This is a genomic window from Bacillus salipaludis, assembly GCF_004358205.1.
In genome coordinates this window covers 1-49,747 of record NZ_SMYO01000024.1, presented here as the reverse complement: position 1 = coordinate 49,747, position 49,747 = coordinate 1, and the positions used below count along the sequence as shown (strand labels likewise).

General features: G+C 39.7%; 42 protein-coding genes, 1 rRNA gene and 2 riboswitches. Of the genes, 34 read left to right on the top strand and 9 right to left on the bottom strand.

What is annotated here, in order from left to right:
- Positions 1-510 precede the first annotated feature (510 nt).
- Complete coding sequence (locus tag E2K98_RS27065; RefSeq protein ID WP_133339675.1) at positions 511-2,436, bottom strand: ABC-F family ATP-binding cassette domain-containing protein; 1,926 nt, start codon at positions 2,434-2,436, stop codon at positions 511-513.
- A gap of 190 nt (positions 2,437-2,626) precedes the next feature.
- Between E2K98_RS27065 and moaC the strand changes: the two genes are divergently transcribed.
- The 6 genes from moaC to E2K98_RS27035 all read left to right on the top strand — a co-directional run bounded on the left by moaC (position 2,627) and on the right by E2K98_RS27035 (position 7,545).
- On the top strand, positions 2,627-3,121 hold the full coding sequence (gene moaC, locus E2K98_RS27060; protein WP_133339673.1) for a cyclic pyranopterin monophosphate synthase MoaC: 495 nt from the start codon (positions 2,627-2,629) through the stop codon (positions 3,119-3,121).
- 40 nt (positions 3,122-3,161) lie between these two features.
- Positions 3,162-3,815, top strand: a complete 654-nt coding sequence (locus tag E2K98_RS27055) for a redox-sensing transcriptional repressor Rex (RefSeq protein WP_133339671.1) — start codon at positions 3,162-3,164, stop codon at positions 3,813-3,815.
- Positions 3,816-3,931: 116 nt separating this feature from the next.
- Entirely contained in the window at positions 3,932-4,555 is a 624-nt protein-coding gene (locus E2K98_RS27050; RefSeq protein WP_133339669.1) for a YhbD family protein, read from the top strand.
- 12 nt (positions 4,556-4,567) lie between these two features.
- Positions 4,568-5,284 (top strand): bactofilin family protein, encoded by a 717-nt coding sequence (locus E2K98_RS27045; protein ID WP_133339667.1) that lies wholly within the window; start codon positions 4,568-4,570, stop codon positions 5,282-5,284.
- Positions 5,285-5,302: 18 nt separating this feature from the next.
- Complete coding sequence (locus E2K98_RS27040; RefSeq protein WP_133339665.1) at positions 5,303-6,013, top strand: cytoplasmic protein; 711 nt, start codon at positions 5,303-5,305, stop codon at positions 6,011-6,013.
- Positions 6,014-6,024: 11 nt separating this feature from the next.
- Positions 6,025-7,545, top strand: a complete 1,521-nt coding sequence (locus tag E2K98_RS27035; RefSeq protein WP_133339663.1) for an MDR family MFS transporter — start codon at positions 6,025-6,027, stop codon at positions 7,543-7,545.
- Positions 7,546-7,756: 211 nt separating this feature from the next.
- Here E2K98_RS27035 and E2K98_RS27030 read toward each other — a convergent pair whose 3' ends face one another.
- Both E2K98_RS27030 and E2K98_RS27025 read right to left on the bottom strand, forming a co-directional pair.
- On the bottom strand, positions 7,757-7,957 hold the full coding sequence (locus E2K98_RS27030) for a YdiK family protein (RefSeq protein WP_133339661.1): 201 nt from the start codon (positions 7,955-7,957) through the stop codon (positions 7,757-7,759).
- Positions 7,954-8,673 (bottom strand): CPBP family intramembrane glutamic endopeptidase, encoded by a 720-nt coding sequence (locus E2K98_RS27025; protein WP_133339659.1) that lies wholly within the window; start codon positions 8,671-8,673, stop codon positions 7,954-7,956. The genes E2K98_RS27030 and E2K98_RS27025 overlap by 4 nt, the downstream gene beginning before the upstream one ends.
- A gap of 303 nt (positions 8,674-8,976) precedes the next feature.
- On the opposite strand from E2K98_RS27025, the gene groES reads away from it, so the two are divergent.
- Positions 8,977-9,264: a co-chaperone GroES gene (gene groES / locus E2K98_RS27020; protein ID WP_026573991.1), complete on the top strand. Its 288-nt coding sequence runs from the start codon at positions 8,977-8,979 to the stop codon at positions 9,262-9,264.
- A gap of 51 nt (positions 9,265-9,315) precedes the next feature.
- Positions 9,316-10,944, top strand: a complete 1,629-nt coding sequence (gene groL / locus E2K98_RS27015; protein ID WP_133339657.1) for a chaperonin GroEL — start codon at positions 9,316-9,318, stop codon at positions 10,942-10,944.
- Between the two features lie 291 nt (positions 10,945-11,235).
- On the opposite strand, the gene E2K98_RS27010 is transcribed toward groL, so the two are convergent.
- Complete coding sequence (locus E2K98_RS27010) at positions 11,236-12,408, bottom strand: MFS transporter (protein WP_133339655.1); 1,173 nt, start codon at positions 12,406-12,408, stop codon at positions 11,236-11,238.
- An 80-nt stretch (positions 12,409-12,488) separates the two neighbouring features.
- On the opposite strand from E2K98_RS27010, the gene yeiL reads away from it, so the two are divergent.
- From yeiL to E2K98_RS26995, 3 genes are all read left to right on the top strand, one after another.
- The gene (gene yeiL / locus E2K98_RS27005; RefSeq protein ID WP_133339653.1) at positions 12,489-13,160 is read left to right on the top strand and encodes a transcriptional regulator YeiL; all 672 of its coding nucleotides are present in this window, start codon (positions 12,489-12,491) and stop codon (positions 13,158-13,160) included.
- Positions 13,161-13,884: 724 nt separating this feature from the next.
- A complete protein-coding gene (locus E2K98_RS27000) occupies positions 13,885-14,310 on the top strand; it encodes a hypothetical protein (protein ID WP_133339651.1) in 426 nt (141 codons plus the stop codon).
- Between the two features lie 177 nt (positions 14,311-14,487).
- Complete coding sequence (locus E2K98_RS26995) at positions 14,488-15,195, top strand: hypothetical protein (protein WP_133339649.1); 708 nt, start codon at positions 14,488-14,490, stop codon at positions 15,193-15,195.
- A 543-nt stretch (positions 15,196-15,738) separates the two neighbouring features.
- On the opposite strand, the gene E2K98_RS26990 is transcribed toward E2K98_RS26995, so the two are convergent.
- From E2K98_RS26990 to E2K98_RS26980, 3 genes are all read right to left on the bottom strand, one after another.
- Positions 15,739-16,206, bottom strand: coding sequence for a hypothetical protein (locus tag E2K98_RS26990; RefSeq protein ID WP_133339647.1), 468 nt, complete (start codon positions 16,204-16,206; stop codon positions 15,739-15,741).
- 107 nt (positions 16,207-16,313) lie between these two features.
- Positions 16,314-18,251 carry an outer membrane protein assembly factor BamB family protein gene (locus E2K98_RS26985; RefSeq protein WP_133339645.1) on the bottom strand — a complete coding sequence of 646 codons (1,938 nt, stop codon included), beginning with the start codon at positions 18,249-18,251 and terminating at the stop codon, positions 16,314-16,316.
- 333 nt (positions 18,252-18,584) lie between these two features.
- A complete protein-coding gene (locus E2K98_RS26980; protein ID WP_133339643.1) occupies positions 18,585-19,019 on the bottom strand; it encodes a hypothetical protein in 435 nt (144 codons plus the stop codon).
- Between the two features lie 322 nt (positions 19,020-19,341).
- Between E2K98_RS26980 and E2K98_RS26975 the strand changes: the two genes are divergently transcribed.
- From E2K98_RS26975 to E2K98_RS26945, 8 genes are all read left to right on the top strand, one after another.
- A complete protein-coding gene (locus tag E2K98_RS26975) occupies positions 19,342-21,318 on the top strand; it encodes an outer membrane protein assembly factor BamB family protein (protein ID WP_133339641.1) in 1,977 nt (658 codons plus the stop codon).
- Between the two features lie 261 nt (positions 21,319-21,579).
- Positions 21,580-21,654, top strand: a complete 75-nt coding sequence (gene pqqA, locus E2K98_RS32455; RefSeq protein ID WP_165976399.1) for a pyrroloquinoline quinone precursor peptide PqqA — start codon at positions 21,580-21,582, stop codon at positions 21,652-21,654.
- Between the two features lie 69 nt (positions 21,655-21,723).
- Positions 21,724-21,978: a hypothetical protein gene (locus E2K98_RS26970; RefSeq protein WP_208025431.1), complete on the top strand. Its 255-nt coding sequence runs from the start codon at positions 21,724-21,726 to the stop codon at positions 21,976-21,978.
- Positions 21,960-22,883 carry a pyrroloquinoline quinone biosynthesis protein PqqB gene (gene pqqB / locus E2K98_RS26965; RefSeq protein WP_133339639.1) on the top strand — a complete coding sequence of 308 codons (924 nt, stop codon included), beginning with the start codon at positions 21,960-21,962 and terminating at the stop codon, positions 22,881-22,883. Before E2K98_RS26970 ends, pqqB begins: the two co-directional genes overlap by 19 nt.
- A gap of 2 nt (positions 22,884-22,885) precedes the next feature.
- Complete coding sequence (gene pqqC / locus E2K98_RS26960) at positions 22,886-23,635, top strand: pyrroloquinoline-quinone synthase PqqC (RefSeq protein ID WP_133339637.1); 750 nt, start codon at positions 22,886-22,888, stop codon at positions 23,633-23,635.
- A gap of 28 nt (positions 23,636-23,663) precedes the next feature.
- Positions 23,664-24,008 carry a pyrroloquinoline quinone biosynthesis peptide chaperone PqqD gene (gene pqqD / locus E2K98_RS26955; protein WP_208025430.1) on the top strand — a complete coding sequence of 115 codons (345 nt, stop codon included), beginning with the start codon at positions 23,664-23,666 and terminating at the stop codon, positions 24,006-24,008.
- On the top strand, positions 23,980-25,116 hold the full coding sequence (gene pqqE / locus E2K98_RS26950; RefSeq protein ID WP_133339633.1) for a pyrroloquinoline quinone biosynthesis protein PqqE: 1,137 nt from the start codon (positions 23,980-23,982) through the stop codon (positions 25,114-25,116). Before pqqD ends, pqqE begins: the two co-directional genes overlap by 29 nt.
- A 362-nt stretch (positions 25,117-25,478) precedes the next feature.
- Positions 25,479-26,795: an MFS transporter gene (locus E2K98_RS26945; RefSeq protein WP_133339631.1), complete on the top strand. Its 1,317-nt coding sequence runs from the start codon at positions 25,479-25,481 to the stop codon at positions 26,793-26,795.
- A gap of 137 nt (positions 26,796-26,932) precedes the next feature.
- Here the strand turns inward: E2K98_RS26945 and E2K98_RS26940 are convergent, their stop codons facing one another.
- Positions 26,933-27,253, bottom strand: coding sequence for a hypothetical protein (locus E2K98_RS26940; protein WP_133339629.1), 321 nt, complete (start codon positions 27,251-27,253; stop codon positions 26,933-26,935).
- Positions 27,254-27,672: 419 nt separating this feature from the next.
- Entirely contained in the window at positions 27,673-29,031 is a 1,359-nt protein-coding gene (locus E2K98_RS26935; RefSeq protein WP_133339627.1) for a sigma-54 interaction domain-containing protein, read from the bottom strand.
- A 403-nt stretch (positions 29,032-29,434) separates the two neighbouring features.
- On the opposite strand from E2K98_RS26935, the gene E2K98_RS26930 reads away from it, so the two are divergent.
- The 15 genes from E2K98_RS26930 to E2K98_RS26860 all read left to right on the top strand — a co-directional run.
- Positions 29,435-30,520, top strand: a complete 1,086-nt coding sequence (locus E2K98_RS26930) for an aromatic ring-hydroxylating oxygenase subunit alpha (RefSeq protein WP_133339625.1) — start codon at positions 29,435-29,437, stop codon at positions 30,518-30,520.
- Positions 30,517-31,965: an aldehyde dehydrogenase family protein gene (locus tag E2K98_RS26925; protein WP_133339623.1), complete on the top strand. Its 1,449-nt coding sequence runs from the start codon at positions 30,517-30,519 to the stop codon at positions 31,963-31,965. Before E2K98_RS26930 ends, E2K98_RS26925 begins: the two co-directional genes overlap by 4 nt.
- Entirely contained in the window at positions 31,965-33,047 is a 1,083-nt protein-coding gene (locus E2K98_RS26920; RefSeq protein WP_133339621.1) for a tartrate dehydrogenase, read from the top strand. The genes E2K98_RS26925 and E2K98_RS26920 overlap by 1 nt, the downstream gene beginning before the upstream one ends.
- A 208-nt stretch (positions 33,048-33,255) precedes the next feature.
- Positions 33,256-33,441, top strand: coding sequence for a DUF3311 domain-containing protein (locus tag E2K98_RS26915; protein ID WP_133339619.1), 186 nt, complete (start codon positions 33,256-33,258; stop codon positions 33,439-33,441).
- Positions 33,442-34,920 (top strand): sodium:solute symporter family protein, encoded by a 1,479-nt coding sequence (locus E2K98_RS26910; RefSeq protein WP_133339617.1) that lies wholly within the window; start codon positions 33,442-33,444, stop codon positions 34,918-34,920.
- 88 nt (positions 34,921-35,008) lie between these two features.
- Complete coding sequence (locus tag E2K98_RS26905) at positions 35,009-36,751, top strand: CocE/NonD family hydrolase (RefSeq protein WP_133339615.1); 1,743 nt, start codon at positions 35,009-35,011, stop codon at positions 36,749-36,751.
- 136 nt (positions 36,752-36,887) lie between these two features.
- Positions 36,888-37,844, top strand: a complete 957-nt coding sequence (locus E2K98_RS26900; RefSeq protein ID WP_133339613.1) for an AAA family ATPase — start codon at positions 36,888-36,890, stop codon at positions 37,842-37,844.
- 180 nt (positions 37,845-38,024) lie between these two features.
- Positions 38,025-39,047: a DUF58 domain-containing protein gene (locus E2K98_RS26895; RefSeq protein WP_308912886.1), complete on the top strand. Its 1,023-nt coding sequence runs from the start codon at positions 38,025-38,027 to the stop codon at positions 39,045-39,047.
- Complete coding sequence (locus tag E2K98_RS26890) at positions 39,044-41,263, top strand: transglutaminase TgpA family protein (protein WP_133339609.1); 2,220 nt, start codon at positions 39,044-39,046, stop codon at positions 41,261-41,263. The genes E2K98_RS26895 and E2K98_RS26890 overlap by 4 nt, the downstream gene beginning before the upstream one ends.
- A 41-nt stretch (positions 41,264-41,304) precedes the next feature.
- Positions 41,305-41,406, top strand: a riboswitch (purine riboswitch).
- A 157-nt stretch (positions 41,407-41,563) separates the two neighbouring features.
- Positions 41,564-43,084: a glutamine-hydrolyzing GMP synthase gene (gene guaA, locus E2K98_RS26885; RefSeq protein ID WP_133339677.1), complete on the top strand. Its 1,521-nt coding sequence runs from the start codon at positions 41,564-41,566 to the stop codon at positions 43,082-43,084.
- Between the two features lie 163 nt (positions 43,085-43,247).
- A riboswitch (purine riboswitch) is annotated at positions 43,248-43,349 on the top strand.
- Between the two features lie 111 nt (positions 43,350-43,460).
- Complete coding sequence (locus E2K98_RS26880) at positions 43,461-44,786, top strand: NCS2 family permease (RefSeq protein ID WP_133339607.1); 1,326 nt, start codon at positions 43,461-43,463, stop codon at positions 44,784-44,786.
- Positions 44,787-44,940: 154 nt separating this feature from the next.
- Positions 44,941-45,783 carry a glucose PTS transporter transcription antiterminator GlcT gene (gene glcT / locus E2K98_RS26875; RefSeq protein ID WP_133339605.1) on the top strand — a complete coding sequence of 281 codons (843 nt, stop codon included), beginning with the start codon at positions 44,941-44,943 and terminating at the stop codon, positions 45,781-45,783.
- A 188-nt stretch (positions 45,784-45,971) separates the two neighbouring features.
- The gene (gene ptsG, locus E2K98_RS26870; RefSeq protein WP_133339603.1) at positions 45,972-48,017 is read left to right on the top strand and encodes a glucose-specific PTS transporter subunit IIBC; all 2,046 of its coding nucleotides are present in this window, start codon (positions 45,972-45,974) and stop codon (positions 48,015-48,017) included.
- Positions 48,018-48,151: 134 nt separating this feature from the next.
- Entirely contained in the window at positions 48,152-49,267 is a 1,116-nt protein-coding gene (locus E2K98_RS26865) for a serine hydrolase domain-containing protein (protein WP_235824943.1), read from the top strand.
- A 338-nt stretch (positions 49,268-49,605) separates the two neighbouring features.
- Positions 49,606-49,747, top strand: a 16S ribosomal RNA gene (locus E2K98_RS26860); the annotation flags it as partial.

Genomic DNA, 49,747 nt, shown 5'->3' with positions numbered 1-49,747 from the left:
TCAGAAAATGGTCTTCATGAAGCGGATGAAAGCCAAAACGTATAGCAAGAGCTTAGAAAATGGTCTTCATTCCCCGGATGAAAGCCAAAACGCATAGCAAGGGCTCAGAAAATGGTGTTCATGAAGCGGATGAAAGCCAAAACGCATAGCAAGGGCTCAGAAAATGGTCTTCATTCCCCGGATGAAAGCCAAAACGCATAGCAAGGGCTCAGAAAATGGTGTTCATGAAGCGGATGAAAGCCAAAACACATAGCAAGGGGTTAGAAAATGGTCTTCATAAAGCGGATGAAAGCCAAAACGCATAGCAAGGGCTCAGAAAATGGTCTTCATTCCCCGGATGAAAGCCAAAACGCATAGCAAGGGCTTAGAAAATGGTCTTCATGAAGCGAATGAAAGCCAAAACACATCACAAGAGCTTAGAAAATGGTCCTCATAAAGCCAATGAAGTCCAAAATACCCTAAAAACTAACAAAAAAGTCCTTCACCACTCGGATGAAGGACCAACTCATTTTATTCGGCAAGCTCTGCCCACTCTTCCATTAAATGTTCGAGTTCCGCTTTTGCTTTTTCATTCAACTGGGTAATTTCTAACACCCTTTCGTGATCCTGGAAAACATCCGGGTCACATAATTGCTCCTCATAACTTTGAATTTGTTCCTCAAGGCCCTCAATTTTTATCTCAATATCTTCTAACTTGCGCTTGCGCTGCCGTTCGAGCTTCTTACTTTCTTTATCCTGTTGATAAATGCTCTTCTCAGAAGCGTCCTCCTGTCCGGCTTTTTTAGCAGCAGCCGAAGCCGCAGCCTCAAGTGCCGCAATCTCTTCCTGTTCCAGTTTCTTCTCTAAATAATAATCATAATCGCCCAGATACTCTAAACTGCCATGACGGCTTAGCTCAACAACCTTTGTAGCGATACGGTTAATAAAATATCTGTCATGGGAAACAAACAAAATTGTACCTGGATAATCGATTAAAGCATTCTCAAGAACTTCCTTGCTATCCAAATCGAGATGGTTGGTAGGTTCGTCCAAAATTAATAGATTAGCCTTTTCCAGCATTAATTTCGCAAGAGCAAGCCGTGCTTTCTCGCCACCGCTCAAGGTAGAAACAATTTTTAAAACATCATCCCCGGAAAATAAGAAATTACCCAAAACTGTGCGAATTTCCTTTTCGCTTTTTAGTGGATAATCATCCCACAGTTCATTTAACACACGCTTATTGGAGGTTAATTCCGCTTGTTCTTGGTCATAATAACCAATTGAAAGATTTGTCCCATAAAGGATATTTCCGGCTAATACAGGAAGTTTCCTAATGAGTGTTTTTAATAGCGTCGATTTTCCAATTCCATTAGGGCCCACCAGGGCGATGCTTTCGCCCCGAAATACTCGAAAGGAAATTCCCTCTGAAATTCTTTCGCCGTCATATCCGACAGCAAGAGAATCGAAGGTTAGGACATCATTTCCACTTTGCTTCTCAATTTCAAACGAGAAGGAAGCTGATTTTTCATCCCCTAACGGTCGATCGATTACATCCATCTTTTCAAGTTTTTTTCGTCGGCTCTGGGCTCGTTTCGTTGTCGAGGCCCTTGCTAAATTCTTCTGGATAAAATCTTGTAGATTGGCAATTTCCTGTTGCTGTTTTTCATAAAGCTTCAGGTCACGTTCATAATTTGCCGCTTTTTGTTCAAGGTAAGAACTATAATTGCCTGTATATCTTTGGATTTGCTTTCGAGAAACCTCGTAGACCTGTGTCACAACCTTGTCCAAAAAATAGCGGTCATGGGATACAATTAGAATTGCCCCATCGTAGCTTTGCAAATATTGCTCCAGCCAGGAGAGGGTATCAATATCTAGATGGTTGGTAGGTTCGTCTAAAATTAAAATATCCGGCTTGGTTAGCAGCAATTTCCCTAAGGCCAAACGGGTTTTTTGACCGCCGCTTAAAGACGCTATCATTAAGGAATAATCAGGGAAATTTAACCCGTGCAACACGGAGCGAATATCCGCCTCATACTGGTATCCACCCTGTTCCTTAAATTTCACCTGAAGCTGGTCATAGTCTTTTAGAATCCTCTCATATTTGCTTGTATCTGCGATTGCAGCAGGGTCTGCCATTTGTTCTTCAAGCTGTCTTAAATTTTTTTCCATCGCGCGCAATGGTTCAAATACAGTCAGCATTTCTTCCCAAATGGACAAATTAGACTCTAAACCCGTATTTTGCGCTAAATACCCAATGGTCACTTCTTTTGGTTTGATGATTTCTCCGCCATCATGTGACAGGTGCCCGGCGATAATTTTTAACAACGTCGACTTTCCCGCGCCGTTTCGTCCAACTAAAGCGACACGGTCCCGTGTTTGTAATTCCAGTTTTATATTCGATAAAATAAGGTCAGCACCATAATATTTTGCTAATTGATTCACTTGCAATAAAATCATTGTTTTTTTCACCTCTATTACATAGAAATAGTGTACCGTATTCCTAGAGTGTCGGCAATAAAACGCAGGCCGCAAAGGGTGCATTGGCCCAAAATGTTGGAAAAATGTTAAAAATATAGGAATGATTCGCTCAAAGTTTCACACACATAGACTGAAAAATAGTGTATGATTTGAAAGGAGGAATTTTTATATGGCAGAATTTACTCACTTTAATGAAGAGGGCAGAGCAAAAATGGTGGACGTTAGTAATAAACCGGAGACTGCCCGCACCGCATTAGCTCATTCCAGTATTACCGTCAGTAAAGAAATATTTGATAAAATTACCCACAATGAGATGAAAAAAGGAGATGTCCTAGCAGTAGCCCAGGTTGCCGGTATTATGGCGGCCAAAAAGACATGGGATATTATTCCGATGTGTCATCCGATTCCATTAACAGGGGTGAATATTTCTTTTTCCTGGGAACCTGATCAGCAAGAGATGTATAAATTAGGTATTGCCGTATCCGTTAAAACAAAAGGGAATACAGGTGTTGAAATGGAAGCGCTAACAGCTGCATCTGCTTGTGCTCTGACCGTCTATGATATGTGTAAAGCAATTGATAAGGGCATGGTGATTGGACCGACTTATTTAGTAGAAAAAACCGGCGGTAAAAACGGCGATTTTAAAAGAACTAATGTTTTTTAAAATATGAACGAAATTAATTATGCGGGGGTGCAGGAGGAATATGACAAACGAAACAATGAAAATTCCACAAGCAACAGCAAAGCGACTACCCTTATATTATCGATTTATTCAAAATCTGTATGCTTCAGGGAAACAGAGAGTTTCCTCAGCAGAATTAAGTGAAGCGGTAAAAGTGGATTCAGCAACAATCCGCAGAGATTTTTCCTATTTTGGCGCCCTTGGGAAAAAAGGTTATGGCTACAATGTGAATTATTTACTAACCTTTTTCCGAAAGACATTGGACCAGGATGAATTAACAAAGGTTGCATTAATCGGCGTTGGTAATCTTGGAACAGCATTTTTAAACTACAATTTCTTAAAAAATAATAATACAAAAATTACGTGCGCCTTTGATGTGGACCCGAATAAAATGGGTACGACCATCGGGGATGTCCCGGTCTATCATATGGATGATTTAGAGAAGTATATTACGGAGGAAAATGTTCAGGTTGCGATTCTAACCGTTCCTGCTCCAGTGGCGCAGATCATTACGGACCGGCTTGTGAGTGCTGAGGTGAAAGGAATCTTAAATTTCACACCCGCCCGTTTAAATATACCATCTTCCATTAGGGTTCATCACATCGACCTTGCCGTAGAGCTTCAATCACTTGTTTACTTTTTAAAGCATTACCCAACAGCGGAAATAGCAGAATAAATTTGAGAATCAACCTTTCCATGAAAATGGGAAGGTTTTTTTATTCGATAAAACAAAGCTACCTTTACAACGTAACAGTGTTATGTTACATTAAAAACAAGAAAGGGGCCATTACAATGAACGAGGAGTTAATATCGAAAAAAGAATTATTGGAATTAGCAGGAATCTCCTATGGGCAGCTGTATAGGTGGAAACGCAAGGACTTGATCCCGGAGGATTGGTTTATCCGGAAATCAACGTTTACCGGACAGGAAACCTTTTTTCCAAAAGAAAAAATCTTAGAACGAATCAATAAAATTCAAACGATGAAAGAAAATCTATCACTGGATGAACTTGCCGATATGTTTTCTCCCAATATATCTGACTTAAATTTAACTAAAGATGATTTAATAAGGCGTAACATTGTTTCAGAAACGGTTATAAATTTTTACTTAGAGAATGAAAATGGCAGTTTACAATTTAGTTTTTCAAGAATGCTTGAAGTGTTTGTGTTAGAAAAGCTGTTGCAATCAGGTCAAATTAATCTCGAAGAAGGAAAAATGGTACTCCAGGTATTAAAGGATCAAGCATCAATGATCAAGCAAAAAAGTGCCGAACTGGTGATTACTAGAAAGTTGGGGGTATCCTCCTGTCTTTTGTTAATCAATACAGAGTCCTTTCATTTTGAACGAGGAATGAAAATTGTTGCTCAGCTGTCGCTAATGGCCTGTATGGAAGAAATGAAATCGAAATTATTATAAAGGAGAATGGGAATGGAGATGCAAAAAAGGGGAGACCTGGTTATAAATGGCTTCGGGGCATCGAATGGCGGACAGTTTCATCAGGTAACACTCAACGGAAAGGGAACGGTAAACAGCGATGTCGAATGTAAGGGATTTGAATGTAATGGAACAGGGACGGTCAAGGGGAACATCCACACTGAAATTGCCAAAATTAATGGGATGGCCAAAATAGGTGGAACCGTTGCGGCTAAAGACCTTTCTATTGATGGCACTGCAAAAATTGGAAAAAACCTATTAGTTGAAAAACTTAAGGTTTCAGGAAAAGCTTCTGTTGGCGGTAAAGTCAAAGCAGAAGAAATAAAGGTAAAAGGAAAGCTGACAGTGGGAGAGGATTGTGAGGCAGAACTTTTCAAGGCTGAATCGATGTTTACGATTGGCGGTCTGTTAAATGCGGATGAAGTGGATATTAAGATTTTTGGAGAGTGCCAGGCGAAGGAAATTGGCGGGCAATCGATTGTTGTGAAATATAAGCCGTCTTGGCTGGGGTTATTTAAATCTCTTTTTCAAACTCAATTAAGGGTGGAAATCATTGAGGGCGATATGATCCAACTTGAAAATACGAAGGCTGCAGTAGTGCGGGGAAACCATGTAACCATTGGCCAAAATTGTGAAATTGACGTTGTCGAATATACAGATGAACTTTCTATTGATTCAAGTGCTGTTGTGGGCGAAAGCAAAAAAATGTAATGAGGGGGGATAAGGGAGATGAAAAGTAAAGAAAATCTAATTATTAACGGCTCAGGGAGCTATCCCGGCGGACGATATGATAAAATCAGTGTCCGCGGCGAGGGTACGATCGTTGATGATGTTGAAGCTTCCGTGTTTAAGGTTTATGGAACGACAGAGGTTGCGGAAAATCTCAAAACAGGTTCGATGAAGGTTTTAGGTGAGGCAGAGGTAAAAGGGAATGCCGAGTTAGAAGATTTGCTGGTAATGGGTACAATGGAAATTGGCGGCAAAGCTTATTTGAAAAAAATAAAAATCCTGGGAACACTTGATGTTAGAGAAAGCCTTAATGGTGATACAGCCAATGTTAAAGGCAGTATTGCAGTTGCAGGCGATGTTGAATATGAAACGTTCGATTCAAGTGGCGGGTTTGAAATCAAAGGGTTATTAAATGCTGATACGATTAAAATTTCTTTACGGTTCGGGGAAAGCCGTGCGGAGGAAATCGGCGGCGGGAAAATCACGATAAAAAGAAAAAGAAACTCTCTTTTACCTTTTGTAGGTGAGGAAGGTACCCTTACAGCAAAGGTGATTGAAGGAGACGACCTTTATTTAGAAAATACGAAAGCAGAAACTGTAAGAGGAAATACGGTCAAAATTGGACCCGGCTGCACAATCGGATTGGTAGAGTATAAAGATGATTTTATACAAGATTCAAATGCAACAGTAAAAACGTCGAAGAAAATTTAAAGGAGAATGGGATGGAAGCGAAAAATAGTAAATTAGGATTTGTGGTAGCTGGTCTGCTGCTCGGAATATTGATGGCGTCAATGGATAATACCATTGTTGTAACGGCAATGCCAACGATTGTCGGCGACCTCGGAGGGCTTGAGAACTTTGTATGGGTGGTATCCGCCTATATGGTAGCGGAGATGGCAGGGATGCCGATTTTCGGTAAATTGTCGGATATGTATGGTCGGAAAAGGTTTTTTATCATGGGGTTGATTTTGTTTATGGCTGGCTCGATTTTATGTGGGACAGCAGAAACAATTACCCAACTAAGTGTGTATCGCGCGATTCAGGGAGTCGGCGGGGGGGCACTTGTTCCGATTGCGTTTACCATTATGTTTGACTTGTTTCCTCCCGAAAGGCGCGGGAAAATGGGCGGACTGTTCGGAGCAGTTTTCGGTCTCTCCAGTATTTTTGGACCCCTGTTAGGGGCGTATATTACCGACCATATTAGCTGGCATTGGATTTTCTATATCAATTTGCCCCTTGGGATTCTCTCGTTTATTTTTATCATTGCCTTCTATAAGGAATCTCCTATTCATCAAAAGCAGGCGATTGATTGGTGGGGCGCTGTTACATTGATTGGGGCCGTTGTCTGCTTAATGTTTGCTCTTGAGCTGGGGGGACAGAAATATGATTGGAATTCAAGTACGATAATAAGTTTATTTATGGGATTTGCGGTCCTATTTCTCATCTTTTTGTTTGTGGAGACGAGGGCAAAGGACCCAATTATATCGTTCACGATGTTCCGGCATCGCCTCTTTGCCGGCAGTACGCTAGTTGGTTTATTTTATGGAGCTGCATTTATGGCAGCAACTGTTTATATACCAATTTTTGTTCAAGGTGTTTATGGCGGAAGTGCTACAAATTCAGGGTTAATCCTCTTGCCGATGATGCTTGGGTCGGTGGTAACGGCACAAGTCGGTGGTTTTTTAACCACGAAGTTAAGCTACCGCAATATCATGTTTTTATCTAGTGTGATTTTAATAGCAGGGATTTTATTATTAAGCACCTTAACCGTTGATACAAGCAGATGGGTACTTACCCTTTATATGGTTATCATTGGTTTTGGGGTGGGATTTTCTTTCTCCGTGTTAAGCATGGCGGCGATTCATCCGTTTGGAATGCAGCAGAGGGGCTCTGCAACCTCCACAAGCAACTTTATCCGCTCTTTGGGGATGACGATTGGAATTACGATTTTTGGTTCGATTCAGCGGAATAGCTTTAAAGGAAATCTAGAAGATGCTTTTGCTGGAATGGGACCCATGCCAAAAGACGGATTTGGTGATTCACGTGCATTATTGCAAGAGCAGGCACGAAGCCACATACCGCCGCAAATTTTAGAAAAAATCACTGAGGCCCTCTCAAGTTCCATTGTTCAAACCTTTACATGGGCTCTCGTTCCGGCTGGAATAGCGTTTCTTCTCATTTTTACAATGGGGAAAGAACGGATGGTGTTGAAAAAGGAAGTTGGTGCTGAAAGAGAAATTTGAGGGAAAATCGATACGCAGATAAATAGGGGAGGAACGCAGATAAAATAGCGCTTATCGCAGATAAATCGTTGATTATCGCAGATAAAGATCATTTAATCGCAGATAAAAATTTTTCACCGGAAAAAAGCTATCGAAATTACTAGTTTATTACACAAAAACGTCTATTTTCTATTAAAAAAAGTTGCCCAAACATAATTTGGGTCAACTTTTTTTATTTTTTCAACTGATCCTTATACTTCTTATAAAAGAAAAATAATTTAAGGCTGGAGCCGAAATCAAATGTGGCTAATATGACAAGCAGATAGCTAAAAAATCCCCAGCCATTTTGATTTACATCATGTATGGCGAAATATGTAAATAAACTTCCGAGCAGGAAGTAAATCACGCTGGAAAACAAGGGTGAACGTCTCATAAAAATCCTCCGATAAAGTTTTGCATCGACTCTGCATCCCGGATTAATCTTTCAATATCGTCTTTGTAAGCGGATTGAACAATGACAACCATTGTATTCATTGTCACATGAGCAAAAATCGGTACTAAGATATGTTTTGTTTTTACATAAAGAAAGGCGAAAGTAAAGCCCATTGCGGAATAAAGGAGAATATGCTCCAGTTCCATATGCGCTAAAGCAAAAATGACCGAGCTAATGATAGCCGATATAAAAAAGTTAAAACGTTTATGCAGCGTGCCGAAAAGGATTTTCCGAAACACTATTTCTTCTAAAATCGGACCGAAAATAGAACTGACCAGGATGGCAAGTGGGAACTCCTCAATAATATGAATAATATCCTTTGTGTTCTCTGAGCCCATTTCGATACCAATCAACCGTTCAATATTTGCTGCGATCGCTTGTGCAAATAGTGCTAAGAAGACACCAAAAATTGCCCAAATAATCGAGAGACCCAAAGAGGTTCCTCTTTCATTCCGATTGCTCCGCATTTCTTTCCGTAAAATAATAAGCGTAATAATAAGTGCTAAGGAAAAGCTGATCACCAGCCAAACTGGTACTGCAAGCCTCCCGCTGATTCCGGATAATTTAAAGCCGTACATAAGTAATGGGACTCCTGCAAGACTTGAAAACTGCATGGCAATATAAACAATTAAGATTATCCAATATTCCCGTTTCAACTAATTCTCTCCTTTTAACATCCACTCAAAGTTTTTCTGCGTATTCTTCATTTTACTCTTAAAACCAGTCTTGTTTCAATTTAGAAACTTTTTATAAAAGAAATGTATAGATTTTCATTGGCATCATATACTTGTAAGGTTGTACAAAAATACTTTCGTTTTTATATTTTTTTATGAAAAAATATATACATCAAACTTGCAAAAGATTGTCAAATTCATTATTATAATAATTGTGTTAGCACTCATGTATGAGGAGTGCTAATAATGTCAGAATTACATATATTTTTGAGGAGGTTGTTTGATTTGTTAAGACCATTAGGTGATCGCATTGTCATTGAGCTTGTTGAATCAGAAGAAAAAACTGCAAGCGGTATTGTTTTACCAGACTCAGCTAAAGAAAAGCCTCAGGAAGGAAAAGTTGTTGCAGTAGGTACTGGCCGTGTGCTTGAAAATGGCGAGCGTGTAGCACTTGAAGTTTCTGTAGGCGATCGTATTATCTTCTCAAAGTATGCTGGTACAGAAGTGAAATACCAGGGTACAGAATATTTATTACTACGTGAAAGTGATGTCCTTGCTGTTATCGGCGAATAAGGAAAATTAAAAAATATAGTTTTTATAAATTCAGAGGAGGTTTTTTGAACAATGGCTAAAGAGATTATGTTTAGTGAAGAAGCGCGCCGCGCAATGCTACGTGGTGTAGATACACTTGCAAATGCAGTAAAAGTAACTCTTGGACCTAAAGGACGCAACGTGGTTCTTGAGAAAAAATTTGGTTCACCTTTAATCACAAATGACGGTGTAACCATCGCTAAAGAAATCGAATTAGAAGATGCATTCGAAAACATGGGTGCAAAGCTCGTTGCTGAAGTAGCAAGCAAAACAAACGATGTTGCCGGTGACGGTACAACTACTGCAACAGTTCTTGCTCAAGCGATGATTCGTGAAGGCTTAAAGAACGTAACTGCTGGTGCAAACCCAATGGGAATCCGTAAAGGGATTGAAAAAGCAGTTGCTGCGGCAGTTGGTGAATTAAAATCAATTTCAAAACAAATTGAAGGAAAAGAGTCTATCGCACAAGTAGCCGCTATTTCTTCTGATGATACTGAAGTAGGTCAATTAATCGCTGAAGCAATGGAGCGTGTTGGCAACGATGGTGTTATCACTATTGAAGAATCAAAAGGTTTCACAACTGAGCTAGATGTTGTGGAAGGTATGCAATTTGACCGCGGATATGTTTCAGCTTACATGGTAACGAATACCGATAAAATGGAAGCTGTATTAGAAAATCCATATATCTTAATCACTGATAAGAAAATCTCCAGCATTCAAGAAATCTTACCAGTTCTTGAGCAAGTCGTTCAACAAGGTAAACCATTATTATTGATTGCTGAAGATATCGAAGGTGAAGCATTATCTACATTAGTAGTGAACAAGCTTCGCGGAACATTCAATGCAGTTGCTGTTAAGGCTCCGGGCTTTGGTGACCGTCGTAAAGCAATGCTTGAAGATATCGCTGCATTAACTGGCGGTGAAGTAATCACAGAAGAACTTGGCCGTGACCTTAAAACTGCAACTATCACATCTTTAGGACGTGCTTCTAAGGTTGTTGTGACAAAAGAAAACACAACAATCGTTGAAGGTGCTGGTGCAACTGAGGAAATCCAAGCTCGTGTGAACCAAATCCGTGTACAATTAGAAGAAACGACTTCTGAATTTGACCGTGAAAAATTACAAGAGCGTTTAGCTAAATTAGCTGGCGGTGTAGCAGTAATCAAAGTTGGTGCTGCAACTGAAACAGAATTAAAAGAGCGTAAGCTTCGTATCGAGGATGCTTTGAATGCGACTCGTGCAGCTGTTGAAGAAGGGATCGTATCCGGTGGTGGTGTTGCCCTTCTAAATGTGTACAGCAAGGTTGCTGAACTTCAAGCTGAAGGTGATATCGCTACAGGTATCAACATCGTATTACGTGCGATGGAAGAGCCAGTTCGCACAATCGCTCAAAATGCTGGCCTTGAAGGATCTGTTATCGTTGATCGCTTAAAGCGTGAAGCAGTCGGCACAGGCTTCAATGCTGCTACTGGCGAGTGGGTAAACATGATCGAAGCTGGTATCGTTGACCCAACGAAAGTAACTCGTTCTGCTCTTCAAAATGCAGCATCTGTTGCGGCTATGTTCTTAACAACTGAAGCAGTTGTGGCTGATAAGCCAGAACCAGCTGGTCCTGCAATGCCTGACATGGGCGGCATGGGTGGAATGGGCGGCATGATGTAAGGCTTTTGAGCCCTACATTTGAGAAATAGTTATAGCTATTTTCCCCCCATTTTGAGAAGTAGTTATGTAAAAAATTATATCAATAGCAATAACCACTTCCTATAAAATTTAGGGAGTGGTTTTTTTTGCTCAAATTTGCATTTCAGGACTTTTTAGAAGACAGAAGGTTTAACAATCCAGAAAAACATAAGAAATTATCAAACACTGCTTGGAGAATTTGTGAATTATGGTATTGAACATGAGGTAGTAAAGGTGGAGGACATAATCTACAGTCATGTTCGACAATATCTATTAATAAATAGAAATTAACCCTTCCTTTCTAAGTTCCACTTTTCGATATATAACCGCAAGCAACATTGATGGTATGGTACAAACAAGCATTCCGATAAAGGCATATCTTGGCCCAATTTCGTATAAATAGCCACCAAAAAATGTGAACATTGCAGTACTCCAACTAAGTGCAAGCGCTGAATACATGCCTTGTGCTTTCGGAATCTGTGCGGGTTTAATATTTTTGATCAAATATTTTATAAAGGCATAATGCCCCATTGCAAATGAGCATGCATGCAAAGATTGTGTAATACAGAATACAATGACATTAGGAAAGGAAAATACTAGTAACCATCGTATGGTGGAACCTAGTGCCGCCAGTGTTAACAAGGATCCAATTGACCGCTGAAAGCACTTGTCGGCAATGGAAAAGAAAATGATCTCTGCTAATACGGCGATGTTAAGAATGAGTCCAATCAAGTACTTTGGTGCATGGATTTCCTGTAAAAAGATATAGCCATAGCTGTAATAAGAGGCGTGGGCTGCTTGTAATAAAATCACGATAACAAGCACTAACCCAAAGTGTTTTATACGGAATAAACTCATCATTCCGTGTTTTTTATTTTGATCCATTTTCGGTTTTTTCGATAAAATAACCGGTGAATTCATAAAACCTAGAAATAGGTAAATCAGTGTCCCTAGTAACAGGGCCCATAAGATTACTTCATCACCCAATGCCCCTGTAAACAAAGTTAAGGTCATGCCAGCCACAACAAATCCGATTGAACCAAATGAACGGCTCTTGCCGTAATCCACTAATTGTTTATTTTGTACAAGTGTTCCTGCTGCACTATCTAAAGCTGGCATTAATGCTGGATAAAAGAAATGTAAAAGTAAGGTAGCTAAAAGTAAGCCAGGAAAGGAAGTTGCCGGGATATAACTCAAAAGGCTGATGATTGTACCAATGGACATTGCATTTAATAATGTTTTACTACTGAATTTTTCCGAGAAATAAGGAAATGCGATCAAAGTAGAGAGACCTCTAGCAACCAATCCTAGACTCATAATCAAACTAGCTTGTGAAACGGTAATCCCTTTTGTATGGATCATCCATCCGGTCCAATACGGTAGAAAAATACCCCAAGTCATAAAAAAACTAAAAAATTGACTACTCATCCAACGTTGTGTGTTCATTTTTATCACCCCATTGGTTGCATAATATCATTAAGATTTTTACAATAATATGAGATATCTCATATTTTAAGAGGTGATATATGGAAATTTATAAAAATGATAAAAGACAGCTCTATCTGGAAGAACACTCCATCGCACATTTGTTTTCATTTCCGATCAAAGAGTTTTTACAAATTCACGAATATCAACGGGATGAATGGATTATTCAAGAAGGTATGAGACCGTATTTTCTATTTTATGTTATTAAAGGAAAAGCAAAAATATATGTGACACATCAAAATGGGAAAGTTTCCTTAATTAATTTTATCAATGCAAATGACTACATTGGGGAAATGGAATTATTAAATGACGTGTACTATACCAAAGGGATTCAAGCCTCGACTCAGACCATTTGTTTTGCTCTTCCTTTTCACCACTATCGAACACAATTGCTGGAAGATACGAAATTTCTACGTGAATTAACCAAATTTCTAAGTGTAAAAGCATCACTATTGGCCGCAAGATATTCTCAAAGTCTTGCTTTCCCACTTGAAAACCGGCTTGCGGATTTTATTTTGGAAACTGCAGATGAAGGCGTTTATAAGGAGAAACACGTAACGGTTTGTGATTATTTGGGCGTATCCTATCGGCACTTATTACATGTGCTTACACAATTTTGCGATAAAAGGTATTTGCAGAAAAAAGGACGGAACTATCAAATTAAACAGTACCATTCTCTATATGATCTTGCACAGCTATTGAAGCATAAGTAACCATTTAACAGAATGAAAAAATGGGGGGATAAATATCAATGACTTTATGAATCTATTTAATTTAATTTTATGCTCTAACCAATGGGCGGCATAATGTAATAAATCTTATAAACCCCTTAATAGAAAGGTTTTAAAGTCAATAAAGGTTTCTTTGTCCTCCTTTTATAAATTGACAAGTGAGTGTAAAGAAAACCCGCCCTGCAACAGAAGGCCTTTCATCAGCTTACTAAATTGGTGAGAGGCCTTTTTTCCATTCTACATAAATAAATCCACTGCGATTAAATAAATCCCCTCAAAAGTAATTTAGTTTCCATTTCCAATAAGGAATTTTAAGAAATCACTTAAAAAAAATGACTATGTTAAAGAACAATGTTGATTTTTAACCAAAGTTGATTGGAGCGGAAACCAACAACCAATTTTAATAGAGCCAAAATAGATCCTTTCCCGGTTCAGCGGTACAGTTTAGTTCAATAACAAATTGTGATAAATGACTCTTGTCACATTATGCAGCGTATATTAATGTTAAAACGACTGCAATGTGACAATTTTATATTTGTTTGGGAAAAGGCAGCTGCTTTCGTAAGAATTCATTTAATAAATTACTATAGAAGATAGAATGCTTCAATTTAGATTAAAACAACTTTATGGTAAAGATATATTATATTTAAGCAAGATCAGGTTCACTTGCGATTGCTGAAAATGTTTTTTGGAAGGGTGAAGAAAAATGCTTTATATGTGGAATATTGAGAAGATCATTAAAAGTACATTACAAGAGCTCAAATTTAATATAAATGTTGAATCCAGCAATAAACTCACTGCACCGATGAGTTATAACGTAGCGACAAATACGATAAAGTTTAACTACCTGCAAATTAACGGATATAACGGTAAGCTTAACTTTAAGATTAAAGAAACAGATGAAAACTTTGTGAAACTTATTCTTTATCTTCAGCTTGGTTATTATTTAGAATTTAGGAAAAATACAAGAGTTTTAAAGACTCTCATTTATGGTGAAGAGAAAGAAAAGGAACAGCTTTTAGCAGAAATCGAAGAGAATGCTTGGGAATATGGAAGAACACTGGTACCTGAATACCTATTGAAAGCATATGATCAAGTACGTGAATTGAATAAACTTTTGTTAAAAAACTGAAGGAGGTTAAAGGGACAGTTCTACCACTTCGCCTCTAATAGTTACTTTTAGTTATCTCTAAAAGGAATCAGCATGAACGGGGTTGATCGGCTCTTTTTTTGTTTCGAATCGTTTGGCGATATAACACTTGAAAATAAATCTAAAAACCTTCACATTTAATAGAAAAGGAGATACGATATGCGACGCGATATACAACCTAATGAAAGAGCTTTCACTTCTAAGGAAGTGGCAGAAGAAGTGGGGATTGCAACACCTACTGTCCGAAAGTATGGCCAAATCTTAGAGCGGAATGGATATGAGTTTTTAAAAGATGGTGATCGGCGTATATTTGTTCAATCTGACATAGGAGCGCTTATAGCGTTACGCGATACGGACAAGCCTCTAGACGATACAGCTAAAGACCTTGCGTATCAACAAAAGGAAAGATTAGAAGGGTCCAATGAAACAGAGATCTCAACAACCGATACATACGAACATCTACCCAAAGACCCCAATCAATTAAAAGAGATTTTAATGTTTTTAGTGAATGAATTGGCAGCCGCGCGTGAAATGAATGGCCAACTGACAAACGATATGTCTCAGCTTAAAATAACGGTTTCCCGGCTCCAGCAAGATCATCATGTTATAAGTTCTACTATTGGAAATTCAGCGCAAAAAACTCAAGCTAAAATTGAAAAATTAACTGAACAACAAAAGAACCATTACGAAACATTGCTTCAACAAGAAATACAAAAAAGTGAATTCTTACAAAAAGAAATACAAAATTTGCGGGACGAACAGAAAAGAGAATGGAGTTCGCAAAATGATTTTAATAAACGTTTAGAACAAGCGATACAAAAGCCTAAAGAAAAATGGGGGGGATTTTTCTCCATATTCCGAAAATAAGATGCCTATCTAAGGCTTTTTTTTTTGCTTAACGTTGTAAAAATGTATTAAAAATTTATTTAAGCGATATGCATCTAAACAAAATACAGAACTCGAAGAAAGTGATAAATTATTAGGGACAGGTAGCCTTTGAGGAATTCAATTAAAATAGTGTTATCCTTAATAGGGATATTTAGATTTGGTCGATTGTATCTTCGTATCGCTGGGCGATATAACGTAAAAATAAATCAAAACCATCTTATATACTAGAAATGGTGAGTAAGGGGCTGATTGGCTCTTTTTTGTATCGTATCGCTAGGTGATATAACTTGCAAGCAATCTAAAAACTATTTTTCAATTTTCTACAACTTCCCGGGAAATATCTACAAATTCTGATTAGATATCGACAAAATTAGCAGTTTGTACCTCAATGTTTGTCACTTTCCGCATGAATCAGTTTGATCAATATTGTCTTGTTCTCAATTAAATATCATGTCAAAAAATCAAATCCCGTACCATTTTAAAGGATGATACGGGATGATTTTTGGGTTTCAACATCTTATATTAGAATTCAGCATTATTAAGGACAAATCTAATTGTCCAATCGCCCTTTTGATTGAAAATCCCATGAGTATCAAATGTCATATGAGGACTTTCAGGTCTGTAATGCTGTAGTTGTGCTTCGATTGTTCCTTTATATTCGTTTTTCCCTACCTTTTTAAACGTATCGGAAGTTTCACGAACTAATGTGTGTTCAATCCAAATATGCGGACTTTCCATCAGGCTTCTGGTATTCTGATCAACTTGAACATCCGAATTTGTATGAATGGTATAATTCAGCCTAATGTTTTGACCGTGGTTTACAATGGTATAGCCATCGATTGTTAGCTTGATTCCGTTATCTTCAGCAGAACCTAAGCCCTGATTTTGGGATTCGGCACTGGTCAAAGCAGGGAAGACGAAGCTGATGAGCAAGCAAATGACTAAGGCGAAACTACTGAAACTTACAGTATATTTCGATAGGTTCCTCATTTTACCACCATCCTTTTATTTCGTTTATAAGTTTCACCGCTTTTTTTCCTGAAACAATCTGAGTCCGAATGAAGGAATCGGACTCGGACTGCTTCTTAGAAAACACATTATTTCTTTTTAGATAGCCATTCTGCTAGTGCTTCAGCCTCTGCACCTTTAGCAAGGCCTGCCGGCATGCGGTCGCCGCCGTTTAAGATTTGATTCAATATGTCTTCTTTGGACATCGATTTACCGATGTGTTGAAGGTTTGGAGCAGTTGCGCCCTGAAGATTATCTCCATGACAGGAAACACAACTTTTTTTGTAAACCTTTTCCGGATCGATAACGACATCGGCTTGCCCTTGTAATTTGGCATTTTTATTAGGGGCTGCAGCCTTTTCCTTACCGCCGAGGCCATAGACCACAACCCTCGTTCCACCAGTAATCATCGCGACATATTGTTTGCCGTCAACGGTATAAATGGAAGGCGCCATTTTGATTTGTTTTCCTCCACTTTCCATGCTCCATAATACTTTTCCTTTTTTAATATCGAGAGCATTCACCGTTCCGTCCAATTCACCGTAAAAAGCAAGGCCCGTAGCAGTACTTGTGAATCCGCCATACATTGGATCATCCGTTTTGAGTTGATAAACCTTTTTACCTGTATTAACGTCGATAGCAGTAATAGTACCAGAAGTATCAACGTCATGTGGTAAAGGAAGGATTTTCGTACCAGGGAAGGTATTGTTATCTTTTGCAATCTCTTTCGCATCTTTTGGTGCTAACATTAAATTCGGGTAATTAATACCTGGAATCAGTACATAGTTGGTTTCGGGATCATACGTCTCTGGAGCATAGCTCTCGCCACCTGGCGTACCCGGCCATTGAAGTTTAACTTTACTCTCATCGGTTGGTAGTGCTGAGTGCTGAATTTTGACAAACGGTACACCATCATAAATGGTTTTTCCAGTTTTGGCTTCCCATGCATACCATTTCCCGTTCTTTCCGCCTTCCACTATAATCTTCTGCTTTTTCCCGCCGACCTTGGCATTGAGAACCATCGGTGTCGCGGCAGCGTCATAATCCCATAGATCGTGATCAACTTGGGAGGATGCCCATTTAAATTTCCCAGTTTTACTGTCCAAAGCAACGATGGAATCCGTATATGGATTTTTTCCTTTTCGGTCTGCATCGTAAAAGTCAGGGGCTGGATTCCCTACTGCAAAATACATCATATCGGTATCTGGATCGAACGACATCGGTGTCCATACGGAACCTCCACCCGTATATTTCCCTTTCGCCCAGCCGGTTCCTCTTTCAGGAACGGTCCAAAACGGTTCTTTCCAGAGCGGTTCGAGGCTATCTGCTTTAAATGCCCAAACGAAGCCTCGAGTACCATTATCACCGCCGCTGCTTCCAACGTAAATGTTTCCATCATAATACATGGGAGCTGAAGATTCATAGTATCGGTTTTCTAATTTAATGGAGGGAACATGATCCCAGAAGTTAACCATTTTTTCCAGTTTTCCGGTTTTGGCATCAAGTTTGGCCAGCCGATTGTCAATCATCAAGACATATACCTTTCCATTGGCCACTGCGACACCTCTGCTTGCCACGTTGGATTGCCATGGCAAACTATTTAGGTGGTCAAGTACCTCCTTGGGAGGTGTCCATGCCCAAAGTTTCTTTCCGCTTGCGGCATCAATTGCAAACACATGGTTTTTTGCACTCGTTACATACATGACCCCATTTTGTACAACAGGGAAATCCTCTTGTAAATTCGGAACATCCTTATTCCATTCCACGATATCCTGCTGCCAAACAATCCCCATCTTTTTTACATTATCTTTTGTAATCTCTTTATAGGGCACATGTCGGGTATGTTGAATGTCATAACCCCAATTTGGGAATCCTGTCTCCTTTACCTGGTTTGTCTGGTTGGACTGGTTGGATTCCTTGGTCTCTTCCTTGTTATTTGTATTGTTCTTGTTATTATTCGATTGACAGCCAACAAGGACCATACTGGCCAACAAAACCGAACCTGTTGCCTTTAAAAAACGTTTCACGAAAATACCTCCTCACACTGTGAACTCTTAATATGTAGTGAATCGCTGAACATGAGATGTTCCAGTTCGGTCCCTCCTTTAGAGGATCTAATTTTAAAAAGAACAAGCTTATGATGCCCTACTATATTTCTGTATTATACAAATTATGGTAAATTTATTTACTCATTTTGATGGAAAGGGTTTATATTGTCGTCCTTGATAAAAAGAGTGAGGGGATTGAAAAGATGTACACGTTCTTATCCATTTATATTTCTTCCACAAAACCTTAATAGAAAAAGACTACTTCCTAAAAACAAGGAAGTAGGCTTTGTTATGTAATAAATTGTTTATTCATTACTTTTTAATTTCAAAATTAATCGTCCATTGGCCTTTTTGACTCGAAATGCTGTCTGTATTAAAGGATACATTCGATGAAGCAGGGATATATTGTGGCAGCTGCACCGTTACTGCGCCTTGATATTGCTGATTGCTGACTTTTTTATACCAGGCATCATTTCCTTGAACAAACTTATTTCCAATCGTAAAATCCGGTCTATTCATAAGGCTTTTCCCTTCCATCAATTGTCCTGACTTTGATTGAATCGTATAATACACCACCATCTCTTGGCCATAGTTCTTTATGGTGTAGTTATTAATCGTCAGTTTGATTCCGTTATGTTCTGCAGAACCAATTTCTGCAGCCAGAGTACTTTGGGAAGAAACCAATAAAAAACCTAAAGATAGAATTAAGGCAAATCCAGCTTTTGTAAACTTTGAAAAAAACCTCATAAATCGCCCTCCTAAATATTTAACTTCTTAATTTTTAAGGATAAAAAGATGAATATCCTTATTTATAGATTGTCTCCATTTTTAGTAAATATTCTTAATTGGTAATACCAAAAAACAGGATACAAGACCTCTCTAATTTTTAAGTAGATTCTGCCCTCTTTTTTGCATAATTAAGGCAGGTTTTACTCAATATAGAAAAAGTGGCGGGTCTAATTAATATAAGTATCTTCTTAATAGGGGAAACTTGAAAATATCCTAAAAAATGAGGCAATTAGGGGAATGATTTGACCACCCGAGAAATTATAGCATAGGAGGTCTTTTTTTGAAGTTGAAGCGCTATGTAAAATCGATCAGCGTAGCTTTTTTAGGATTAATGTTAGTTGCGGGGTGTCAGACGAAAAATGAAAATAAGCAAAAAACGACCGAGAAACAAACTACAGAAGCTAAAAAAGATACCGGCTTTCCAATTTGGGGATATAACTATCAACAAACCCGGAATGTCCCCTATACAAAAATAACAAAAGACAATGTAAAGAATTTAGGTATTGTCTGGCAATCAGATTTAGCAACTTGGGGTACAAAAGTCCAAAATGCCTCTGAGGACTATCCTGTTGTTAAAGATGGGGTGATGTATGTTACGACTTCCTTTAACCGAGTGTTTGCTATCAATGCTTCAAATGGAAAAAAGATTTGGGACTGGCAACCTCCTAAAGAGGTTCAAGATCATCTTAATAAAGCGGATCTCAGCCTTTTAGAAGTTGTCGCCAGCCGTGGTGTAGCGGTAGCAGAAGGAAATGTTTTTGTACTTATTGCAGATAATCGATTAGCCAAGCTTGATGCGAAAACAGGAAAATTAGTTAAAATGATTAATTTCTGGGATACGAAGAACATGAAAGGGGTTACACTTGAAAACCGTTATTATGAAACATCCGCCCCTATGTACTATAAAGGCAATGTCTATGTTGGAAGCAGCGGCGGTGATAATGGAATTCGCGGTTTTGTTATGGCTTTTAAAGCAAGCGATTTAAGTCCAGCCTGGGATCAGCCTTTCTGGACGGTTCCTGAGCAAGGGAAAGGCTGGGTAAAGGGGAAATTTATCGGGGGCGGCGCTGTCTGGAACCCGATGTCATTTGATCCGGATACTGATATGATGTATTTTGGCGTAGGGAATCCTGCACCTGACTTTTTTATCAAAGCTCGCCCGGGTAAAAATCCTTATACAGATTCGGTGGTTGCTCTTGATAGTAAAACCGGAAAATTTGTTTGGGCAAAATCAGAAGTCGAAAATGACGAGTGGGATTATGATGCTGCAGCGACTCCAATGGTTCTCAATGCTACCGTTGGCGGTAATAAAAAGAAAGTAGTTGTACATGGCGGTAAAAACGGAAAATGGTTTGCTTGGGATGCGAAAACAGGTGATACCATCTATGATGGCGTTCCATTTGTCAAAATCCAGCATTCACCGCTGACAACGGATGAGAAGACAGCTAAGCCTCAATGGCCTGGGGTGGAAGGCGGACAAAACTACGCCCCTGAAACTTATGATCCAACAACTAATTATGTCCTAATTCCAGGTATTAACGCGCCGTCCATCGGGGTGGCAGCGAAAGACGAAAAAGAATTAGAACAAAAAAATGGTTTATTCCCGGGGACTTCTGTTGTAATAACCCCGAAAGGTGCTGAGATATCCGGCACGATCACTGCTATTGATGTGAATACTGGTAAAAAGGTTTATCAAAATAAGACAAAACAACCGATGCGTGGAGGTTTCACAAGTACAGCATCTGGCCTTGCCTTCTACGGGGAGTTGGACGGAACCGTCAACGCAATGGATGTTAAAACCGGAAAAGTCTTATGGAATGCGAAAAGCGGTGGAGCACAGATTATGATGGCTCCGTCGATTTACGTGGAAAACGGGAAACAATTTGTAGTTTACGTAACCGGAACGAAGGTTGTTGCCTTTGGTCTTGGCGGTAAACTGTCAGCTACACCTGAAAAGAGTCCGCAAGGTTCAGGGAAAAATGATGATGCGAATCATGGCAGCCACGGAAATAAAGAAAAGCCTAAAAAGCAGCCGGCTAGTATGAATGCTGAAGCCATTTACAATAAGAGCTGTATATCCTGCCATGGTCAAAATCTTGAAGGAGGAGCCGGCCCTAGTCTAAAGCATGTTGGCTCATCGATGTCTGAACAGGAAATCGAAAAACAAATCATTAACGGAGGCGGAAGGATGCCTGGAGGCCTTGTTGATGCAGACCAAGCAAAAGTGTTAGCAAAATGGCTGGCCAATAAAAAGTAATAAACTTAGAACTCTATAGGTAGAAACAATGCAAAGACCTGAGTCCGTTTTAAAATCGACTCAGGTTTTTTGTTATTCATCAACAGGTTCTTGTCCTTTTTTGCTATCTATTGTAAAATTCCGTACCACTTTCGGACAACTATAAGTCGAAATTCTAGTTATTTTGAGGTATCAGCTGACATAAGATGATGGTGACAGGGAAAATTTGAAATCCCTTGAAAGCTGATAAACATTGGAAGTTCACGAAAAGGAGGGGATAACATGTGGGTTAAGCCTGAATATAAAGTAATTAATACCGCTTCTGAAGTGACCATGTATATCTACACCGGCAAGTAGCATAAACACTGCTTGCCTCTTTTGTATTTCTCATTAACGGTTTATAAAAAATCAACGGAGGTTATGCAAATGAGAAAGAGCCGTTACCTACTATCACTGATTGGTGCGATGATTGGATGTGCAACAACTGGCGGGTGGCTGTTTGTCGACCTCTTGCTTCCTGACCCGGTGGGGGACTATATTTTATTTCCGTTAATGGGTCTGACCAATATCGCGATTGGGTGGCAAGTTGGGAGGTTATTGGGGAAACGGAAGGAAATGGGTAATAAAGATGCTCAAATCGCAAGCGAAAGGACTGAAGGCAAATTAGAATTAGAGTCTTAGGAACAGCAGCAGGAGGGGGATTTCCGCAGTGGAACTGTGCATGTCCAAACTGCCGCGGTGTTCGCGAAGAGAACCATGAATTTCAACCATTATTACAGTCTTCTCTTGCAGTAAGTGCCAATGACAAGGATTGGTACCTCATTAATGCAGGTCCGGATGTTCACAGACAGATTGAATCATTCTCTGTGCTGCATCCGGGCCCTGGAATAAGAGAGACCTCTCTCGCTGGTGTAATTTTAACAGATGCTGAACTCGATCATACAATTGGGCTGTTGTCACTGCGAGAGGGCTCTTTTCTGACCATTTACGGAACTGAGATTGTTAGAAAGTGTTTGCAGTCCGCTTTTCCGGTTTTCCCAATGCTAAAAAACTATTGCTCATGGGAATGGCAGTCTCTTCAGCCAAATATCGGGCAACGGGTAGGAGCTTTTGGAGAAGGGACGATAATCGTAGAAACAATCCCGGTGTCAAGAAAGCCACCGCTTTATGCCCAGTCAAATCTGAAGGATGAGCTGCCAGAAGACCTTTGGGAAGTTGGGTTGGTTCTTCATAATCAGAGTTCCGGCAAATGTCTTGCTTATTTCCCTACATTAGTAGACATCACTCCGGATTTAGAAGCTTGCCTGCGGAAAGCTGATATCTTAATGGTCGACGGCACCTTTTGGTCAGCAGAAGAATTGGTGAAGATGGGTGCGACTAAACGCGACGCAAGAAACATGGGGCATTTACCTATTAGTGGTTCGGGGGGGATCGCGGAAAGGCTAGGATCATTCCCAGCCGAACGGAAAATTCTGATCCACATTAATAATAGCAACCCTATTTTGAAGAAGGACTCCAAGGAAAGACATACATTGGAGCGACTTGGTTTTGAGATTGCCTATGACGGAATGGAAGTGGAGGTGTGAGGATGCCGGAACAAGGTGGACTTATTAGCCAGAAAAAAATTCTGTATCAAAAAGGGGATTCACCTTGGACAAAGGATGAATTCACAGAGCGTTTAAAGGATGTGGGACGTTCTTTTTATCATGACAAACATCCTTTTCATTTGGCGATGCATCAAGGAAATTTACGCCGGGAACAAATTCGCGGCTGGGTGGCCAACCGATATTATTATCAGAAATCAGTTCCAGTAAAAGATGCAGCGATTCTGTCGATACTGCCGTCAAGGGAGTTAAGACGTGAATGGATTCAGCGAATTATTGATCATGATGGTACAGATGGAGAAGATGGCGGAATTGAAGCATGGCTTCGACTTGGAGAAGCTGTAGGGTTGTCCAGGGAGGAAATAGAGCGCGAGGACCATGTTGTACCGGGCGTACGTTTCGCCGTTGACGCCTATGTGAACTTCGCACGGACAAAACCTTGGATTGAAGCGGTTGCCTCCTCGTTAACCGAATTGTTTTCACCTGATCTCATTTCGAAGCGGATGAAGATACTTGATCGTTTGTATCCATGGATTGACAGTAAAGGTTTTGAGTATTTTCAAAATCGCTTAACGCAAGCACCTCGCGATTCAGATTGCGCCCTTAAGCTTGTTTTGACTTATTGTCAATCTCCTGAAGAGCAAAAGCGCGCAGTCGAGGCCTTAAAATTCAAGTGTGATGTGTTGTGGGCACAGCTTGATGCTATTGAAAAGGCATATCCCTCTAATGGGTGACTGATATTTCTAGATTAAAAGATTGGTGGTGGAGCCAATTTTAACTAGCAGCATTCCAAAGCTCGCAGCAAAGGCGCGATTAAAGTTTGATAAAGTGAGAGAGAAGCAACTCCTCTTGTTACCGGAAAGAGTTGTGGTCCTAAACGAAACCGCTGCATCGATCCTTACGCTATGTGACGGGAGTCGATCGGTGCACACCATTGCTGAGGCTTTAAGGAGTTCATTACAGGCAGGATCAGAAGAAATGAGTACAGATGCTTTACCCGATTTAAATGAGATGAAAGAAGACATTTCCGAATTTCTTCGGGAGATGGAGGATCAAGGATGGGTGGTGATCCATAAACATGGAACAGTCGATTACCAAGAACAATAATGGGGTTGGACCACCGTTTTCACTTCTCGCGGAGTTGACCCATCGCTGTCCGTTGCATTGCCCCTATTGTTCAAACCCATTAAAAATGGCCGCGGAGACAATGGAGCTTACGACCCAAGATTGGTGCCGTGTCTTGTCAGAGGCTGCCGATTTAGGAGTGGTAGAGGTTCACTTTTCTGGTGGTGAACCACTCCTGCGTAATGACTTGGAGATCTTGATCCAACATGCAAATTCATTAGAGATGTACACTAATCTCATTACAAGCGGCATAGGTTTGACAACTGAAAAAGCCGCTCGGCTCAAAGCTGCTGGAATTGAAAATGTGCAGGTAAGCTTCCAGGCAGGGGAAGCGAAGCTTTCGGACTTCATTGGTGGATATAAAGCCTTTGAGAGGAAAAAGGAAGCGGCCATTGCGATAAAAGAAGCAAAGTTGCATTTATCATTAAATGTTGTGTTACACCGGATGAATCTTGATCATTTGAATGAAATTATTAAGCTAGCGGAGGAAATGGGAGCTGAGCGTCTGGAGCTAGCGAATACTCAGTATTATAACTGGGCTTTGCTCAATCGGGAGAGGCTGATGCCGAGCTGGGATCAGATTGAGCGTGCCAGTGAAATCTATGAAGCTGCTAAAGCACGTCTTGATAGAAAAATGGAAATCATTTGGGTTATTCCAGATTATTACGCTTCAGCACCGAAGCCTTGTATGGGAGGATGGGGTGCGATTGGTCTTACGGTGGCTCCGAATGGGGATGTTCTTCCTTGTCCAACTGCCGGAATGATAGAAAGCTTATCCTTTGAGAATGTTCGAGAGTCGTCCCTAGGGCAAATATGGTATAAATCAGGGGCCTTTAACCATTTCCGCGGTGAAGCATGGATGCCGGAACCTTGTCGTTCATGTGATTTGCGGCACCAAGACGGTGGCGGCTGCCGGTGCCAGGCTTTTGCTTTAACCGGAGATGCTAATGCAACCGATCCAGTCTGCCAATGGGCGCCGAAACATGATCTGATTGAGAAAGCTATAAAGGGTGCCAATAGCAACACCATGATACAGTCATCACCAATAATTTATCGGAGACATATTTTGAATAATCCTCTATCAAAATGACAAATACAAAAATAAATGAATGTAAAGTTGGTGCTAAAGGGAGCTGATACATAACCTTTGGCACTTTTTTTGTTTACGAAATATGGAATATTAAATTTTTCCTGATTTTTAGTAGCTCAAATGAGGAGTGGAGGGTAAAGGGCGAAAATTAGTGGGTAAAAAGGGGAAACCGGAATGTAAACTCTTTAAAGCGGTGGGTAAAGAACCAAAACCGGTGGGTAAACGAAATTAGGATGAATTTGGGGAATAATCAGGAGTTGGAAATTTAATGAAAATGGTAATTGTTGTTGTGAATAAATAACAATATGTTTTGGAACCCTTTTGAGTAGAACCACCCTAATAGAAAAGAAGTGGTAAGAGTGATGTTTAAGTTTAATAAGCAAATGGATACGGCATTCGGGCAAATCCATCCGTCAGCAAGAAAACTTATGCTAGTTAACGCATTAAGAAGCATTGGACAAGGCATGATGGTGGTTGAGCTGGCTTTATATCTTGATGCGCTGGGATGGGGCACCGCGGCAATTGGAAGTGTGCTTGCTGCCGGAGGGTTACTTGGTGTTGGACTAGCCCCAGTCATAGGTATCTATAGTGATCGATGGGGGAGAAAACCGTTTATCCTTGTTTCTGAACTAATAACTGCCGGATGTGCGTTGATTGGGGTATTATCTACAAACACTATCTTGTTATTTATGGCAATCACTTTTTCTGGTTTTGGAAAAGCGGATGCCGGTTCCCCAAGTCCGTGTGCCCCAGCGGAGCAGGCCTGGCTGGCGGCATTTATACCAAAAACGGAGCGTGGGAGATTATACAGTCTAAATAATGCGCTCAGCTTTTTCGGAATGACGGCGGGTGCAGCGCTAGCGGGGACCACAGCTTTATGGAAAAATATCCTGCTAGGAGGATCTTCTTATCGGCTTTTATTTATCTTTATCTTCATTCTATCGCTGATTACGGCTTCTATCATTTTAACCATTCGAGAAGAGAAGGTTAAGAGACAACAAGGTTACATAATGGAAAAGTCCGGGAATCAAGAAAAGAAGATCTTACACGAAGAAAATTCAGCAGTCATGAAATTGGCTGCTATTAACATCCTTAATGGGATTGCCATCGGACTGACAGGGCCGATGATGTCCTATTGGTTTGCGGCCAAATTCGGGGCAAGCAGTTCACAAATTGGCGGAACATTGGCCATCACCTTTTTTGTGACGGGTATGACCTCGATTTTACAAGCAAGATTATCCCACAAACACGGGACCATCCGATCTATTGTTTTGATTCGTTTTTTAGCCAGCCTAATGCTGATCCTAATGCCCTTACTCTCTTCCTATGCTCTTGTCTCAGTTTTGTATATAATTCGAACAGCTTTAAACCGAGGTACACAAGGAGCACAGCAAGCGTTAAGTGTAAGTTTGACTCGTGACATGCGCCGAGGCTTCGCTTCAAGCATCAATGTCTTTTCCATGAGGCTGCCTATGTCGGTTGGACCGTATATTTCCGGCTATCTTTTTGGACTAGGTTCACTGTCCCTGCCTTTTTATATTGCTTCCGGTTTACAATTGAGTTTTGCCTATCTATACGGAAAAGTCTTCAGCTCTTACGAGATTCGCATGAAATCACATACAACACCTGATGAGAGTGCATCAAATAATTTACTATACCTGTTAAATAAAAAGATGTGAAACCAATAGTGATTTCACATCTTTTTTGTAATCCAATTTGGTATAGAATTCGATAATGATGCTCACCTTATTCTACATCACTTTTTGTATGGTACAAATAAAAAAACACCCCTTTTTAGGGGTGTGAAGATAATTGGTTACGCCTTAATTTCACTATGAGTATAGCCCTTATCAGAAAGAGAAATTTCAAACCATTGGTATTTTGTAGATTTAAACCAATCATAATGAGGCAAATAAATCACATAGCTTAATAGCCCCTCAGCATCGAGGATTGATTTAAAAATTTTAGCGGTTCCATATCCAAACGTCCGATCAAGATACCCTTCAAGCCCTTCTCTAAGGATCCTTTTTCTGTTCTCTTTTTCTTCATGATTTAACTCAAACAACCCGTTAATAAAAGCACTCAACAGAAAAATTGTAATCGGGATTAAAACTACAAAAACGATAAACTTTAACAACTAAAACCGCCTCCTAAATTTCCCTTTAGACTTATCTGTATTTGATTATGCCATCTCCTACCTATAAATGGTGTTACAAATAATCGAACATTTTAAAGAGCTGATTTTAGGTTGAAGGATTAAAATTTATCTGGTTTTAAGAGGGAGGGAAAAGAAAGTCAGTTTCATTGCCCGATGTAATGAAAAAGCTCTCATGTGTGCTAATGTTCTAGGGGTGCTGGCTACTCAATTTAAGGGGGATTGGGAGGGGATACCTGCCTTGGATGAGTTAAATGGAAACGGAAGAGAAGTTGTTTCGCGATAAAGCAGTAGACTAGTTGGGAAGGTCTCTTACGGAGGACTTCCTTTTGTTTTACTGAAGATGAAATAAAAAAGATATAAAACCGGATTGGTTTTACATCTTTACTTGAATTCATTCATTATAAAATCTCATCCCCGCAATACTGACTAATCAGCTTCACAGCCCTCGTTTGGCTGATATTTAAATCTTTAGCCACTCTTCTTGAGCTTTTATGTTTTTTATAGGATTGTACAACAAGCGTTTTCTTCACATGCTCAATCGCATCATCAAGATTGTCAGGCAGGATATGCTGCGTGTGGGGTTTTATGTTTTTTAAGATTAAATCAGGTAGTTCGCTTGTATGGATGATGGAATCACTGGTGACTACCAATCTCTCCATCACATTTTCAAGCTGGCGGATATTACCTGGCCAGGAATACAAAAAAAATAGGTCCAAGCATTCCTGCGAGATGATTTTATTCATTTCGTATTTTTTATTAAATTTATATAAGAAATTATAGGTTAACGGAATAATATCTTCTCTTCGTTCCCTTAGCGGTGGAAGCTGGATATCAATAATATTTAGGCGGTAAAATAAGTCCTCGCGAAACTGGTTTTTATGCACCATGTCAATTAAATCACGGTTAGTTGCGGCGATAATCCGGACATCTACTTCTTTCATTTCCTGTCCGCCAATTGGCAGGAACTGTTTTTCCTGAATGACTTGGAGAAGCTTAGCTTGGAGGGACAAAGGCATTTCGCCGATTTCATCGAGGAATAATGTGCCTTTATCTGCAATTTCAAGCAAGCCTTTTTTTCCGTACTTACTTGCCCCAGTAAAGGCCCCTTGGGTATATCCGAAAAGCTCCGATTCAAGTAAATCCTCTGGCAAAGCAGCACAGTTTATTTTTAAGAAGGTTTTGTCACTTCGTTTGCTGATGTTATGGATGTAATGAGCCAGTACCCCCTTACCAGTACCCGATTCACCTTGAACTAAAATCGTTGAATCGACCTTAGCGATTTTTTCACACACCTTTAAAATATCTTTCATTTTTTCACAATTGGTGATGGGGGTAGCACTGTTAGGATTGCCGGAAGGTATTACTTCTTCTTTTTCCGTTTTAATAGTTTTATAGTTTTGCAGCGCTTGAGATGTCGTCACAACGAATTCAATTTCATTTTGATCATTTAATATAGGGACGGCTGTGGTTAGTAACTCCGCTCCTAAATAGGTTGTCTGTTTCATACTAACGGTTCTCTTTTCCTTAAATACTGAAGGGACGATTGAAGGTTTCCAGTATCCTTTTTCAAATAATTCAATGTTATATTTCCCCACAACATCATCAGGTTTTAACCCGTAATGTCTTTCGCAGGCACTATTAACGAAAATGATTCGTTGTTGTGCATCTATCACGAAGATTTCATCAGATGAATAATCAAGTATTTTTTTGAGTGTATCAACAGTGATTTCGAACGGACTTTGTGTTTCAGAAACCATTCAAGATTCCTCCATTACAAGATGAGTTGATTATAATTCAAATGAGTTGAAAACAACTCGGTTTTGAACAAAGTTTGAACAAATTTCGAAAGAAAATTGACAGTTTTCAAGGTAATTCAACTATTTATAGTTTTGGCACGTTACTTGCATTAATTAATAGTGAGTGTCGTTAGACATGGATGAGAAATCTCATTGAATTAATTAAACAAAATTTTCATTATCTTGTAAACGCTTAATTATTACTATTGTCATGTTGTATTTTGGGATTTCAAAGGTGAATTGAAAATGACTCATTTTAAAAATTGATTTTGAAGGGAGAGAGGGCCTTCAAACAGCCTGAAATATTTCTTAGAAACATAATTTTATTAAAAAAATGATGAATGATTAGAGGAGGAAAATTAAAATGGCAACTTATAATGAAGTACAAAACAAAGCAAATCGAACGTTTGAAAGAACATTATCCTATGATTTATATACAGACCCAAAAGTGCTAGAACAAGAAATGAATGATGTATTTGCTAAATCATGGCAGTTGGTCGGCCATGTGAGCCAGTTAGAAAAACCAGGGCAATTTTTTACTACTGATGTTGCAGGTGAGCCGATTATTGTTACTCGTGGGATGGACGAGGTCATTCGCGCTTTTTATAATGTTTGTCCACACCGTGCCACAAAGCTAGAAAAAAATGAATCGGGACAAAAGAAGATTCTTCAATGTGGCTACCATGGCTGGACATTCCGTTTAAATGGAGAATTGAATAAAGCTCCTAACTTTACCGGAGAAGATGCCCATTGTGTCAGCGACCGCTGCTTAAGATCTGTAAGAATGGAAATTTTGGAGTCATTAATATTCGTTAACCTTGATGATAACGCAAAAACTTTACAAGAAACATACGGTGATTTCTTTGACCGCTTAAGCAAGTTTCCATTCCTAGGAGAGTTAAAAAGAATCAATCAAAAAACACGTGTAATCAAAGCGAACTGGAAGGCGTTCATTGATAACTATTTAGAGTGTGACCATTGCCATGTTGCCCACCCAAGCTTTGTTGCCACTTTGGATATGAAAAACTACCAAATTGTTACATGCCAAAACTACTCCGTTCAAGGATCAATGATTAAGCCGGATAAAACAATGGGAACAACGGATTTGAATGAAGCTGAAATGCAGGGTGGAGAGTTCTATTGGTTATGGCCAAACTTGATGGTAACCATTTATCCAGGACCAGCAAATATGGCAACGATTCAAATGATTCCAATTGATCATGAAAATACTTTAGCAGTTTATACTTACTACTTTAGAGATGAAAACCTAACACAAGAAGAAAAAGATTTGGTTACATTTGCGGAACAAGTAAGACAGGAAGATGTTGACTTAGTAGAATTAGAGCAAATTGGATTCCGTTCCCGTGCCTTTAACCAAGGAGTATATTCCCAATCAGAAAAGGCAATTGTTCAATTTCACGAAATGGTATTGGAGGCGTTAGGACGATGACAAATGTAAAAGTTGTAGAAAAGAAGCACTTATTTATTAATGGTCGAGATGTAGAGGCTGACAACTATGCACCGCTCTATTCTCCTTATTCTGATGAAGTAATCGCTGACATCGCCATGGCGGATGAGCACTTAACAAAAGAGGCCATCAAGGCAGCACAGGAAGCGTTTCTAGTAATCTCAAAAATGGCAGCATTTGAGCGGTCAGCTATTCTGGAAAAAGTGGTAGAATTATTAAAAGAAAGAGCGGACGAAGCGGCAGAAGTGATCGCTATTGAATCAGCAAAACCTATTTCTTTTGCAAAAGGCGAAGTTACCAGAACAATTGAAACATATAAGTTTGCCGCAGAAGAAGCGAAAAGAATTCATGGAGAAACCATTCCCTTTGATGCTGCACCAGGCGGGGTCGGAAGAATTGGTTATACCGTTCGTAAACCAATTGGCGTGATCGGGGCTATTACACCGTTTAACTTTCCTATGAATCTAGTGGCCCATAAGGTGGGTCCAGCGATTGCTTCGGGAAATTCTATCGTATTGAAGCCTGCATCACAAACTCCTTTATCTGCTCTATACATCGCAGAGCTTTTCAAAGAAGCCGGTTTACCAGACGGAGTATTGAATGTCGTGACAGGGTCAGGTTCAGTAGTTGGTGAGGCGATTATAAAAGATGACCGTGTACAAATGATTACCTTTACAGGAAGTCCAGCGGTCGGAATTGGCATTCGCAATAAAGCTGGTTTGAAGAAAACCACTTTGGAACTTGGATCAAATGCTGCAGTCATTTTAGATAAAGATACGAATATTGATCAGGTCATTGACCGCTGCATCTTGGGGGCCTTTTCAAATCAAGGCCAGGTATGTATCTCCCTTCAGCGCGTCTACGCCCATGAAGAGGTATATGATCAATTTGTTGAAAAATTTGTGGAAGCGGCGAAGCAATTAAAGGTAGGAAATCCACTAGATCCAGAAACCTATATTTCTTCGTTAATTTCGAAAAAAGAAACAGAGCGGGCACTAAGCTGGATTGAAGAAGCTAAACAAAACGACGCAGTGGTTTTAGCCGGTGGAAAACTAAAAGATGGTATTTTAGAGCCAACCGTAATTACGAATGTTGATCCGCTGTTAAAAGTCTCTTGCCAAGAGGTATTTGCTCCAGTCGTGATTGTTAATAAAGTGAAATCGGTAGAAGAAGCGATTGGCTACGTAAATAATTCCAGATACGGGCTGCAAGCTGGTGTTTATACGAAAAATATTGATCATGCGCTATTTGCTAGTGAAGCTCTTGAAGTAGGGGCTGTAATGATCAATGATATCCCAACCTTCCGGGTAGATAACATGCCATACGGCGGTGTAAAAGAGAGCGGTACCGGACGTGAAGGGCTCAAATATGCAGTAGAAGAGATGACTGAAATGAAATTAATTGTTTGGAACAGAGGCGATAAGTAATGAGCATATATAAAATTGCCGTGATCCCGGGAGATGGGATTGGCCCTGAAGTTCTCCAGGAGGGAATTAAGGTTTTAAATAAAATTGCTGAATTGGACGCTTCTCTCCAATTTGAATATACGTATTTTCCGTGGGGCTGTGAGTATTACACGAAGCACGGTGTGATGATGGATGCCGACGGAATTGAGAAATTACAAAACTACGATGCAATTTTTCTTGGGGCTGTCGGGTATCCAGGTGTCCCTGATCATATTTCATTATGGGATTTACTTTTAAGGATTAGAAAAGGCTTTGATCAATATATTAATATCCGTCCGATTAAGTTAATTAAAGGTGCGACATGTCCATTGAAGGACGTGAAGCGGGAAGATGTGGACATGCTGTTTATCCGCGAAAATAGTGAGGGTGAATATGCAGGAGCTGGAGATTGGTTATTTAAAGGCCAAGAGAACGAAGTGGTCCTGCAAACCGGTGTCTTTTCCCGAAAAGGAACAGAACGCGTCATCCGCTATGCGTTTGAAACCGCAAGAAAAGAAGGAAAATCGCTTACGAGCATTAGTAAGGGCAATGCTTTGAACTATTCAATGGTTTTCTGGGACCAGGTTTTTGAAGAAGTAGGCAAAGATTATCCGGATGTGAAAACCGCGTCCTATCTTGTTGATGCGGCAGCGATGTTAATGATTCACGATCCGAAGCGCTTTGAGGTCGTTGTTACTTCTAATTTATTTGGCGATATATTAACCGATTTGGGTGCAGCATTGGCCGGGGGGATTGGACTTGCAGCAGGTGCGAATATCAATCCGGAAAGAACGTATCCATCGATGTTTGAACCGATTCATGGGTCTGCTCCGGATATTGCCGGCAAAGGTCTTGCCAATCCATTAGCAACGATTTGGTCCGCCAGCCAACTGCTCGACTTTTTAGGCTATGAACAGTACGGAAAATTAGTTATTGATGCCATTGAGGAGCTGCTTGTTGAGGGTGAAGTGCTGACACCTGATATGAAGGGGACAGCTTTAACATCTGAAGTTGGTGACAGAGCTGTAGAGATTATTCAATCAATTGTTTCTTTAAAGGCTTAATTTATATTAGGGTTGCTTGTTTTATGGGAGAAGTTAAAATAAAGTAACATTCATCCCCTTCTAATTCTGTTCGAATATAGAAGGGGGACTTTTTTTAACACCAATTATCTGATTATAAAAAAAATTCATTATTCATTTTATTGAAACCGCCTACATGATTTTTAGATAGACACTTTCTTGGAAATTCACATTGGAGAGGAATTTGCTTATGAAGAAATGGATTGCTTTTCTGACCATCCTGCCTGCAATTGGATCATTAACCGTGGTTAATAAAATTGAACCTTATGTTTTCGGCTTACCGTTTATTGTTTTTTGGTCAACATTATGGCTAATTCTCACTTCGGTATGTTTGATTGCCTGTAACATCATGTATGATCGAAAGGAGCAAAAATAAATGAACAGCTCCATTATTATTATTGGTTTAACATTATGCTTAGCTATTTACCTTGGAATTAAAGCAAGAAAAGGGCGGGATATGAAGCTCGAACAGTGGGCCGTTGCAGAGAGAAATTTTGGTTCACTCATTATGTTTGTTTTAATGGCTGGAGAAATGTTTTCAACCTTCATTTTCTTAGGTGCAAGCGGAGGAGCCTACCGTATGGGAGGTCCTACGATTTATGTTTTTTGTGCCATAACCTATGTCATTCCTTTTTGGATCCTACCTCCAATTTGGCGCTACGCTAAAAAACACAATCTTATCACTCAATCCGATTTCTTTGCTAAAAAATATCAGAGTAAGAATTTAGGGTTACTTGTTGCGATAATCGGTGTGATTTCGATGATCCCATATATTGTTTTACAATTAAAAGGCTTTCAAATTATCGTTTCTGAAGCTTCTTACGGAGCAATTCCTCCGAAGATCGCCGTATGGATTGGCCTGATTGCGGTGACGATTTTCGTTTATATCTCAGGTATTCACGGATCTGCATGGACAGCTGTCTTAAAGGATATTCTCATGCTTACTGTCATTCTCTTTTTAGGATTCTATTTGCCATTTCATTACTACGGTGGAATCCAGCCGATGTTTGAGACACTAGATAAAGCGAAACCGGGATTCCTATTAATGCCTGACAAAGGGTTAAGTATTTCTTGGTATGTCTCGATCTGTTTGACGATTGCATTAGGTCAATATATGTGGCCGCATTGCTTTGGTGCCAGCTTATCTTCTAAAAGTGAGGCAGCCTTAAGGAAAAACACGGCGATTTTACCTTTGTATCAAATCGTTCTTGTCTTTATTCTATTTATTGGATTTACAGCGGTATTGCAAATCCCTAATTTGGAAGGTACAGCTTCGGACTTAGCCTTGTTCAAAATTGCTAAAGCCTCGCTGCCTCCTTGGTTTATCGGTGTAATAGGAGCAGCCGGATTACTTGCAGCTCTCATTCCGTGTTCCTTACTAATCCTAACGGCATCAACGCTTCTTTCAAAAAATATTTATAAACACTTTAAACCGAATACATCAGAGCAAAAACTTGCAAAATTAACACGAATTTTTGTTCCGGTCCTTGCTCTAATTTCTTTGTTTTTTACCTTCTATGGCGGCAACACGATGATTGCATTGCTGACGATGGCATATAGCTTTGTTCTACAGTTATTCCCGCCGCTTGCTTTTAGTTTCATGAAGAAAAATCCGGTCAGTAAGGTTGGTGCTGCCATAGGAATGGTTGTTGGGGTGGCAATTGTCGCTTACCAGACGATTCAAGGCACAACAATGGCTACGATGTTTCCAAGTGCGCCACACTTCATTCAGGACTTAGACATCGGGGTCGTTGCGATTTTAGTCAATACGGTTGTTATGCTTGCTGTCAGCCTATTTACCAAAAAAGTTGCTGCTATCCAGGAAGAGCCTATCAGCCAAGTGAGTAACCTATAGGAAAGGTGTGGTGATCCCATGGAGTCTGGTGACTCATGGGATCGTATTTTTTGAGGGTGAATTTAGAAAGAAAATGAGGTCTTTAAAAATGAAACCAATTCAGATTCTAGTTGAAAAAAATGTTCCATGTGAAATGAGAGATGGTGTAATCCTTTATGCAGATATTTATCGTCCAAATGAGGAAGGGACCTTTCCGGTTCTGTTAACAAGGCTTCCGTATAGTAAGGATTTACCTCATTATTCACATCGTTACTTAGATACAAACCGCCTTGTAGAGAATGGCTTTGTAGTGATTATTCAAGATGTGAGAGGGCGGTTTCAATCGGAAGGGGAATTCCAATCTTTTAGACAGGAAGCGAATGATGGGTATGATACGGTGGAATGGGCAGCATCTCTGCCATTTTCTACTGGAAAGGTTGGCATGTTTGGCATGTCCTATTATGGATATACCCAGCTGATGGCAGCAACAAAGAGGCCGCCACACTTAGCTGCTATTTTTCCTGCTATGACGTTGAATGACCAAAGAAATGGTGCTTCCTACCGAAACGGCGTTTACCAGCCGGGATTTACGGAAACTTGGACGCTTGAATCCATTGCACCTGATTTACTTATGCGAAAGTATGGAGAGCCAAAAAAAAGAGCAGATGCATTAAGAAGTCTTGCTGATCAGCTTAATAAATTGGACGAACTATACCAGTTTGCCCCGGTGAATCAATGGTTGCCCTTAAAGGAACTTAAGGTTGCTGAATTTTTTTTCGAAGAGTTGGAACACCCGATTGAAGATGATGATTATTGGAAGGAATCTAGTATTATCGATAAGTATGAAGACTTGCAGATTCCAGCCTATCATTTAGGTGGCTGGTATGATTGCTTTATTGGCCCGACCTTAACCAATTACTCAGAGATGACCAAAACGGGAAAACACCAAAAACTGATTGTCGGACCGTGGGGGCATGGATATTTTGCTTCTATTCAAGGCGAATGCTCCTTCGGTGTGCACGCTTCGGGTGATTGGATAGATTTAGGTGGGAATATCACAGACCTCCATATTCGCTGGTTTAATCATTGGTTAAAGGGAATCGATATTGGTTTGGAAGCAGAACCGCCGGTTAGAATTTTTGTCATGGGCATCAATGAATGGCGGGACGAATGGGAATGGCCGCTTGCACGAACCCAATATACCAATTTCTATTTGCATAGTAGCGGAAAAGCCAATACGAAAAATGGTGATGGAGAGCTTTCGCTGATGTGCCCTGTGGATGAAGCCTTTGATTCCTATTTATACGACCCAAAAAACCCTGTACCAACAAAAGGTGGAAGTACTCTATTTGCCGGTCCGCTGACAATGGGGCCGTTTGATCAACGTGAAATAGAAGAACGAGAAGATGTGCTTGTTTATTCAACTGAGCCATTAACTGAAGCAATAGAAGTGACAGGCCAGGTAAAGGTGAAACTGTGGGCTTCCACTGATGCAAAGGATACGGATTTTACTGCTAAACTCGTCGATACGGCTCCCGATGGAAAGGCTTTAATTTTAACGGAGGGAATTGTTAACGCAAAATACCGGAATGGCTTTCAGCCCGAAAAAGAATTGACGGGTGAAGTGGTGGAGTATGAAATCGATCTTTGGGCTACAAGCAATGTATTTCTCCAAGGGCATCGAATCACGCTTGAAATTTCTTCAAGCAGCTCTCCGCATTATTTGCCAAATCCAAATACAGGAAATTCATTGGTTGAGAGCAAACAGACAAGAACTGCCAAGCAAACCATTTTTCATAATGAACAATATCCTTCCAAGCTAATACTACCAGTTGTTCCGGTAGATAAATAATAATCAAGCAAAGCTGCTTCCTTGTAAGCGGCTTTTTTGCATTATTTGTAAGTTTTTACAGGATTTATTCAGAATTTATAGAATAAATATGGATGATGCAATCATTTGGTGTATGTAAGAAAGAGGAGGATTTAAAATGTCCCTTGAAAATATGAATCCAACCATTGAAAGAATACTTGCGAATATTGAAAAAGTGATGATCGGAAAGCGAAGCGTCGCAGAACTTAGCCTTGTTTCCCTACTAGCTGGAGGTCATGTCCTTTTAGAAGATGTACCAGGTGTCGGGAAGACGATGATGGTGCGGGCGCTTGCCAAATCTGTAGACGCAAAGTTCCGCAGAATACAATTCACCCCTGATTTATTACCGTCAGATGTTACGGGAATCTCGATTTACAATCCAAAAGAAATGGAATTTCAATTCCGTCCTGGTCCCTTAATGGGAAATATTATCCTTGCAGATGAAATTAACCGGACATCACCGAAAACCCAATCTGCCCTTTTGGAAGGGATGGAGGAAGCAAGTATAACGATTGATGGTGTTACCCATAGGCTCGAAAAGCCGTTTTTTGTGATGGCAACACAGAATCCAATTGAATATGAAGGGACCTACCCGCTCCCGGAGGCACAGCTTGACCGCTTTTTACTAAAAATGAAAATGGGCTATCCCGACTTGGGGGAGGAAATAGAGGTATTAAACCGGGCCCAAAAAGTTCCGCCGATTGATGAACTAGAATCGGTAATTGACCTCGCAGGTCTGCTTTTATTGCAACAGGAAATTAAAGAGGTGTTTATCGATGATACGATGAAGCGGTATATTGTCGAAGTGGTCAGTCGAACAAGGGGCCATGGCAGTGTTTATCTGGGGGCAAGTCCAAGGGGATCAATCGCCTTAATGAAAGTTGCTCAAGCGTATGCCTTTATGTACGGGCGTGACTTTGTTCTTCCTGATGATATTCAATATTTAGCCCCATTCGTCCTATCCCATCGGATTATTTTAAAATCTGAAGCCAAATTCGAAGGGATTTCCGCAGAAGAAGTTATTAGCGGGATCGTTGGAAGAGTTCCAGTTCCGGTTCAAAGGCTTGTGAAATAAATGAAGAAAATAGCCACTTTTTTAAAAAAGGTTTGGAAGTTTACGGTTTTATTTTTCTTGAGTCTCTTAACCTTTTCTTACGCAATGTTTCAAGGAGAATTTGTCAGCTGGTTTTTATTTTACAGCTTTTTGCCCTTTGGTTTCTATTGCTTAGCCTTATCCTTTTATTCCCTGAAGGACATGACAGTAATTAGAGAAATTCCAAAATCTGATTACAATGCAGGTGAACCATTAAAGGTTAAAATCACCCTCCGAAGGGGATCATCTTTTCCGTTGTTCTACCTGATGGCTGCCGACCAACTAAGAGAAAAATTTTCCCCATTAAAAAACGCACTCCTCATTGCTGGTATGAAAAAAGAGCTTTCCTATGAATATATCATTGATGTACTGCCGAGAGGTGAGCATCTTTTTCAATCGATTAAAGTAAGAATCGGCGATCCGCTTGGTTTAATCGAGAAGGAAAAGGTCTTTACAGTTGAAAATAAAATCATCGTTTACCCTGCCTATTCAGAGCTCCTGTACCGTCCGTTTGAAAACCACTATGATCAGGGGATGACTGCTTCAAGGGAGCGGGTACAGCGCGATACATCCATGGCAATTGGAGTAAGGGACTACCAGCCGGGGGACCGGTTTTCCTGGATTAACTGGAAGGCATCCGCCAAACGGAATGAAATCATGACAAAGGAATTTGAGCAACGGCAATCGCATGATGTGTTTGTTGTTATGGATTGTGTGCCGGACCCACGCTTTGAAGCGATGGTTTCCTTTACTGCTTCACTTTTAAGGGCAGTTTTAAAAAAAGGAGCGCAAACGGGTCTGTTAACAATTAGTCAGGAAAGAGCCTCTTTTCCCATTCGTGGGGGAGAGCAGCATCTCCAACAGCTTTTTTATCACCTCGCAAAAATTGAAGCCAAAAGCGTTTCTACTTTGGAAAAAGTGTTAGAAATGGATGGGGTATTTATTCAGCAATCGCTATCATTTATGGTGGTAACCGCAAAATTGAACAAACCACTTATTGAAAAGGCAAGCTTTCTTGGTCGAAGAAAGGGCTCAACCACCATTTTTCTTATCAAAGCTGAAAAAGAATCGCCAACTGAAAATGAACGGTCGCTCATCGCGATTGCAAATGCTCGCGGGGTTCGAATTATTATGATTCATGAAGGGGACTTCAGCCAAGCTTTCTCGGAGGTGAGTTTCCGTTGAAAAATCGGGACATTTCAACACTTTTATTATATGCATTGGGTTTTTTCCTTTTGTGGGAGTGGCTTCGGCCAATTGAACAATTAACCGATACGAGCCATATTTGGATCTTTATAGTGTTCTTACTATTATCAATTGTGATGTCATTTTATCGAATAAAATGGATCTTGTCGTTTTTGATAAAAGTATTCTATGTGTTTTTTTCAATCAATCGACTTTATTACCAGGAAGGCTTTTTGCACCTGGGCTGGCTGACTGCGTTTTTGGCTGATTTGAAAAATAACACTGCCTTCCTTTTTGCAAGAAATTGGAATAACTTATCGGATGAATTCCGTTCTTTCTTATTTTTTATTCTATTGTGGTTAATGGTGTATTTACTCCACTATTGGCTGTTAAAACGTCAAAGAATTTTTATCTTTTTCTTCATGACGTTAATCTACATTACCGTTTTGGATACCTTTACACCCTACAGTGCAAATACAGCGATCGTTCGAACGGTTGTGGTCGGTTTTACTATAATGGGAATGCTCACCTTTTACCGGATGCTTGCAAAAGAAAAAATCAATAAAAAATATGCTACGCCAAGAAAATGGATGATACCCCTTGCCGGGATGATTGCCTTTAGTGTCCTTGTTGGGATTGCTGCACCAAAGGCTGCTCCAATCTGGCCTGACCCTGTTCCGTATTTAAAAGGAGACAAGAAATACCACAATGATGATAAAAGTGGGGGAATCCAAAGGATTGGCTATGGAACGAATGATGCCCAACTTGGGGGCCCTTTTTTGGGCGATAATAAAACTGTTTTTCGCATTGAAGCAAATGGGAAGAATTATTGGAAAGTGGAGACCAAGGATACTTATACCGGAAAGGGCTGGGTGTTATCACCAGGATCTGAAATCATTCCATTTAGCGAAGGGGATTTTGTACCCGTATATCCATTGGGTAAGACTGTACAAACGGAGAAGGAACAGGCGAGAGTATTCCCGGTTCAGGATTACCAATACCCTCATGTGATCTATCCTGCAGGAATTAGGAAAATCTTAAATTTCTATCCTAATCTTGGGGGCGGAATTTCGTTTAATATCGATACAACAATGGAACGAATTGTTGCGGTTACTAGTTATGATAAACCGATTATACCGAATCTTTATACAATTGTTTTTGACATTCCGAAATATCGGGCAATTGAATTAAGGAAAACAAAGAAGTTTGACCCTAAAGTGATGGACCCTATTTTGTACAAAAAATATACACAGCTGCCTGAGGAGCTTCCACAAAGGGTTACACAATTAGCCAAGAAGATTACCTCGAAGGAAACCAATTGGTTTGACAAGGCAAAAGCGGTGGAGAAATATTTTAGTCGGATGGAATACACCTATGAACAAAAGGATGTCGCTATTCCAGGGATGGATGATGATTATGTCGACCAATTTTTGTTTGAGACGAAAAAAGGCTATTGCGATAATTTTTCAACCTCTATGGCAGTGATGATGCGGACGTTAGGAATTCCAACACGCTGGGTAAAAGGGTACACGGGCGGAGAATTTTTGCAATATAGCAAGCAGGATCCTTCTAAACAGATTTACGAAATTACCAATAATAATGCCCATTCATGGGTAGAGGTTTTCTTACCAAACCAAGGATGGGTTCCGTTTGAACCGACGAAGGGTTTTTCAAATGATGTTTCAATCAGCTATTTAGTTGGCTCAACTAGCTCAAGCGGTACCTTAAGAACGGAAGTACCTGCAATGAAACCAGTAAAGAAACCGCTGGATGAAAAGGAAAATGTGAAGAGTTCTGGAAACACAGACCAAAAGGGCTTTCTAAAGAACATCAATGTATTTTTTAAAAATCATTGGAAGCCGCTGGTGCTCATTCTGTTGGTTGTTTTAGGAGTTTCAGGGATTCTTTATCGAATTCGCGGAAAATGGTATCCATATCTCTTGCTCCTAAAATTCCGTTTTAGGAAAAAGGATGAAAATATTGGTTATGCCTACTTAATTTTATTAAAACAGCTTGAGAGATACGGAATTACCCGGAAGGAAAATCAAACATTAAGGAATTATGCCCGTTATGTTGACTCATTCTTTTCAACGAATGAAATGACACGTTTGACCTCAAAATATGAACAGTATCTCTATCATAATCAGCTGCCTGAAGGAAGTTGGAAGGAAGCTTGTGAATTGTGGGAAAATTTAATTAAAAAGACAATCGCTTGAACAAAAAACGACAAATTGCTACAATAAGGTTTAATTCAATAAGGTTCGTTTTACGTTACCTTCATATATCCTCGATGATAGGGTTCGAGAGTCTCTACCGGGCTGCCGTAAATGGCCCGACTATGAAGGCAGAAAGTTTTTGAACGATTTTGCGAGAAAACTAGAATTCTGCCTTCCTATTTTTTTTGGTTGGAGAAAGCTAGTTTTCTTTTTTTTATTTATTTTTTTCATTTGTAGTAAAAACTAATTAAAATTACATGAAATTAAAAAGAGGTGGCCGCATTGTCAGGTAAACAGGATATGATAGTTGTTTTAGATTTTGGAAGCCAGTATAACCAGCTTATTACCCGCCGAATTCGTGAATTTGGTGTGTATAGTGAGCTACATCCCCACACAATTACCGTAGAGGAAATCAAAAAATTGAATCCAAAAGGGATTATTTTCTCAGGTGGTCCAAATAGTGTTTATGATGAGAACTCCTTCCGGTGTGATGAAGGGATTTTTGAAATGGGTCTGCCGATTCTGGGGATTTGTTATGGGATGCAGTTAATGACCGTTCATTTTGAAGGCAAAGTCGAAAAAGCAAAGCAGCGTGAATATGGAAAAGCAACAATGACGATTCATAATCAATCTGCCTTATATAAGGATCTTCCAAATGAGCAGGTGGTTTGGATGAGCCATGGTGATTTGGTGGTTGAAGCACCTGCTGGCTTTACTGTAGACGGAACAAATCCACACTGTCCGATTGCGGCCATGAGTGATGAAGCAAGAAAACTTTATGCTGTACAATTCCATCCGGAGGTTCGTCATTCCGTTTATGGAAACGACCTTCTGAAAAATTTTGTTTTCAATGTTTGTGATTGCAGTGGCGATTGGTCGATGGAAAACTATATCGAAATGGAAATGGAGAAAATCCGTCAGACTGTCGGTAACAAAAAAGTCCTATGTGCTCTTAGCGGCGGTGTAGATTCATCTGTTGTGGCTGTTTTAATCCACAAAGCGATAGGCGATCAGTTGACATGTATTTTTGTTGATCACGGATTACTTCGTAAAAACGAAGCGGAGAGCGTTATGAAAACTTTCTCCGAAGGTTTCCATATGAATGTCATCAAGGTTGATGCAAAGGATCGCTTCCTTTCCAAATTGGAAGGCGTCTCAGATCCTGAGAAGAAACGTAAAATTATCGGTAACGAATTTATCTATGTTTTTGATGATGAAGCAACGAAGCTTGAAGGAATTGAGTTCTTAGCGCAGGGAACGCTTTATACCGATATTATTGAAAGTGGGACAGCAACAGCGCAAACGATTAAGTCCCACCATAATGTCGGCGGTCTGCCTGAAGATATGCAGTTTAAATTAATTGAACCATTAAATACCCTTTTTAAAGATGAAGTCCGTGCTCTCGGAACTGAGCTTGGAATTCCGGATGATATCGTTTGGCGTCAGCCATTCCCAGGTCCGGGTCTTGGTATTCGGGTATTAGGGGCGATTTCTGAAGATAAATTAGAGATTGTTCGTGAATCTGATTGGATTTTACGTGAAGAAATTAAAAAGGCTGGCTTAGATCGCGAAATTTGGCAATACTTCACTGTCCTTCCAGACGTTCGCAGTGTTGGGGTTATGGGGGATACTAGAACGTATGATTACACGATTGGTATTCGTGCTGTAACCTCGATCGATGGGATGACATCCGATTGGGCGCGGATTCCGTGGGATGTACTTGAAGTTATTTCAACCAGAATCGTCAATGAAGTTGCCCATGTAAACCGGGTGGTCTATGATATTACAAGCAAGCCGCCAGCTACGATTGAATGGGAATAAGGTGAAACTTTAATCAGTGGGGGCTTCCCCACTGATTTTTTAGTTGTACCAATCGGATAATTAAATAAATGTTGGAAAATACGAATGTTTTTATTTATAAAATAAAAAACGTTCGTATTTTTTATTGACAGAAGACCTCACCCTTGATATGATACTAACGTACTAAATATTTGTCATATTGTGTCGTATAATCTTGGGAATAGGGCCCAAAAGTTTCTACCGAGCTACCGTAAATAGCTTGACTACGAGGCGAGTTTTTAATAGGGGATTTTTGTCCTTTTGTTATTTACATATGCCTTTTGTCAACGTTTCGGTGGATACCGGAGCGTTTTTTGGTGATTTTATTAGATAAAGGATCAATTAGGGGGTAAATAGGTTGAAAAACTATTTTGAGTTTGCAAAGTTTGGTACTAGTTATCGTCAAGAATTCATGGGCGGTATGACTACTTTTTTAGCAATGGCTTATATTTTAGTGGTAAACCCACTTACTTTATCTTTAGCAAGTATTAAAGGATTCCCAGATGCTTTAAGAATGGATTATGGAGCAGTATTTGTGGCAACGGCTATTGCTTCTGCTATCGGCTCGATTGTCATGGGGCTCCTTGGAAAATACCCGCTTGCGCTTGCACCGGGGATGGGGTTAAATGCATTCTTTGCTTATACCGTAGTATTGGGCGATAAAATCCCTTGGCAGCATGCGTTGGGTGCGGTATTAATTTCTGGTGTGTTCTTCTTCGTTTTGACACTGACTGGTCTTCGTGAAAAAATTATTAATGCAATTCCAATCGATTTAAAACATGCCGTTGGGGCCGGTATTGGTTTGTTTATCACCTTTATTGGACTTCAGGAATCAGGAATTATCGTAAAAAACGATGCAACACTTGTGGGGTTAGGAAACTTATCAAACGGGAATACATTACTTACGATTTTTGGTATATTAATTACGGTTATTATGATGACCAGAGGAATAAAAGGAGCCGTATTCTTTGGAATGATCATCACGGCGATTGTTGGAATGATTTTTAACTTAATTGATATTCCTCATCAAGTTGTCGGAAAAGTACCGAGCTTAGATCCAACGTTTGGTGCTGTATTTTCATCCTTTAGTGACAGTTCCTTCTGGTCGACGAGTATGGTGGGAATTATCCTTACATTCTTGTTTGTTGATTTCTTTGATAACGCAGGAACACTTGTTGCGGTTGCAAACCAAGCGGGATTAATGAAAGACAACAAGCTTCCGAATGCAGGAAGAGCGTTGTTATCTGACTCCATTGCAACAATGGTTGGTGCAGTTCTGGGAACATCTACTACTACTTCTTATATTGAATCTACTGCAGGGGTAGCTTCAGGAGCTAGAACAGGATTTGCTTCATTAGTAACAGCGGGATTCTTTATTTTGGCAATCTTTTTCTTCCCGTTATTATCAGTAGTTACTACAGCTGTTACTGCACCTGCACTGATTATTGTCGGAGTATTGATGGTTTCTTCGTTAGGCGATATTGAATGGAAAAAATTTGAGATTGCTGTACCGGCTTTCTTAACGATGATTACAATGCCGCTTTCTTATAGCATTGCAACAGGTATTGCAATTGGGTTTATATTCTATCCAATTACCATGATTGTAAAAGGAAGAATCAAGGAAATTAATCCTATTATGTATCTCTTCTTTGTAATCTTTCTTGTATATTTTATTTTGAAATAAGTGTAAAAAAGGAACCTCTTTCACAGATTGAGGTTCCTTTTTTGTCGACTATTGGTCATGATTTCCGTGGAAATAGTCGAAAATTGCCGTTGACTTCCTGTATTCTCTCTTTTACGATGATGATACTAAGGAAAAGGGAAATGGAGAAAAGGGTATGGCAAAATTATTGATTGATAAAGTGTTGAATAACAATGTTTTAATCGCTAAACACCCTTCCTATGAAGAAGTTGTCTTAATTGGAAAAGGTATTGGTTTCAATCGGAAACAGGGGGATTTTATTGAGACTGATACAGTTGAAAAGCTTTTTGTTTTAAAAAATGAAAAGGAACAAGAAAGTTATATTAAGCTGCTTCCTTTTATTGATAATGAATTTCTTGAAGTGATTATTTCTGCTATAGGTCTGATCAAGCAAAGAACAAATTCACAGCTCAATGAACATATACATGTTGCTTTAACGGACCATTTAATGTTTGCGATTACAAGGGCATCGCAAGGGATGGAAATGTCCAACCCGTTTTTAGTGGAAACAAAAGCGTTGTATCGGCATGAGTTCGAAGTGGCGGCAGAAGTCGTCCGATATATTCGAGAGAAAACGGGAATAAACCTCACCGATGGTGAGATTGGTTTTATTGCACTGCATATTCATAGTGCGATTACAAATAAAAACCTCTCCGATGTGAACCGACATTCCCAGCTTATAAGCAGACTAGTTGAAATGGTCGAAGAACAGCTTGATATTGAAATTGATAAAGAAAGCATTGATTATATGCGTCTTGTTCGTCATCTTCGATTTGCGATTGAAAGAGTGCAAAAAGGGGAGAGGGTAGAGGAACCAGAAAAAATTGCTTCTCTATTGAAAGAAGAATATCCAGTATGCTATAATCTATCTTGGAAGCTCATTAAGGTAATGCAGCAAACATTAAAGTTGACAGTCTATGATGCAGAAGCGGTTTATTTGACAATGCATCTCCAAAGGCTTCAAAAGAAAATTAAATAGCTATTATTTTTTACGTGTTACTGATTCGATCAGGCATGAGTGAAAAGTATTCATTGAAATAAAGTGTAAGGGGCATTCTATACCCGTACCTTTATTCAGTTTACTTTTACTCATGCCTTTTTTTGTTGGTTTTTTACCATAAATGAAAACGCTTAATGAGCTAAATTATAATATTGGGGGTTATATCTATGTTTAAGAATGCCTTTGGCGTCTTGCAAAAAGTCGGTAAAGCATTAATGCTGCCGGTTGCAATTTTACCGGCTGCTGGGATTTTACTTGCGATTGGTAATGCTCTTCAAAACCCAACCTTATTAGATCTTGCACCATTTTTAGACAACCATGGTGTAGCAATGGTTGCAAAAGTTATGGAACAAGCAGGAAGCGTTATTTTTGGTAACCTTGCATTGTTATTTGCAGTCGGTGTTGCAATTGGATTAGCCGGAGGAGACGGTGTTGCAGGTCTCGCAGCAATTGTTGGTTTCCTTATCATGAACGCAACAATGGGTACAGCACTAGGCATTGATGCAGATGCTTTAACGAAACATCCGCAAAGTTATGCATCTGTATTGGGGATTCCAACTCTGCAAACGGGTGTGTTTGGCGGTATTATTGTCGGGATCATTGCAGCTACAATGTACAATAAATTCTTTGAAATTGAACTCCCATCTTATTTAGGATTTTTTGCAGGTAAGCGGTTTGTACCAATTATAACGGCAGCAAGTTCAGTAATTTTAGGATTAATTATGATTGTCATTTGGCCGCCGATTCAATCTGGCTTGAATGCATTCTCAACGAACATGGTGGACGCAAATTTAACGCTTTCGGCCTTTATTTTCGGGGTTATTGAACGTTCTCTGATTCCATTTGGATTGCATCATATCTTCTATGCACCATTCTGGTTTGAATTTGGGAGCTATACAAATAAAGCAGGTCAAATTGTTCATGGTGACCAGCATATTTTCATGGAGCAAATTAAAGATGGTGTAAAACACTTAACGGCAGGTACTTTCACAACTGGTAAATATCCATTTATGATGTTTGGTCTTCCTGCTGCGGCTTTGGCGATTTACCATGAAGCAAAGCCGGAAAAGAAAGCTGTTGTCGGCGGCCTCATGTTTTCTGCTGGTTTAACATCATTCTTAACAGGTATTACAGAACCAATTGAATTCTCATTCTTGTTTGTAGCACCAGTATTATTCGGTATTCACGCCATTTTTGCTGGACTATCCTTTATGACCATGCATCTTTTAAACGTAAAAATCGGAATGACCTTCTCGGGTGGATTGATTGACTACATTTTATTTGGGCTTATTAACCCGCAAACACATGCATGGATTGTTATTCCAGTAGGCCTTATCTTTGCAGTCATTTACTACTTCGGATTCCGTTTCGCAATTCGTAAATTTGACCTCAAAACTCCAGGTCGTGAATTAGAAGAAGAAGAAGATGAGGCTCCAACAGGAAAAACTGGTTCAGGTGATCTTGCAGCAAATATTTTGGATGCAATGGGTGGACAGAAAAACATTGCTCATTTAGATGCTTGTATTACACGCCTTCGTGTATCAGTAAATGATATTAAAGAAGTAGACAAAAACCAATTGAAGAAATTAGGTGCTGCAGGTGTTCTTGAGGTAGGTAATAACATCCAAGCCATCTTTGGACCGCGTTCTGAAACCATCAAAGGACAAATGAAAGATATTATGGAAGGAAAACGTCCAAGAGCTGCAGCCCCGTCAAAGGAAACCAAGCTTCAAGCTGTTCCGGCTGGGAACACTAGTAAAGAAATCATTGTTGCTCCATTAAAAGGAGAAATCAAACCGATCACAGAAGTTCCAGACCAAGTCTTTGCTGGAAAAATGATGGGGGACGGTTTTGCGATTATTCCTTCAGAGGGAACGGTTGTATCACCTGTTGATGGAAAGATTGTTAACTTATTTCCAACGAAACATGCAATTGGAATCTTATCTGATAGCGGTCGTGAAATCCTTATTCACGTGGGGATCGACACTGTTAATTTGAAGGGTCAAGGGTTTGAAACATTAGTGTCTGAAAATGACCGTATTGTAAAAGGACAGCCACTATTAAAGGTTGATTTGGATTATGTAAAAGAACATGCGACTTCTACGATTACTCCAATTGTTTTCACCAACTTAGCAGAAGGTGAAAAAGTTGTGATTGAAAAACAAGGCCAGGTAGATTTGAAACAAGCAGATATCGTAAGAATTACAAAATAAGCAGTATGCGGAGCCGACCTTTTAAATGGGGTCGGCTTTTGTGTTTTATAAGTATTGAATTTTTGAAATAACGAATTATAAACGTATAATTGATTCAAAAGGCAGATTAATTGAGAGGCGGCAATCCTGTGCAAATGAAAAAGTCAGTTAAGTGGGTAATTAGTGTTTTATTTTGTTTTCTAGTTATTACGATAGCGGCATTTAATGTATATGGTAATACGCAGTCAGGATTGCAAGGTAACCTCAAGAATAGGCTCGAAGTGTTTATGGATAAAAAGGCTTTGGATAGTCAATTTAATGGTGTCGTGTTAGTTGCCAAGGATGGGAAGGGGGTATTTGAAAAAGGTTATGGATTTGCCAATAAAGAAACAGGGATTCCTAATCAACTAAACACCCAATTTCGTATTGCTTCGCTAACAAAATCCTTTACAGCGGTATCTATCCTTCAACTTGAAAAGAATGGGAAATTGAAAACTTCTGATCCAATATCGAAATATATAAATCATTTTCCGGATGGCGATAAAATTACCATTCAACATTTGCTAACCCACAGCTCGGGGGTTGCCGACCATTCTAAACTTACAGATACAACCAAGCCAATCACGCTGACAGCTTTTATTAATTTAATGAAGAACCAAGCATTGACTTTTAATCCCGGAACAAAATATATGTATTCTAACACGGGGTATATGATACTTGCTTACATTATTGAAAAAGTTTCCGGAAAAAGCTATCAGACCTATTTTCGGGACAATATCTTTAAACCTGCTGGCATGGATCATACCTACTTTAAAAAGGCTGATGCAAAGGATTTTGCAATGGGATATAGGAACATGCGGAAAGTGGTTGAGAGGGATGATGAAAGCCAGCTTGCAGGAGCGGGTGATATTATTTCAACAGTCGGAGACATGATGAGATACAATAATGCGATACATGACTTCAAAATCCTTTCACCAAAAGAGATTGAAAAAATGGAGACAGGCTATATCGATACCTCTAAACTGGGTGTTTTTAAATATGGCTACGGTTGGAAAGTAGCAAATAACCTTATAAGTTTTGGAAGACCTATGATTGAGCATAACGGCAGTTTGCCTGGTTTTAAATGTGAAATAGTGGATTTTATTAAAGACAGGGTTACCGTTATCGTCCTGTCTAATAATACCGGAACATGGAATTCAGGAGAGTTGGCGCGTAAATTGGCTTCAATTTGTTTAGGGACAAAATTTTGGTTTTACCAAAAATATTTTTAAAACGAGTCCATATAAATGGTAGGAAAAAAGGTTCAATAGAATTCTAGCTAATTTTTATTTAAAATAGTGTTGACGTAGTTATATAAATGGTGGTATTATATTTAAGCAGTCGTTAATGACGTGTCAACAACATAATGATAATAACGTGTTGAAAAATGTTGACAGATCGTTAACGAGGTGATATTATTATAAAGTTGCTTCTGGAAGAGATTTTAGAAGTGGAAACAAGATTGTTCTTTGAAAACTAAACAGACAAAAACGTCAACAAACAATAATATTCATGTTTCTTCTATTATATAGGAAACATGAGCCAACGTAACAAATGAGCTACATCAACTTTCTTGGAGAGTTTGATCCTGGCTCAGGACGAACGCTGGCGGCGTGCCTAATACATGCAAGTCGAGCGAATCAATAGGAGCTTGCTCCTGTTGATTAGCGGCGGACGGGTGAGTAACACGTGGGCAACCTGCCTGTAAGACT

Bases quoted from the DNA above. Each gene is read 5' to 3' on its own strand.
- E2K98_RS27065 (WP_133339675.1), bottom strand. From the start codon at position 2,436: ATGATTTTATTGCAAGTGAATCAATTAGCAAAATATTATGGTGCTGAC.
- moaC (WP_133339673.1), top strand. From the start codon at position 2,627: ATGGCAGAATTTACTCACTTTAATGAAGAGGGCAGAGCAAAAATGGTG.
- E2K98_RS27055 (WP_133339671.1), top strand. From the start codon at position 3,162: ATGACAAACGAAACAATGAAAATTCCACAAGCAACAGCAAAGCGACTA.
- E2K98_RS27050 (WP_133339669.1), top strand. From the start codon at position 3,932: ATGAACGAGGAGTTAATATCGAAAAAAGAATTATTGGAATTAGCAGGA.
- E2K98_RS27045 (WP_133339667.1), top strand. From the start codon at position 4,568: ATGGAGATGCAAAAAAGGGGAGACCTGGTTATAAATGGCTTCGGGGCA.
- E2K98_RS27040 (WP_133339665.1), top strand. From the start codon at position 5,303: ATGAAAAGTAAAGAAAATCTAATTATTAACGGCTCAGGGAGCTATCCC.
- E2K98_RS27035 (WP_133339663.1), top strand. From the start codon at position 6,025: ATGGAAGCGAAAAATAGTAAATTAGGATTTGTGGTAGCTGGTCTGCTG.
- E2K98_RS27030 (WP_133339661.1), bottom strand. From the start codon at position 7,957: ATGAGACGTTCACCCTTGTTTTCCAGCGTGATTTACTTCCTGCTCGGA.
- groL (WP_133339657.1), top strand. From the start codon at position 9,316: ATGGCTAAAGAGATTATGTTTAGTGAAGAAGCGCGCCGCGCAATGCTA.
- E2K98_RS27010 (WP_133339655.1), bottom strand. From the start codon at position 12,408: ATGAACACACAACGTTGGATGAGTAGTCAATTTTTTAGTTTTTTTATG.
- yeiL (WP_133339653.1), top strand. From the start codon at position 12,489: ATGGAAATTTATAAAAATGATAAAAGACAGCTCTATCTGGAAGAACAC.
- E2K98_RS27000 (WP_133339651.1), top strand. From the start codon at position 13,885: ATGCTTTATATGTGGAATATTGAGAAGATCATTAAAAGTACATTACAA.
- E2K98_RS26995 (WP_133339649.1), top strand. From the start codon at position 14,488: ATGCGACGCGATATACAACCTAATGAAAGAGCTTTCACTTCTAAGGAA.
- E2K98_RS26990 (WP_133339647.1), bottom strand. From the start codon at position 16,206: ATGAGGAACCTATCGAAATATACTGTAAGTTTCAGTAGTTTCGCCTTA.
- E2K98_RS26980 (WP_133339643.1), bottom strand. From the start codon at position 19,019: ATGAGGTTTTTTTCAAAGTTTACAAAAGCTGGATTTGCCTTAATTCTA.
- E2K98_RS26970 (WP_208025431.1), top strand. From the start codon at position 21,724: ATGAGAAAGAGCCGTTACCTACTATCACTGATTGGTGCGATGATTGGA.
- pqqC (WP_133339637.1), top strand. From the start codon at position 22,886: ATGCCGGAACAAGGTGGACTTATTAGCCAGAAAAAAATTCTGTATCAA.
- pqqE (WP_133339633.1), top strand. From the start codon at position 23,980: ATGGAACAGTCGATTACCAAGAACAATAATGGGGTTGGACCACCGTTT.
- E2K98_RS26945 (WP_133339631.1), top strand. From the start codon at position 25,479: ATGTTTAAGTTTAATAAGCAAATGGATACGGCATTCGGGCAAATCCAT.
- E2K98_RS26935 (WP_133339627.1), bottom strand. From the start codon at position 29,031: ATGGTTTCTGAAACACAAAGTCCGTTCGAAATCACTGTTGATACACTC.
- E2K98_RS26930 (WP_133339625.1), top strand. From the start codon at position 29,435: ATGGCAACTTATAATGAAGTACAAAACAAAGCAAATCGAACGTTTGAA.
- E2K98_RS26925 (WP_133339623.1), top strand. From the start codon at position 30,517: ATGACAAATGTAAAAGTTGTAGAAAAGAAGCACTTATTTATTAATGGT.
- E2K98_RS26920 (WP_133339621.1), top strand. From the start codon at position 31,965: ATGAGCATATATAAAATTGCCGTGATCCCGGGAGATGGGATTGGCCCT.
- E2K98_RS26915 (WP_133339619.1), top strand. From the start codon at position 33,256: ATGAAGAAATGGATTGCTTTTCTGACCATCCTGCCTGCAATTGGATCA.
- E2K98_RS26910 (WP_133339617.1), top strand. From the start codon at position 33,442: ATGAACAGCTCCATTATTATTATTGGTTTAACATTATGCTTAGCTATT.
- E2K98_RS26905 (WP_133339615.1), top strand. From the start codon at position 35,009: ATGAAACCAATTCAGATTCTAGTTGAAAAAAATGTTCCATGTGAAATG.
- E2K98_RS26900 (WP_133339613.1), top strand. From the start codon at position 36,888: ATGTCCCTTGAAAATATGAATCCAACCATTGAAAGAATACTTGCGAAT.
- E2K98_RS26895 (WP_308912886.1), top strand. From the start codon at position 38,025: ATGACAGTAATTAGAGAAATTCCAAAATCTGATTACAATGCAGGTGAA.
- guaA (WP_133339677.1), top strand. From the start codon at position 41,564: ATGATAGTTGTTTTAGATTTTGGAAGCCAGTATAACCAGCTTATTACC.
- glcT (WP_133339605.1), top strand. From the start codon at position 44,941: ATGGCAAAATTATTGATTGATAAAGTGTTGAATAACAATGTTTTAATC.
- ptsG (WP_133339603.1), top strand. From the start codon at position 45,972: ATGTTTAAGAATGCCTTTGGCGTCTTGCAAAAAGTCGGTAAAGCATTA.
- E2K98_RS26865 (WP_235824943.1), top strand. From the start codon at position 48,152: ATGAAAAAGTCAGTTAAGTGGGTAATTAGTGTTTTATTTTGTTTTCTA.